Origin of the sequence: Agathobaculum sp. Marseille-P7918, assembly GCF_964248325.1 — a bacterium.
In the GTDB taxonomy this organism is placed as follows: Bacteria; Bacillota; Clostridia; order Oscillospirales; family Butyricicoccaceae; genus Agathobaculum.
On the sequence record NZ_CAXTXI010000006.1, the window covers coordinates 115344 to 173014 of the forward strand.

The following is a 57671-nucleotide window of genomic DNA, read 5'->3' on the forward strand; positions in this document are numbered from 1 at the left end:
ATCTCGGACACGGCGGCAAGCGGCGCGGTGGCTAAGATCAGTGACCAGCGCATCACGGTGGATGGCGTACAGGTCAACATGACGGCCTACCAGATCGACGGCAACAACTATGTGAAGCTGCGCGATATTGGCAAGCAGGTGAACTTTGGTGTGGGCTATGACAATGCGACGGCAAGCGTCCGCATCGACACGGATGCACCGTATACGGAAAGCACGACGGCTTCCAGCAGCGCTATCACTCGGTGGAATAGCACCATGGCTGAGTTTAATCAGGCTATGATTGACTGTGACTGGGATAAGAGCCAATACCTCACGATCGCCAAGCAGTATGCGCCGGTCATCACTGGCAAAGCGAGCGGCACGGTCGAGGATGTAATTGCTGCGCTGGATGCCATGAAAGGCGCGCCGGTGGACGCGGTTTCGTTCGACGATAACCCAGTAAACATGTTTTGGGCTAACGAGCTGCGCAAGGCGCTGGGACAAGACATTAGCAGCGAGAACAGTGATAACGGCAGCGAAACTAACACCTCCAGTGTAAGCGAGGAAACCCTATGTGCATGGGAAGATGAAATGCTTAACTTGGTTAATGAAGAACGAACAGTCCAAGGACTTGAGCCTGTGGTTTCCAACGAGAAGTTGAAAGAAGTTGCACGAATTCGTGCAGAAGAAATAACAGTACAGTTTTCGCATAATCGCCCTTCAGGAACAAAATATGATTTGTTGGACGAAGTTGGAATACCCGTAAAGAACTATAAGACAGAAAATATTATTCAAGGTACAACTTCTTCTACCCCAAGTTCGCTAATGAACACTTTTATGAAATCACAAGGGCATCGTGCATGGATTTTAAGTGACGAGGTAAATGCTGTTGGAATTGCATTAACCCAAAATCAGTATGGCCAGATATATGGTGTCCAAATTTTTGGTATGTTCTAAACCCATAAAGTTTGCGAGCGGTTAGTCCACCTAACCGCTCTTTTCTTTTAACCAGAGTATGAAACAAATGAAGAATTACAACGTTCAGCGCGCGCCGCCTTTCCTTTGAAAGGCGGCTTTTTTATTCCAACAAAAGGAGGAGCAAAAATGATAAAGGACATTTTGAAACGGGCAACAGCAGGCGCATTGTCCGCTCTCACGCTGCTTACAACTGTGCCGCTTTCCGGCGCGGTGGACGGCGGGATTATGCCGCTGGCAGTAGAGGACGATCAAGCGTCCAGCATTGAGATCAATGTGGGCGAGGTATACAGCATCGCAGATAAAGGCGTGCAAAAGGCGTGGTTCCAACAAAATGGCGCGCCGCGCAACGTCTGGCCGATGTATACCGAAGCGTCAGATGGTACAGAAATTCGCGCTTACTGTGCAGACCACAGTAAAGGCAATCCCGGCACATCGGGAATGCCGTACACGGTGACAAGCCGTGTGTCGGACATGCATGTGTATGGTGTTGCTGTGTGCAGTGACGCCCGCATGACGCTCAATCAATTTATTTCCTTTGCCGGTTCGCCTATCACAGCGGAAAACTTCACGGCGGATATGCATTTCAGTGCATCGCAGGCCGCGATCTGGTGTGCGCTGGGCGATGCGCAGATTGCAGCAAACAGCAGCTACGGAGTAAGCTATGTCAGTTCTACATCGCTCGGTTACCGTGCTGCAGGCAAGACATTGAGTGCCAGCTCCACGTCGGAGGCGCTCACATTGTATGCCGCCATTAAAATGCTGGAATACGGCAACGAGTTTTACGGCGTATGGGGACCAAGCGGTAAAAACCATGCTCCGTGGATTGGCTCTACGCTCAACTACACGCCCGGCAATACGGAATATACAGTTTCTGCGCAGAAGACCGGTACAATTGATGTAGGCGGCAGTATTGTATCCGGTGGTACGTTCGCAGAAAAGGAGATAGATGGCCAGCAGTACATGGTACTGCCCATGGCGGCTGCGTCTGCTACTTTTGTGCGCGGCAATCAGATTTTTGTCAGTGCGAGTAATATGCCGTCCGGCGCATTTCTTATGGATGCTGAGGGAAACAAGAGCACGGATGACGATGGTTTGCAGCGGCTGACGTTAAAGAATGTGCAGAAAAACAACGACCTATATAAGAATGGCAACGATATGGCCTATGGTGAAACCTTTTTGTTCTGCATTCCCAAGGCCACAGCGGAGCAGATGGACGCAAGTCAAGACGAGCTGCAAACACAGATCATAACCAGCATGAATGCAAGCCGTTATAACGTGTATGCAGCAAGCACAACCAGTTCGGGTGTGCAGCCGGTTATTATGGTGGAACCTGCCGTTCAGAAGTTGGGTGCAACGGTTGGTTTTGCGGAGCATGAAATACCGCAAGATCTAACTCAACTTAAAGTATTAAAAACCGATGAGAATGGCGCGCCGTTGGCGGGCTGCACCTTCCAGATCAGTTATCAGCAAGACGGTACTCCTAAAACAGATGAGCAGACTACGGATGGCAATGGTGAAGCAATTTTTATCGACTTACCGCTTAACACGGATGTTACCATCAAAGAAACCGCAGCTCCGGAGGGATACACCCTGCTGCCGGATAAAGTTGTGAACACCGGCTCTACTGGCGGCAAAACGGTCGAAGTGAAATTGGCTAACAGCGATGATCATGTTTTCAAGGTACATAAGGTCAGCTCGGCAGACGGCCGCAACCTGATGGGCGCGAAGTTTGAAGTGAAGGGCATTGACAACGATTTCGTCAATACCTACACCACGGACGCGCTGGGCGAGTTTACGATTCAAGGACGCGACCTGCCCACTGGCTCCTTTGAGGTGTACGAAATCGCTGCCCCGGAGGGCTACGCTACGGATGGTTCGGATATTCAAACCTTCAGCTGGGATAATACCCGCGATGTAACGCTTACTTTCAAGAATGCGCCGCTGCCCGGTATCCAGATTTACAAGTACGACAAGGACAGCAAGGAGCCGCTGGCGGGTGCCACCTTTGAGATCCGTCGGGATGGTCAGACGCTGCAGACGGTCAAAACCGATGTCAATGGTTATGCCAAGGTCTACAATCTCCCCAAGGGCTTCTATCAGGTGGTCGAGGTTGAGCCGCCGCAAGGCTACTTAAAGGACGAAGTAGAACACGAGGTGTATATTGACCCGTCCGCAGACCCCACGCAAATCGTCCGTGAAGTCAACGTCCCCAACACGAAGAAACTGTCCATTCGCATCATTAAACAGGACAAGGATACCAAAGTCCCTCTGCAGGGCTGGAAATTCGACGTGTACTACAATGACGCCAAACTCACTTCTGTTACCACAGATGAGAACGGCGAAGCCATGATCGAAAACCTGCAGCCCGGCACATACCGCGTTGTTGAGGTGGACGGTGATACAGAGCATTATAATCTGGATGCTCCGGAGCAGACCGTGGAGCTGATTAAGGATCAGGCCGAGATCCCAACTCTGATTTTCCAGAACACCATTAAGAAGCACTTTGGCATTTACAAGATCGACGAGGAAACGCATAAGCCGATCCAAGGCGTCACCTTCGAGATCTGGAAAGATGGTAAGTTGCTGGGCAACTACACCACGGATGAGAATGGCCGTATCTGGCTTCCCTATGCAGAGCCAGGTACTTATCAGGCCAAGGAGGTTGTAACTGATCCGCGGTACATCATCAATGAAAAGACGTTTACGATTGAGAATAACAGTGAATATCCGACTTTCTTCACAATTCCAAATACCCGTAAAAAGGACATTATCGTAAAGAAGATCGACCTTGATACCGGAAAACCGATGCAAGGTGTTGTATTTGAGGGCTTTAAGGATGGCAAGAGCATCGGCATGTTTACGACCGGTCCGGACGGCACGTTCACCATCGACTACGCGGAACCCGGTACCTACAAATTTGTGGAACGGCATACGCTTGCCGGTTATGAATTGAGTACGGTCGTGCTGGAGGGCGAACACACGACAGACCGCGATCTGGTGTTGACGCTGGACAATGTCGAGCAGAAATCTTTCATTGTCAAAAAGATCGACAGCGAGACGAAAGAGCCGCTGGCAGGCGTACAGTTCAAAATCTGGCGGGATGGCGTGCTGCTAGGCGATTACACCACGGATGAAAATGGCCGCATTGAAATCAAGAACGCGCCTGCAGGCACTTATAAGGTGCAGGAAGTCAAGACTCTCAAGGAATACATTCTGAATGATGAAGTGCTGGAGATTGAGCATACGACGGTCAAGGACACCGAGCTGACAGTCGAGAACACGAAACAGCCCGGTCTACTCATCAAAAAGGTAGACAGCCAGACGAAGAAGCCGTTGCAGGGCGCTGTGTTCAAGATCACACGCGGGGACGGTTCGGTTGTACGCGAGAGCGTCACAACGGATGCAGATGGACTTATTCACCTGCCGGAGCTGGATACCGGTACTTATATCATCACGGAGATTTCCGCGCCGGACGGCTATGCCATTGATGAGACGCCCAAGACCGTGGAAATCCGTGCAGGACAGACCTATGAGGTCACATTTACCAACACGAAAAAGGGCGGCTTCACCATTAAGAAGATTGACGAGGATACTCGTCAGCCGCTCAAAAATGCCGTGTTCAAGATTACTAAGTCCAACGGTGAGTTTGTTAAGGAAGCCGAAACCGACGCAAACGGCGTTATCACGCTGGACGGTTTACCGGAAGGCAGCTATATCGTGACTGAAATCAAAGCGCCGGACGGTTACATCCTGCAGGACACGCCTAAGACTTTTGAGATCAAAGACGGCGGCAGCATGGAGTTGGTGTTTACCAACAAAAAAGCATACGGTTTGCAGATCCGCAAAATCGTAAAGGACACCGGCGAAGCCTTACCGGGTGCAAAATTCCGTGTGGAAAAAGCCACTGGTGAATTGGTTGGCGAGTATACGAGCAATTCTTCCGGCCTTGTAACTGTTTCCGGCCTTGAGGATGGCGTGTATGTCGTGACTGAAATCAAAGCACCGGACGGCTACCGTCTGGACAGCACACCGCAGAATGTGATCGTCAAGGCCGGTGAGCTGGCCACTGTCACCTTTGAAAACGCTCGGCTGTCCAGTGTCCGTATCCGTAAGATCGATTCCGTAACAGGTGAGCCGATTAGCGGTGTGCGCTTTCTCATCAAGGATGAGAACAATAATCTGATTGGCGAATATACCACAGATTCAGACGGTTATATCGAACTGGAGGACGATCTGGAGGAAGGCAAGTATTATGCTGAGGAGATCGAAGCTGCACCGGGCTATATCCGTGACGAGGAAGTAAAGACATTCCGCGTCAAGCGCGGCGAAACGACGGAAATTGAGTGGAAAAACACCCCGCAGCAAGGTCAGATCCAGATCACCAAAAAGTCCAAGGATGATAACCCGATCAACGGCCTGCCTGCCGGCACGCTCCTGCAGGGCGCGACCTTTGAAATCTATGATAAGGCAGGCAACGTCGTAGACACCATCGTAAGCAATGAGCGCGGCGTCGCAGTTTCCAAGCTGCTGCCGCTGGGACGCTACACGATCAAGGAAACGAAAGCTCCCGCGTATTACGGAGCATCCGGCGAAACTTTTGAAGCTGAGATCGAGTTCGCTGGACAGATCGTGCGCCTTGAGGTATTGAACGAAAGTGTATATATCAATGTTTCTATTGCCAAGTCTGGCCCGAAACAGGTTGTACCCGGTCAGCCGATCCGGTGGACGATAGAGAAAATCGCCAACAATTCCACCGTTCCGCTGCAATCGTTCTATTGGCGTGATACGTTACCGTATCAGGCGGTAACGTTGGATAAGATAGTGACCGGCACATACAATGCGCGACTGTCCTACAAGATCGTGTACCGCACCAATTATGACCAGAATTACCGCACATTGGCGGATAACCTGTCCACGGCGCAGAACCGCACCATTCAGGCCAATCCTACCGCGCTCGGCCTCAAGTCTGGCGAGGTTGTCACCGACTTTATGTTTGTGTTTGGCAATGTTCCCGCAGGCTTCCGCTGCGTAGAAACTCCGTATGTGTACGGCAATGTGCGTTCGTCCGTCGCAGGCACAGCATTTGTCAATAAGGCCGATGTGGGCGGCTTGCATAACCAGCAGTGGAGACAGTTTGAAGATAAATGGACAACGACCATTTACCGTGTGACAAAGCCGGTACTGCCGCAGACGGGCTGGTAAACAACAATGGAGGTTGAGATATTATGAAAGCTCGACGAATTATCAGCGCGGCCATGGCCGCAATGCTGGCGCTCGGCTCCACCGCATTTGCGGTGGACGAGCAGCCCAAGACTGAGAGAATCGTCACCACCCAGAACGGCACGGGTTATACCGTGTCGTCTGTGGGGCGGCACATCATTGCGACGGATGACAGCAGCCAGTCCTTTGCCTTTGCGTCAACGGATGGTTACGATCTGAGCCAGCTCATGATTACAGACGGTGAGTTTACAGACCGAGCCGACGTGGCCAGTCTGGATAAAGACCTAACCATGAACGGCACAACCTATCCCATCCGCTATGAATCCAAGATCGACGCACAGGGAACAAGCGTGATCCGCGCGACTGTCTCCATTCCTGCAGCACAGGATGACATCACTTTATCTGCAGAAGCCACCAGCACAGCGTACACGGTTACAGCCATGTCACAGAGCGGCGCAACCGTATCGTCTGCTACAACCAAGCTGGGCAAAGGTGAAGCCTACACCATGACGGCCAAGCCGGACGGCAATCTGTATTGCATCACCAGAGCAGATCTGACGATTGGACAAAACAAGACCAGCGTCGCGCTCTCCAAAGGCTGTGATGAGATTTCACAGGGATACCGCTTCACCATGGACGCGGACGGTGTGCTCACTGTGTACTGCGGCGGCGTCACCAGTTCGGCTACAATTGAGCTGAAAACAGCTGAACGTGAGCCGGACAGTGATGAAGTGCTGGTTATGGTTCATGCCGGACGCGGGATTAGCAGCGAGGTGGCCAAGGATATTGTGAAAAAAGGGAGCAATTACACGGTGTCTTTTTCCGCAAACCGGGGCTATGTCATCGACGCGCTGACCCTTGAAGCGGATGGAAAAACTGCGTACAGCACTCCGAACACTAACACGGTATTTATTGGTACAAACGCATACCGCGTATCCGGGAATGACAGCGGCTGCACGGTTTACCTGACGGATCTGCAGAGCAATATTACCGTGAGTGCCGAGAGCGTCTATGACAGTGATAATCTGCTGGTGACAACCTCTGCCGGTACTGGGGTGAAGATCGACAAGAATTGCGGCAGCAGCGTAGAGGTTGGCACGGATGTGGATTTTGATATCTATGTCACGGATGAAGATAAATACGAGCTTGACCGTATCACACTGCAGATTGGCGATAGCAGCCAAACCGTAGATGCAGACGAGACTTCGATCCGTGTCAGCGGCGAAACATACCGTATGACCACCGATCAGGATGGCGTTACGCATCTGTATGTGACGGATATTGATAAGCCGGTGCGTGTATCTGCGACGGCAAGCCAGAACAATACCAGCCACAGTGTAACAATCCAAAAGTCGAACAATTTGACGATCAGCAAAAATACCGGCTCGACGGTATCCCATGGCAAGGATGTGAAATTCCTGGTCAAGCCGGATAGCGGTTATACCGTTGATACTGTGACGCTGAAAATCGGCTCTGAATCCGCAACAGCCTATGCGGGTGCATCTATCATCGCCGTTGGTGGCGTCGCATATGACATGGAGCGCAGCGATGACGGTACGGTGACTGTCTATGTGGATAATGTCCGTGCAAATGTTTCTATCTCGGCAGAAGCGGAAAAGATCGCAACCGGAAGTGGCTCGAATGGAAAGATATCCATTAACCGGTCTGCAAAATCGCCGTTTTTCATTGGGTATGATTCGCAATTCTATCCAGAGGATAATATGACACGCGCAGAAGCCGTGCAGCTCCTTTCCCGCATGACAAATGCAGATCCGAACGCAAGCTATCCGTTGGCTGGGTTCAGCGATGTGCAGTCAGACGCTTATTATGCAAACGCATTAAACGCCTTTGCGTATGGCGGCATCGTTGACGTGGATACCTCGTACTTCCGGCCCTATGCGCCAATCACCCGTGCGGAGTTTGTGGAAATGATGTATCGGCTCGACACGACCGGCAGTTATAACGGCTCGACACGGTTTTACGACGTACCCTCTGTGATGCGTGAAGCGAGTGCCATTTCATACTGCGCCGATCGGGGCTGGGTGAATGGATACCCGGATGGCAGTTTCCAGCCGAGCGGTTATATCACCCGCGCCGAAGCCGCAGCAGTAGTCAATAGGACGATGGGACGCACGCTTTCGTCCAGTAATGTTTCTGGCGTCAATTATACGGATGTACCGCAGAGCCATTGGGCATACAATGACATTCTCATCGCGTCCAGCTATCAGTGGTGAGTCTCTATGAGGCCAGACAAAAATAATATGCCAAGCGCCGCCCTATGGGCGGTGCTTGCTATTCCTGTGATATGGTTCGCTCTGCTATGCGGAGGTGCAGCTGCACCGGGCAGGACGATGGCAGATTGGTTTGATGCCTTAAGCCTGTCCATGGAAGATCCTCTGCACATTACGATAACGGAGTACAGTTTCAAGGCGGTGCTCATTATCCTGCTGGTTTATCTGCTGTGCGTGGTGATGTTTATTGATAGCCAAGGCAAGCGCCGCCCGGGCGAAGAACATGGCTCGGCAAAATGGGGCAAAGCAAGGTCGGTTTGCGCAAAGTACCGGTATCACACCAAATTCATGGAGCGGTTGAAAACGCAGGTATCACGGATCGCTGCTTTCTTCCGTTCTCTCCCTGTGCTTTTACACATAAAGCGGCTGACACCCGAGGAGCAGGAGAAAATGCAGGTGGAAAAGGCACTGAATTTGCCGTGTGATAAAAACATCCCCCTGACACAAAATGTTTGCATTGGTTTGGATGTGCGCCGCCATATGCGCAACCTGAATGTGTTCTTGGTAGGCGGCTCTGGCGCAGGTAAATCACGCTTTTTCTGCAAGCCGGGTATCATGCAGGCTAATTGCTCATATCTGATCTGCGACCCCAAAGGAGAGTTGCTGCGCGACTGTGCGCCGCTGCTTTTGAAGCGCGGATACGATGTCAAGGTATTCAACCTGAAACCCGGTGAGCGCCGTCGGACGAATGCGTACAATCCATTCCAATATCTGCGCTCGGATGCAGATGTAGTGCAGATGATTACGCTGCTATTTCAGGCGACAACACCCAAAAATGCACGATCCAACGATCCTTTTTGGGAGCGTGCAGAAGAAATGCTGCTAACTGCCCTTATTCTCTATCTCTATCATGAGGGCGCGGAGGAAGATAAAAACTTTGCAACAGTCATGTATCTGCTGAATAACGCACAGGCCAGTGAGGAGGATGAGAGTTTTCGGAATCCCGTGGATGAACTGTTTCAAGAGTTGGCGGTAGAAAAAGGTGAAGGGCATGTTGCGGTACAGTTTTATAACGCTTTCAAGTTGGCTGCGGGCAAAACCGTCAAATCAATACTGATAATGGCCACATCTCGTTTGAAGCATTTCCTAATTGATGAAATTGCCGATATGACCTCGACGGACGAGATGGATTTTGCGTCGCTTGGCGAGCGCAAACGCGCAATCTTTATCTGCACACCTGTGAACGACCCGTCGTATAACTACCTGGTGAGCATGATGTATATGCAGGCGTTCCAGCAGCTTTACGACTGTGCCGACCAGAAGCATGGCGGCACACTTCCTATCCATGTCCGCTTTCTGATGGACGAGTTTGCCAATGTTCCGGTATCGGATGATTTTGAGCACACGCTTTCTACTTGTCGTTCGTACAACATTTCTTGCAGTATCATTCTGCAAAATATCGCACAGATCAAGGGCATGTTTGAGAAAACGTGGGAAAACATCATTGGCAACTGCGATACATTCCTGTACTTAGGCGGCAATGAGCAATCCACGCATAAGTATGTGTCTGAGCTGTTGGGTAAGGCCACCATTGACACGAGGACAAGCGGACAGACCAAGGGCAGTCACGGCTCTTACACACGAAATTTTCAACAGACAGGCCGAGAGTTGATGACACCGGATGAGGTGCGGCAAATGGACAATAAGTTTGCGCTGTTATTCATCCGTGGTGAGCACCCGGTATGCGATTTGAAATACGATCTACTGCGCCATCCGGCACTGGCGCTAACTGTGGACGGAAAAGCCAAACCCTATATCCCACCGTTACGGTTTCCTATTCATCCCGTATCAAAAGCTGGACAAGCCGTTGGTGAAGCCGAAATCGTATATGGTATCGAATTTGAATACTTCTCTGCTTAACAAAAGAAAAGGAGACATAAAAATGAAAAATCGTTTGCATAAACTGACCGCGCTGCTGTTCAGCAAAAAGGCTTACGACCGTGCGCGGTCTATTTACCGCGTGGCGCTGCTGGGTACGACCATTGCAGCCTTTGCCGTCGTACCGGCATTCGCCGCCGATCCGCTGGCAGCGATCAACAAACTCAGTGATTTTATTTTTTCCGTTATCAAGGTAGTAGGTATGATGTTTGGAGGTTGGGGTCTTCTTCAGTTGGGTATGTCTGTGCAGAGCCACGACCCGTCTCAGCGCACACAGGGTATTCTGTGTGTGCTTGGCGGCTTGTTGGTCTTTTTTGCAAAGGAAATCCTCGATCTCGTCACTGGCGGCTGATTGGAGTTGATAAAAACCTATGTGGGCATTAGACGTACTTGAGGGCGCGCTTGGAACATGGAACGAGTACATGGCTCAAATCTGGCAAATTGTAACGCTGTCACCCAAGGAGTTTGAGGGCGGCGCAGTCTGGCCAGTCATGGAGCACATATTCTCTGTCCTACAGGGAATTGGCTATGGGCTATTGATCCTGTTCTTTGCGATGTCCTTTTTCAAGCAGACTGCCTCGTTCCGGGAGCTTCGGCACCCGGAACAGGTATTCCGCCTCTTTATTCGTTTTGTTTTGGCTCAGACAGCAATTGCCTATGGGCTGGATATTATTAATTTCATATTTGAGGTCACAGGCGGGATTACAGACAAGGTAGCAGCCAGCATGGGCGGGCTACATGAAGTATCAGCCACTATACCAGATGAGATACGGCAGGCGGCGGAGGATGCAAATATCATCCAGAGTGCATTTGCTGGATTAGTTGGACTGTTATTCACAGGCATTATTATAGGTCTTTCGCTGGTCATGCTTTATACGGTATATGGCCGTTTCTTTAGGATTTACCTTTATGTCGCTCTGGCCCCGCTGCCGCTTTCCTCTTTTGGTGGCGAATTAACAAGCAGACACGGACGCACCTTTATTCAAAGTTTCATCGGTGTCTGCCTTGAAGCGGCAGTCGTTGTGCTGGCTTGCATCATATACTCGGCATTTATTTCTAATAATAATCTACCATCAGCCGATTTTGGGGACGGCAGTATTGGCCTGATGATCAGCTATATGCTTGGCGTCATCATTCAAATGTTAATTCTGGTGGGAATTGTTAAGGCGGCAGACCGGGTAATCAAAGAAATGTTGGCATTGTAAAGGAGGACATGCTTTGGAATGTACCGTTAATAGGGAAATTAGAAACTACCGCGAAGGCGTCGTGATGGGCCTTAGTATGCGGCAGACCATTTGGGGTGGTGCAGCACTGATAATTGCCGGTGCTGCAAATTTTGGACTGCGCTTGTTTATCGGAAAAGAAACAGCAAGTGTATTGTGCATATTACTGGCTGCCTTGCCTGCTGCAATCGGTTTTATGAGCTATCAAGGCTTGAACTTTGAACAATTTGCACGTGCATGGCTGCGTACCAATTTCAGACACGCAGGTTGGTATGTTTACCGGGCCGTAAGTCTGTATGATACGCTTCATCGTGCAGCGGTAGAGGAACGCAAACACAACAAGAGAAGAAAAAAGACCAGAAAGACGAAAAAGGAGCAGAAGCACAATGTTGTTCAAAAGCAAAAATCAGCCTAAAGCACAGAAGCCGATCCGACCGGTGCGCGTGCCGCGCAGCATACAGCAGACGATCCCCATCCAGCGTGTGTTCCCTGATGCGGTTTGGCAGGTAGGCAGCACGGAATTCAGCAAAACATGGTCGTTCACGGATATTAACTATGCGGTCGCCAGTCTGGAGGATCAGCGTTCAATCTTAGATTCATGGGGACGTGTGCTCAATGGGCTTGCAGCGGACAGCCGTCTGAAAATCACACTGGCAAACCGGAAATTCGACAAAGACTCCTTTTCCGGTTCGATTTTTTTGAAAAGGAAAGACGATGGGCAGGATGATTATCGCGCTGAACTGAACAAGGTGTTGATGGATAAAGCCCAAGGCAGCAATGGCATCGTTCAGGAAAAATATGTGACGTTAACGGCAACCAAGAAAAATATTAACGAAGCGCGGACGTTTTTTACCCGGGCGGGTAAAGGGTTGTCTTTGGGGATGCAGCGGTTGTCCTCCAGCGTAAAGCCGCTGGATAATGTAGAACGCTTTCGTATCCTGCACGATTTTTTCCGTCCAAACCACCGCATGCTGCATGCCGACGTGAAAGAACTCATGCGGCGCGGGCAGCATTTTGCAGATGTGTTTTGCCCGCTGGCGCTGCGGTATCACAAGGATTATATCGAAACAGACGGCGGTTTTGCGCGTGTCCTATTCATCGAAGAATATGCGTCCCGTCTGTCTGACGAACTGGTACATGACCTAATGGAACTACCGCGCCAGATGGTTTTGTCTATTGACATTGAGCCGATGAACACACAGGAAGCCAGTAAGATGCTGCAAAAGCTGGCCATGCGTGTGGAATCTGATATTACGCGCTGGCAGACACGACAGAACAATAACAACAACTTCTCTGCGGAAATCCCTTATGAATTTCGGCAGATGCGTGAAGTCGTAGCGGAATATCAGGATGATATCACCCTCAACGACCAGCGGATCATGCTGACAACAACGACGATTATCCATATGGCGGATACGCTGGAGCAGCTCAATGCCGACACGGAAGCGTTACAGGCAACAGCTGGCGGTTTTGGTTGTACCTTGTCGGTACTGAAATATCAGCAGGATATCGGGCTGGATACGGTATTGCCGTATGGCTTGCGCAGCGTGGTACAGCAGCGGACGCTGTTGACCAAAAGCGCATCTATCCTGACGCCGTTTTCCGCGCAGGAAATTCAGCAGACAGGCGGTATCTGCTATGGCAACAATGCGGTATCCGGCAACATGATACTGGCCAACCGCGCGACGTTACTGAACGGCAATGGCATCCGGTTGGGCGTGTCCGGTGCAGGCAAGTCGTTTTCTGCAAAACAGGAACTCATTCAGCTGTTGCTATCTACACAGGATGATATCCTTATCCTTGATCCGGAGGGTGAGTTTACCCCCATGGTAGGCGCATTCAATGGGGCGATGATCGACGTGTCCGGCTCATCTTCTGTTCGTATCAATGCGCTTGATATGGAAAAGGGATATGCAGATGATGGCAAAGACCCGTTACCGGACAAGTCCGAATTTGTCCTGTCCCTGTTTGAGCAGATCATGGGCAGCGATCTCAAGGCGCAGCATCGTTCTATCATAGACCGTTGCATCCAAAATGTTTATAAGCCGTACATTGGGAGTGGATATCAGGGCGATCCGCCGACGCTCACAGACCTGCAGAATGAACTACTTCGACAGGATGAAGATGAAGCAAAGGAATTGGCGCTCTCTGCTGAACTGTTCATAACGGGATCACTCGGTATCTTCTCGCAAAAAACTAACGTAGAGCAAGATAACCGACTGACCTCGTATAACATTCTGGATCTGGGCGAACAGCTTTTGCCGCTTGGCATGCTTGTCATCTTGGAGTCTATCTATAACCGTGTTATCCAGAATTGGCGGGCTGGACGGCGTACATGGGTATTTGTGGATGAGTTCTCGATCTTCTTCCGCTATCCGTTTGCGACAAACTTCTTTTTACGCATGTGGAAACAGGTTCGCAAAAGAAGCGGCTACATGACCGGTATCACGCAGAATGTGGGCGAGATGCTGCAAAGCAAGGATGCGCGCTGGATGCTGGCTAACAGCGAATTTTTGATTATGCTGTCACAGTCTGCATCCGACCGTGCTGATCTGGCAGAACTGCTGCATATTTCCGATGCGCAGCTGTCCTATGTGGAAAATGCAGATCCCGGCTGCGGTTTGATGAAATTCGGCGGTGCATTTATTCCATTTGTAAACGACTTCCCGAAGAATACTGAGCTGTACAAGCTCATGACCACTAAGCCCGGAGAATGGCAGTGATAAGCGTATGGCAATATACAAATATAAAACACCGCAGGTAAAGGCAACCTCCTCCAGCACAGAAAAATCTGCTGGAGGGGGTGAAAAACGCTATAATGGCAGCAGGACGCGGTCTGATGCAGAATTACAGGCGCGCACTGTTCGGAAGAAGCCTGCATCCGGTAGGCCGCAAGATGCAAACAAGGCGAAAACGGTTCGCAAAAAGCGTATCATGAAACATTACATGATCCGTAAACTCATTCGTCGGAAACAAGATCTGAAGGAGCAGAAAAAGAGCCAGGAACAAAACGGCCAACGGGCGGATGCAGCCGCTGTTAGTCAGGCCGAAACCACCATGGAGCGCGGCGTACAGGAAGTGGCGATACATACTGTGCACGGTGCGTGGCGCACCGGCAAGGCTGCACACGCTCTATATGGTGCAACCCGTCAAAAGGTGACGGATACCTTGGATGCTCGTGCAGCAAAGAAGTCTGTGCGGCGCACAGTTCGGCGGTACATTGATGCAAACGGCAAAGTGCGGCTCCGCTATTCCTATCAGAGTACGCGGCAAAATGCGAATATACGCAGGACGCAGATCAAAAAGCGCCAGAGGTATCGTGTTGCAGCCGGGCGGCAGCTCCGAACGAGACAACAGATGCAGGCGCGGAATCGAGCAGCAAGAACAGCGAAGCGTTCTGCAACTGCACAGTCGCAAACCTTATACAATCCAATGCGTATAAACAGTGGTCTGTATGGCGCAGGACGTCGGACAGCATCCATGCGGATAAATCGTGCGTCAATGCAGCTCCGTGCAGCGGGCATATCACCAAATACGCCCGCTGCATCCATCCCCATGCGCAGAAGTACCGGGGTGCTGAAAAATATCGAGTACCGTTTACGCGCGAGAGCTGCTGGTGTTAAAAAGTTAAAGCGTAAACAGATGCAAAAACTGGTGAAAGGCGCACAAGGTGCAGCATCCAGCACAGCTAAAAAAGGGATTTTTAAGGTGGCTGGATCTGCTGTTAGCAAAATTGCCAGTGCAGCAAAGGGAAAAATCGTGCTGATTGGTGCGGCCGCTGTTTTGGTAATGTGTATGATCGTTGCGCCGATCAGCATTATGGCATCGCCGCTGGGGCTGCTGTTCGCTGATGAAATGAACACCAGTAATGTAAATGTAATCAGTGTTGGGCAGGCATACATGATGGCGCAGCGGGCATGGTCTGAGCAGGTATTGAGCGGCGAAAACTATGATTATGTGGAATATGAGGGGGCCTATGCAGACAGTGTTGAAGTATTGGCTGTGTTTGCGGTAAAGGTGACGGAGATTGACGGGCTAGATGCGATGACAATGGGATCGGAACAGTGCGCGATCTTGAAGAAAGTCTATATGGACATGAATCCATATACGAAATGGTATACGAAAACAAAGGACGGAGATCGGATTCTGCATGTGCAGATCAACAAACTGACAGCGGATGAAGCTGCAAACAAATATCACTTCTCCAATGCGCAAAAGACAATGCTACATGAATTGTTGGAAGATTATCGGTCTGAATTGTCTGCTTTACTCAATTCTGCGGGCGGAAAAGCCCTGTCCCCAGAGGTGCTGGCCCTTAAAGAGTTGGTAGAGAAGTATGCAAGAATGTATGGGATCTCTGACCATGTAAATACGTTGCTGGCTATCATACAGGTTGAGAGCGGCGGTCTGCTGGAAGATGTAATGCAATCCTCGGAATCTCTGGGTTTGCCGCCTAATTCGCTGGGTAAAGAAGCATCCATCAATCAGGGATGTAAATACTACGCTGAGCTGGTACGGCGGGCTAATAGCTTGGGATGCGACCTTGATTCTGTTATTCAAGCATACAACTATGGCGGCGGGTTTCTTGATTACGTTGCAGCGCGCGGCGGTAAGTACAGTTTCGAGCTGGCGCAGGCGTTTGCACAACAGAAATCTGGTGGTGTGCGGGTTACCTACAAGAACGAAATATCTATTCCCGAAAACGGTGGCTGGCGGTACAACTACGGCAATATGTTTTACGTTAAACTTGTAAAACAATATTACGGAGGCTTAGGATCGGATATTCAGCAGCGCATTGCGGCAATCGCTCAGGATTCTCAGAGTTATGGAATCGCGGCTCCTGAGGGCCAGTGTGAACGGTGGGCAGAAGAAGTCTACCGTGCTGCAGGAGTGCAGGTCAACAACTGGTGCTGTGCCGGACGCAACAGGGTAACGAACGTCGTAAGCACGGATAGCTCCAATATCCCGGTAGGTGCGATGGTTTATAACGATCCGGCTGTGTATAGGTCGGGGACTACTTGTGGTCGATGCCACATAAATGCCGGACACGTTGGCATATATATCGGAAATGGCCTGATTATTTCCAACATCGGCGGCTGTGCGACTAATACACTTGAATCGTGGACCAGCTACTACGGCTTCGGCGGCTGGGGCTGGGGTGGTGCAACCATAAATTAGTTCCCCATTATCAAGACCGCTTTCGTGCGGAAATCTTAAAAGAAAAAGCGCCCGTCGTTCACAGCGCAAGCTGTGAGCGGCGGGCGCTCTTTTTGTGTTCCAATGGAACACATTGTTTCATCTTAAACAAATGAATGAAATCGGGGTATTCCTCTTCTGTATCGTAATGTCACCCCGTTCTCACTTCACCCCCAACAGCTCCCTCGGTTTCTTATCAAACTGCTCCTGAAACTCCGAAAGCGTCATAGTACCTGCTGCCACCTTCTCAAGCAGTTCCTTGCCGTGCAGCTGTACCTGTTTATACCGCCGAAGAATATCTGGGTGCTGCTCTATCCGGCGCTGGGCGGCCATCTGGGTGCGGTTGCATACCTTTCGATACAGTTTTTTGGCCTCGTCCTGATTGACTTTCTGCTGGTGCCGGGACATCGCCCCGATCTCCTTGCATGTTTTTCCGCCCTTTCCTTCTACCGGACGGTCACAGTAGCAGCTGACCACCGAGTATGGTCGAAAATAGCGGTTGCAATAGGCACACCGGCGCAGGGAGATTTTATTGGCGCAAACCATTTCAAATTCCCACAGGGTGAGGGCATCCAGCGCATCTGTGACCATATAGGTATGCCCCTCCAGCTGATTCATCTGTGGTGCGGTCTCCTTCGGCAGATCGGAACGGTATAACCTGCGGGCGCTGGTAATACGGAATTGGGGTGATAGCAGCCGGTATCTTTGTTTCACCATACATTGAAACGACAAATCCTTTTGTTGCATCTGGTGATACCGTTGAAGAATGCCGCCGTCCTTTTCGGGATCGCCGCCCATGACCTGATCGAGCCGGGGGAGCAGCTGCTCCCGACAGGTTTTGAGCGTGGAAAAAATCTGCTTCGCTTCCAGCAGCCATGGGCGCAGAACCATGGGGGAAAGCACGGTCTGTTCGCTGTGCGCCCGTGTGCCGTCCAGTATTTCCAGATAGCGTAGTACCTCCATGCGGAGTTCCGTCCGGTTTTCTGGCTGAGATACACAGACCAGCAGGTTGCGGATCTGCCGCTCCACCAGCAACTTCAACAGCGGATGCTGCTTCGACAGTTCCGCTTTTAGCCTACGATACCACGCAGCCACCCGCTCACTGTATGCCAGCTCCCACTGCCGGCGCTGTTTCTCCTGCATCAATTTGAATTTGGGCAAAGTTCCTTCGTGATCTTTACGGAGGGACTCTGTTTTTTGGATAAGGCCGTCCCAATCCACATCGAGGAAAACGATCAGCCACACACCAAGTGCGTTTTCCGCCACGGTAAAATCGTTTTGATACACATACTCCCGTTGGTTTTCCAAACTCATTTCATAATAAGCAATGCCCAATTCCTTTTGTGACATACCTCGAGAATTGCGGAGCATTCTCATTCTATCTCCTACTGTCATGTAATGCACTTTCCTCGTAAACCTCCATTCAGTGTTCAAGCTGCTGATTATATTGATATCACAACCACTTCGTTATGAAGGCGGAAGTCATCTTACCTATTGAATTTCCATTCTCGGTAATCGTCTTTGCTGATTTTACCTTCAGCCAATTCTTGCTTGCGTACTAACCATTCATTCAAAAATTCATTCATGGCAGGCGAATTAAAATAAATGCCTACTGCATCGACGCAAGATAAGAATGGGTGGGGGCCAGCACCTTGTTTCATCTTAAAAAAATGAATGAAATCGGGATATTCCTCGTCCAGCCACAGCAGTTCGTACATGAGGTCTTGCAGCGAGCCGGTATTTTTAACACGGAAATTATTGGGGTTAACCCGTAGAACATGGGCAATCTCATCAAGAAGCTCTTTCTTTGGGGTACGATAGTTAATTTCATACTGAACAATCCGTTTATTTGCACCCTTTTCAGGAAAACCGATAGCTATGCCCAAATCTGTTTGTGTCATACCTCGAAAATTGCGGAGCATTCGCATTCTATCTCCTACTGTCATGTACTGCACTTTTTTTGTAAACCTCCATTCAGTGTTTCAGGCTGCTGATTATATTGATATCACAACCACTTTGTTATGAAGGCAGAAGTTATCTTACCTACTGAATTTCCATTCAAGGTAATCGTCTTTGCTGATTTTACCTTCAGCTAATTCTTGCTGGCGTACTAACCATTCATTCAAAAATTCATTCATGGCAGGCGAATTAAAATAAACGCCTATTGGATTGTCAGAGAATGAGGATTGGCAATTATCAGCACGTTGTTCAACCTGAAACAAGCGGATTGAACCGGGGCGTTCTTCCTCCAACCACAGTAGTGCATATATGAAATCTTGTAGCGAGCCTGAGCTTTCCATCTGAAAAAGCTCAGGATTAACTTGTAGAGCACGGGCAATCTCGCTAAGGACTTCTTTCTTTGGAATACGATAGTTGTTTTCATACTGTGTGATCCGATTATCAGCTCCATTATTCGGCAAACCAATTGCAATACCCAGTTCTTTCTGGGTCATACCTCGAAATCTACGAAGCACTCTTATTTTATTTCCGATTGTCATATTGCTACCCCTTTTTTTGTTCACCTCTAATTCGTTTTCTAATAATTGCTGATCTAATTCCAGCTTCTCACGTGCATCAGGTTCGCCGTCAAAAGAAATTATGTCGTAATCCCCCCGCACAAGCGAGGGGATTTTGGGAACAACTCGTAGATCACTAATAGGTATTGCGTAAGATTTCTCATTCTCCAGTTTCAAGTAGGGTTCCAAGATTGGGTTGAAGCGTAGCTCGCCGTTTTGATACAGAAGAAAACGAGCTTCGACCAAAGCCATCAGAATACCATTGAGATCTCCAACAGTGTGCATCCGCAAACCGGTCATACGAATGTTGGATAAGGCCGCATAACTAATATTGAGAGCTTTGGCGATTCGGTACAGCTGTTCCGGCTGCGGCTCCATCCGATCTGTTTCATATTTTCGAATGGATACCGGATGAATAGCGGATGCATCAGCCAATTGTTTCTGTGTCAGTCCGCGCTTTTGTCTGCAATATTTTATTTTTTCTCCGATTGTCATATAATCACCGCCTTTATAACAGTAAAGTAAAAGCTAAAATACAAACCATAGTAAAAGGTTTATTGTACCACTTCGGGCTGAGCATCTTTCAGATCAAGCTGGGGCTGATCGTCTTTCTTGCTTAATAAGAAATTCAGCTCATTCAGACGTGCAACCTTGAGCTGGTATTCATCTTCCTGCGGCCACGGCTTGTCCACCTCTTCTTTAGCGCTGGCCAGCTGCTCCTTCAGACGCGCAATGCTTTGCTCACATGAAGATATATTCGGCTCGAAAGATGCAAGGGCGTTACCGAGCCGCTGCATCATTCCTTGTGGTGTATTGCCGATTTCCACTTCACGCTTGGTTTTGCCTTGTACCCACAATGCCATGTTTTTTAGTGCATCGCGTGTGAGACGCAAGTCAAAGCCGCAATAGCTTCCAATCTGTATGGAATCGCTCCATGCAAGAGCATCGTCAACGCCGGACATGATTTTCTCTGCTTCGGTGTGTATCCGGTCAATCAGTGCTTGCCCAGCATCTTCTTTGCTCGTGAACGTATGTCCAGAGATCTCTGCATGGAAAGTATCGCCTACACTCTGAGCATGGTTTGCAGCAAATGTCGCACTGTCATGCTGTAATGCGGTCAGAAGATTTTCCTTTTTGGCGATTTCATGTGGCAGATTGACGTTGATATCATCTTGCAGCCGATAATGCTCATTCTTATATGCGCTGCGCAGAACAGACAGTTTGTTCACATCCACTTCCAGCTCCATGCGTTCTTTGATTTTAGGATCACCGGCAGCAAGTGCCTTGACTTCGGCATAGGATAACGCCGCTTCGTCTACATCCTCACAGGTGCGCGCAGGATTTTTAGAAGTCATTACCTGAGCGATGAATTTCTGCTTGTTTTCAACAGTTTGCCAGTTATAACTGTCAAACGTACCCTCAGTAGCATATCGGTAGATATCCACCTTGGAATTTGTATTGCCTTGACGCAGGATACGTCCCTCACGTTGTTCTATATCGCGCGGACGCCACGGACAATCCACCTCATGCTCTGCGATCAAACGCTTTTGTACGTTGAATCCTGCGCCCATTTTGCCGGTTGAGCCGAGCAGGATACGAAGCGTACCGGCATTCATTTTATTCCGCACTGCTGCTTTCTTCGTAGCCGTGTCTACATTATGGATATATGCAATTTCATGTGCCGGAACACCGCGTGCAATCAGCTTATCCCGGATATCATCGTATGCGCAAAAGTTGTTTTTACGTTGTCCGCGTCCGTTTGGGGTGGCGAGATCACAGAAGATTAACTGCGTGCTCTTTTCTGCTTTGGTTTTTTCCCAAATATCATAAACATTTTGCACAACCTTGTTCAGTTTGCTTTCCGGCACGTCCGGCAGCGTGGGATCGGCAAGCCGCTGGTCAAGCGCCAGTTTCCGTCCATCGTTGGTGATTGCCAGCATATTATCCGTATACGGATCAACCGCACCGGAACGCACTGCATCCGCACGTTTGCCAAGGCGCTGCACCATGTCTTTCTGTTCCTGCGTCGGCTGCGCGATCTCATTATGATATTCCACATCAGGCCGCTTCAAATTGAGCATATCCGCTGTCTGGATATCCGCTGCCTGTTTCCATAGGTTCATGAGTTCCGGCAGATTGATAAATTTCGCAAAACGTGTCGTGGTACGGTAGCCGGTTCCCTCTGGAGACAGTTCCATAGCGGTCACGGTTTCACCAAAGTTCGAAGCCCAGCTGTCAAAATCGGTCATACCGGTCTGCTCCAGTACATCATACTGGAGATAGCGCATCATGGTATACAGTTCAGACATACTATTGGAGATTGGAGTGCCGGTTGCGAAAACAACACCGTTATATCCTGTCTTTTCATTCAGATAGTCACACTTTGCTGCCATATCTTCGCTCTTTTGCACAGGAGAGGACTTGATACCAGCGACGTTACGCATTTTTGTGAACAGAACAAGGTTCTTAAATTCGTCCGCTTCATCCACAAAAATCCGGTCTACGCCAAGCTGCTCAAAGGTTACGACATCATCCTTTTCCTTAGCATCCATGAGTTTTTTCAAACGAGTCTCCAATTTCTTTTTGGAGCTTTCAAGCTGTTTGATGGTATAATTCATGGACTTATCATTTTTTGCGGTTGTTAGGCTCAGTTCCAAATTGTCGATCTGCTTTTCAATGTGGGCGCGTTCGTTTTCCGGCGATAGCGCTACTTTTTCAAATTGGGAATGGCCAATGATAACCGCATCATAATCGCCAGTGGCAATACGTGCGCAAAATGCTTTCCGGTTTTGCTTGGAAAAATCGTTTTCTGTCGCGACAAGTATATTCGCGCCGGGATAGAGCTGTTGGAATTCCGCGCCCCATTGTTCAGTTATGCTGTTCGGAACAACAAACATCGGTTTGTGAGCAAGGCCGAGCCTGCGCAGTTCCATTGCAGCAGCAGTCATTGTCCACGTTTTTCCTGCGCCAACGCAATGTGCGAGCAGGGTATTGCCGCCATACAGGATGCGTGCCACGGCGTCGCGCTGGTGCTTACGCATATTGATATTGGGGTTCATGCCCGGAAAGGAGAGGAAGTCACCGTTAAAAGTGCGTGGCCGCGTATGGTTAAAGTGCTCGTTATAATAACCTACCAGCCGTGCCCGCCGGTCTGGGTCAGCGTATATCCAATCCTTAAATGCCTGCCGCAGCGCATCCTGCTTGTTGCGTGCTTTGATGGTTTCCTGATGGTTGAGAATCCGCTTTTCCTTTCCGTCTATAATCTTCACGTCAGAAACCTGTACATCGCGCAGGTTGAGGGCTAACTCAAGCAGCTCGTAGCCGTTGACACGGCTTGTGCCGTATTTTGTATAAGCAAGGGAATTTCGATCCCTGTCCATGCGTTTGTTTTCGACATACCACCGCTTGACGGCGTCTGAATAAGAGGCTGTGATCTTGTTCGATTGATAATAAGGCGGGTGTAGGACTTCCCGGATAAATTGCGTTATATCTTCCGGCGGTATCCACGTTGTGCCAAGTCGGACACTGATGTCCACAGCGGTGAGCGGTTCGGGCTGTACCCCCTCCAGCATTTTTACATTAACAGAGAAAGATGGGTCTTTTTCTGCATACTCCTTTGCAATGCGCAGCTTTTCGCGAACATTGCCAGACAAGTATTCATCCGCAGGCTGCCAGCGTCCGCTTGTCGGGTCACGGAATATCTGGCCATGCAGAGAGGATATGATTCTATCCTGTGCCATGCCATCCAGCAGGCCGGACATATAATCAAAGTCGATTTTACCACGTTCTGCAAGGGATAGCCCTAACGCATCCTGTGGTGTATCTGCATGGGTGATCGCAATATGGGGACGGATTGTGCGCTGGGTAAAAATTGCGCTCTTGCCCTTTACATCCTGCTCATCATCCAAATCCTCAAGGGCAAGTAACAGAGGATATCCCGCGTCTTTATGAAACGCCAACTTGTTGCCGCGATTATGCAGATTCCCATATTCGGAAACAAAATGATCATAGATATTATTTAGCGTTGCCTGCATTTCATGCAGTCGGTCATCGCTGCATCCGTCCGCCTGTTCTGCAATCAATTGGCGGGCAACATCGCGGATCTGGATCATACCATACGCACGTTGTGTGGCGGTTTGGTTCAAGTCTGCAGGGTGGATGCCGTCTGCGCTTTTGTAATACAAGTTGCCGTTATGGATGAAGAATGAGTAATTTTGTACTTCATCTGCCATGATTTCTTCTTGCGATACCGGAGATTGCGTAGTGACAGTTCCTGCTTCCTGCTGTGTGTTCCGGTGGAACACATGCATAAAATTCAAATGGTCAATGGCTTCGGTCAGCTGATCCGATAGATTGGCACCAATCGTCGGTGCGCAGGTGGTATCATACCCGTACTGGGTGCTTTCCATCTTCATTTCACCCAGAATCATTTCCGGGTGGGAGATGAAATAGCTGTTCATTGAAAGGCCGTCTTGATTTTGCCCCAGCTGTACCCATTCCGGGTCATGCTCTGGCGGTGTTTCCCGTTTTTGCAGAAATATGATATCCGTTGTTACTTCTGCGCCCGCATTGGCTTTGAACGCATTGTTGGGCAAACGGATCGCACCCAGCAAATCCGCTTTCTGCGCAAGCAGGCGGCGCACATGCGTGTCTTTCTTATCCATTGTGCCTTTGGATGTGATAAACGCGACAACTCCATTCGGCTTTACCTTATCCAGCGATTTAACAAAGAAATAATCATGGATCAATAGATTATCTTTATCGTATCGGCTATCTGCCAGCTTATAATCACCAAATGGGACATTGCCGATGGCGAGATCAAAGGAGTTATCTGCAAACTGAGTATGTTCAAAGCCATCTACTGCTATGTTTGCATTCGGATACAACTGGCGGGCAATGCGTCCTGATATACTATCCAGTTCCACGCCATACAGTTTACTGTCTGACATGCTTTCCGGCAGCATCCCGAAGAAATTGCCAACACCGCAGGACGGCTCCAAGATGGTGCCGCTTTCAAATCCCATACGGTTCACGGCATCATAGATGGCTCGGATCACCGTGGGGCTGGTGTAATGGGCGTTGAGCGTGGAACTGCGTGCAGCGGCGTATTCCTCCGGGGTCAATAACTCTTTCAGTTCCGTGTACTCCGCAGCCCATGAGGGTTTATTCGAAGCAAATGCATCCGCCAGACCGCCCCAGCCCACATACTGCGAAAGAAGCTGCTGCTCCTCTGGGGTGGCATGGCGCTGCTCCTGCTCAATCTGTTTCAGTGTGGCGATTGCCTTAATATTGCGCCAGAATTTTTCCTTTGGTCCGCCTACACCTAAGTTGTCATCCATAATGCGGAAATTGCTGGGGGCGGTTTCGCGTGCCGCATACGGTGCGTTTTCTGTATCTGTAGCGTCCTGTGCGGATTCCTCCAGCGTGTTCCCTTGGAACACATCGTGGGCGGGATCGGCGGCAGCAGTCTGTGCGGATTCCTCCAGCGTGTTCCCTTGGAACACATCGTGGGCGGGATCGGCGGCAGCGGTCTGTGCAGATTCCCCCAACGTGTTCCCTTGGAACACATCGCGGGCGGGATCAGCGGCAGCACTCTGTACGGATTCCTCCAGCGTGTTCCCTTGGAACACATCGTGGGCGGGATCGACGGCAGCAGTCTGTGCGGATTCTTCCAGTGTGTTCCCTTGGAACACATCATGGGTGGGATCGGCAGCATGCTGTTCACGCAAGGCGGCTTGCCGTAATATCGGTAATATATTGTTGTAGTTTTGGTACTGGTTAAGAAAATCCAGTAATCCTCCATCGCCGTCTCCGATATCCTGACGTTCGGTGAATGTTTGTCCATCGGGCATAACAACGGTGAATTGGGTTTTATCATATCCTAAAAAGCGGGTCAATTCAGGATCGTCCGCTGCGTTCCATGCTTCCCATGTTCCATACTTCTTCAGAGCAGCATTCTTGCCGGCGACTCGTTCATCGTCGGCCTGCTTCATCAAGGTATCAAACTCATAGATGGAATACTGCTTCCCATCTTCAAATATGGGGCTTTCACTCCAATTGCAGATTACATATGGAACTTCGGCTGGCTTAGGGGGATTTACCTGTGCCTGCGCAGTCTGATCCGGGAAATCTCCTACGATACGGAGATACTTTCGCTCCTGATGATCGTAAACAGCAGCGCCATCATAGGCAAAACCATCGCTTTCCAGTGTCCCGTCTACATAGCCCTGTGCCACTTTTTCTGCATCGGCCAGCGTTTGATAGTCCTGTTTTTCGTCAAAACCATTCTCGACCAGGTCATAGACCACCACCTGATACCGTGGAGACATACGATTTTCATAGTTGTCAATCGCTTCCTTGGTTAACCATTCCGGCTTTTCGGGGAGGGTATCATACAACTCCCGCATTTTTACAATTTGCGCATGGACATTTCCTGCCCAAAGGTCCTTTTCGTTACGCTGTCCCTCTCCAAGAAAATACTCACAGTCTGCGCGCAGACGGTCTAAAAGCTGATAGTCAGATTGGTGATTTTGCGTTTCGGTAAGTTGATCCTGTTCGGTCAAAAAACTGCCATCACGGATAAGCTGCGCAATACGGTGCTGTACATCGCTCCAAGATAACTCTACATGCTCAGGGCTTTCAGCACGGACGAAAAATAAGCTGTTACTGTCATTGCCACCATATTCACGGGATAGCCATACGGCAGTGCCTTGTTCCTGCCCGTGTTCTTCCATGTAACGGACAACGGCATATTTGCTTTTAACATCGCCGTTCCATGTACGAATGGCATTGTCGATATCATCCTGAGAAAGAGGACGCAGCAGTTCGTGGAGCTGAGGATAAGTTTCGTCGATAATCTCTCGGTGTAGACGCTGGCGAAACTCTGGTGTGTCGGCATAGAGGCGGAGCAGCTCCATGTTGCCAGATTCCAGAACAGCACGACGAATAGCTGCGTTGCCCTCAATCACGGCGTTCTCATGGTCACTGTGGCCACAGGCATTGCGATAAGCGGTATCATGGGTAACAGCTTCCAGCACAGTGTGCTTGTATTGCTCATGTAATTCCCGAATGGTGGGGGCTGCGGTCGCTTCCGTATCTCGGAACACTCTGGTTCCGTCTGCACCGAACTCTGCTTCATGGTCGTTAATTGCTTGTTCCGCTTCGTGGTCAATGGAAAGGACAGAATACTCTCGGCGCTGAGTGCCGTCCTCTGGGATAGCGGAAACTGTCACATCATGCTTGCTACGCAGTAGCTCCAGATAATGTTCCAGCTTATTTATCGGAAATCCACACATTTGTACACGACCACCGCTGGGAAGCGCACGGGTGGCAAGATTAAGATCAAGCTCCTGCGCGGCTACTTTGGCATCCTCGGCATACATTTCAAAGAAGTCTCCCATTTGATACAGGACAATATTATCTGGGTGATGTTCTTTGACGTCGTTATATCCCCATACAGATGGATCGGGCTGTTGGGCTTCTGTGGCATGTGCTTTTTCTTCTTGAATTTTCTGATATTGGGCCTGTTCCTGTTCGCTAAGATAGCGTCCATCATGGATAAGATCAGTAATGATGGCAGCTGCTTTGTCCCAAGTCAATTTCACATCGGGACAGTCTCGCTTTTTATATCGCACGCCTTTTCCATCATGCCATTCATCGCTGCCTATTGCGCCAGATAAGGCGTGTGAGTGACCACCAATACCATATTCCGCCTTGAGAAAATCGACCTTTTCTTTAGAGGTATGGGGTTGCTGAAAATAATCGAAAATCCGGCCTTTGCCACCAGAAACATTGCTGCCGCCAGCCATCGCATCATTGATTTCGTCCATAGTAATAAACTGCTTCACCGCAGGGATTTCCGTTAATTCGGAGGAAAAGGCTTGGCGTGGTAGATTAAGGTCACGGAGGTTGGATAGAATTTCGTCCAACCGATGATAATGAAATAACAACAAATCCCGATTCTGCTGGTAAGCTGTCCGGAAAGCGGCGTATTCTTCCGCAAGGGTATGGCGAAACTCTGGGCTGTTCAGCTGATCGGCAAGCCATTCTGTTTCTGCTGGAAACCCATTTCTCTGGATATTTGACAGGCAGGAAAGATACCCGGAATCTCTGGCTTCATCGTTGAAATCGTGGTATAGATGCCAAAGTTGTTCCGCAAGGAGGGAGCGTTCATAGCCCTCGGCCTCAGCCAGCTCTACATTGGTCGCAAAGTGTCCGCCCTGCAAAAGCTGTCCAATGCGCTCAGCTGCGGTTTGCCATGATATGACTGAGGCGGAACGGTCAAACCGCACGGTTTGGCCGCGCGAAAGATGGATGCCGTCATTGTCATACCAAGCTACAAATTTTCCGTTTTCAGCGTCAAAACCATTACCACCATGATAGAGGGTTTGGAGATAAGCTGCGATCTCGATGGTGGATTTTTGCTTTTCAAAAGCGGCAACAATACATTCACGCTGACGATACGTATTGCCACCCACCCGCAGCACATGGTCGATCTCTGCCTGCGAGAAGTCATACCGCCCGGGCAGGGCAGATAGGGCAGATTGCGATGTATTCTGACGGAACACATCCTGCACAGCGGCAGCAGCCTGTGCGGTTTTTTCTTGTGTGTTCTGATGGAACACATTTTGCTGTGCCTGTCTGGTCAGGTCATCCGAGAGCAAGGACAACTGTTCGGGAACAGGTTCTGTGTTAAAAGAAAAAGCAGCAGACGCTTTCTGCGCTGCTGCTGGCTTTATATGCGGTTCTGTTAGCTGTACACCCAATTCTCGCGCACGATCTCCGCTGCGCAATAACGGTAGTTGTTCATCAGGCCGAGCCATTTCATCGGATCGGTCGCTTTTAGCTCCTCGTCCGTCCTTTCCTGCTGCGCCATGGACAACGTAATCTGCTCCAGTTCCTCCTGTGCGTGAACCTCCACGTCGTTCAGATACTCGTTCAGCTTCCCCGCCACTACCATTTCCTGATAGAACTCCGGTTCTTTGCGTTTCATGTACTGTAGGCGCTCCACTCCGAAGGTCAGATAATGTGCCGGGGTTGGATCGTGATACTGTTTCCCGTCTGTTCCCAGATGACACTGTCTGTCCTCGCTCATTGCCTTGTTCAGCTGCTCCTGTATGCTCATTCCCGTCATCTCCTTTTCTGGGTGGATCATTAGCGGTTCCTGTGTCTTTATTATATACTGAATGTTCCTGTTCCGCAATACGCTTTGGCGTTGTAAATCGAAAAAGTTTGCAGCCGTCTAACTCTTTCATCGTTTGCTCAATCGAGCGCAATATTGTTTCGGAGGTTTGCTGCACTACCTCACCCAATGCAGCAACATCTTCGGGAGATAGTGAGCTGATCGGGATTTCTTTAACGTATAGTGTAGGATCAACGCCACAGCGGCGCAGGACACACCATGCAGCGGACGAAACAGCAGCACGATGAAAATCCAAACGGTTGCTGTATTGCTGTGCTTTTTGAAAAGCGGCGGTTTGTGTGGCAATAAACAGATTGTCCGTGAAACTGTCTAACAGATGCGGATCATCGCCTGTCATGCGCTCAATGCCTTGTAATACGGCTTCCTGTGCGTCCGGACGCAGTTCCCAAATGTAGGGCGCTGGGATATTATCCCGGCGCGGAACAGTATCTGATACATCAAATAGATACGCCACCCGCTCTTTACCATGCCGAACCGCAATGGTACCAATGCCGGTAGATCCGCGCTTGATACTGCGCTGCATTCGGTTTCCCCAAAAAGGTAGTTCAGCGCACGCGGTTGCATCCGGGCGCTGGTCATAGATAAGTAACTGTGTAGCAAAGTTGTATTTGTACGTCCGTGATGCGGAATCCAAAAACGCTTTCCAGTGTTCCGGCTCGGTAATGAATCGGCTGATCAGTTCCTGTTGCCTGTCTTTGAGTTCGTCTACGGTAAATCGTGCCATAGGTATCCTTCCTTTCTATGCAATCAAATAATGTGTTCCAATGGAACACATCAATGCTCTCTTATGACAGAATAATCACGGTATAGCGGCTGGCAGATTAGCGCAATGGTCGTGTATCAATATGGATTGTTTGTTTAACTCAGATAAAAGCTGCTGCGTAAGCCAGCACAGTTCAGACGGAGTGACTGATATATGAAAATGCCCATTGGCATCTCGCTGCATTGTAGTCCCAATACTGCAAATGAGTTGTACTGCCGTTTGGCTGTTGTCGTTCTGGTGATTCAGATAAATATATCTGTTCAAAATTTCCAATAACAAATTGAAATCCTCCTCGGATGCCGTAATGACAAATTGCTGTTCTTCCATTTCATTACCTCCTATTTCAAAAATAAAAAATGTGTTCCAGTGGAACACATCTCAATTCAATTCTGCACTTTGCAACTGCGCTGTGATCTTATGTAATCCACGCCAAACACTGGAACGGTTTACTGCTTCTGTTCGTGCAATTTCAGATACAGATTTACCGTGCAGAAAGTATGCAACAAATCGGCGCCGTTGCCTGAGAGATAGCTTTCCGCTACGCAATAGGAAAAGGGCTGCTCGGATAGCGATTTTGCGTTGTTCCCGTCGTAAAACTGCGATACATGGTTCTGGCTCAGATGCAGGTATCATTGCAGTCACAGTATCGAAGTCAGCAGGGGATTTTTTTTGACTATATTGATCGTCAGAACGGTTTTGCATATAAAATAATTCGTCTGAAAGCAACTTGATTTTGTTAAAATCGTCTGCGGTATATTCAGGGTTTTCCAGAAGATAATCCTCAAGACGGATCACTTGTGTTGTACCATCTGCAAAGCAGTACACAATTCCGTCACTATCCCGGTTAGCCAACCACTCTTTCTTGCTGTTCAAAAGCGATTCCTCCTATTTAGGAATAAAAAAAGAGCTTCCGGCAGAAATGCCGAAGCTCTTGACGGGCGCTTCCCATGGGCCATGCCCAAGGGCGTTCGCCCAGTTTATAGAATAGCATCGAATGAGCGAACAAACCGAACAACTTCTCCTTTTTCTTCTGAAACGACAAGACAAGTATTAGTCACAAAAGTATTATTAAACAAAGTATAAATGAATAATATTTTATTATTTCATGCTGTTTTGCATCATCTCGCATCAGCAATAAGCCCAAAGAGCATGATACCGTATATGAGACTACCCCATGAAAATAGGTAGATGGTGCATATTGGGGCATGGAGCACGAGTAAAAATGATCTAATGACAGAATTTAAGAAAAAATGGCATAAAAAAAGCACGGCCCTTAGCCGTACCCCAGAAGGAAGTACGGCAATCAGGTCATGCTTTCATTTTGTTTAGCTTCTTCAGCAAGGCGGCGTTTCCGAACCTCTTGCACACGCTCCAGCCAGTCTATCTCCCAGTCGCTGAGCATGTTCTGCTGCCTTTGATTATACCATTCGATTGTCCCCGGACAGTATTCTGTGTGCTGGGCATCCTGCTTTTGCAGCCATGCGTACAGGATCGTGCGCAGATAGGCTGCTGGATTCTTCGCGCGTGACAGGTTGATATGTTCTCTTCTGATAAAATGTGCGATCTGGTCATAAGACACGCGATCAACAAGTTCCGCGCGCTGTGCCAGAGGTATCTCACGCTTGCTAATGGTCAGCTGCGGTGCATTGGCCAGTACCGTAAGGGCATCTGTAATAAGATCTACCAGCATGGGATCATAGCTTTGTTTCAGATGGGTACAGTCAATGCGTTCACTAACGGCTTTTCTTTCGGTGTCAGATGGCGTGTATGCGCTGTTTGTTGTAGAGGGTAAATCATTACTTGCTTTTACATTGGAAACAGCTTGGCGCGGCTTTGCTGCGCACACGGCAGTGCAAAGTGACTTTAGCTTTTTTCGTGCACGCTTCAGATAATCTGCAATCGTTTTTTCAGATGAAACCGAGCCATCTGCATGGTGATTGGTAAGATAGGGTGTTTCCTGATCCGGTTCATTCAGCAAGTCATAAGAATATGTAAAGCCGTTATCTTCTCCAGTGGGATAGCGGTGTTGCTTAAGTAGTCCCGAGATTTTCAGGTGCTGCCAAACGGAAGAAAACCGTTTCAGTCGTTCTACACAGAATGACTTGACTCCCTCCGGATGCAAGTGAAAATTCGGGATATTAGCCAGATGGGACACAACGGCAAATAGCCCCTTTACGGCAAGGGGAAGTACCGTGCTTTGCAGCACGGCGTTCGGAATACGGGTAAAATCTCGTGGAGTATCGCTTGCTGGCATCACACGGCAAGTCCCATTATGGCGCTCACACGGATTGATGTATTGATATGCCGGGGTATTGTCCGGTACTTGCAGTAAGTCGTAAATGTGGACAAACGAGCCTGTCCCATTAAGCTGAAAAAAGCGATGCTTCAGATAACCGGCAGTTTGCAGCTCCCGCCAAGCCTTTTCAAGTGCATATCGACTTTCACAGTATTTTGCAAGCGCGCCTTTGGTCAGGCTCCAGCGCGGCATACCAGCGAAAGATGATATCACCAGATAAAGCCCTTTTGCCATCAGTGACAGGGTTTTGTCACGCAGTACAGGGTTATATCCCATAGTAAAACCAGCCATTTGAAGCACCTCCTTTCTCAGCTTTTTTTAAGAGAATTTAGATAGCGATTGACCATAAGGCGAACACTATCTTCTGTATTATTGCCGCCAATACGTGCAGCAATCTGCCGCCATTGCAGGCGGTCTACATAACGGTATAAAATGATTTGCCGGAGTAATGGATCATCTATATCATTGACAAACGCATTGAGCTTGGCATATTCCAGAATGCTGCTTAATACACGTTTCATGATAATCTTCTTTAATTCATCTATCATGGCCAGATACATGCCAATATTATCCCGTAGGATACCGATATGCGGCAGACCGGAAATAGACGAGGTATGTCCGGCCACGGCGGATTGTAATTCGCGTAAGCGTTCCAAATCGCGGTTTAATTCGATATTCAGATCTGACAGATGTTCTAATTCATCTTTGGTCATGAATTTCTATCACCCCACTACGTGGACAGGGAAATTCCCGTGTGTTCTATTGGAACACACGGGATATCATCAATACGGGCAATCTGTGTCATCATCCGACAGACCTTCCGGCAGAGTGCCTTGTGGGACAGCTTTAACAGACTGCTGCGGTGTATAAGGCATGGGTCTATGCGGCATGGTGATAGAAGTATCCATACCCACCTCTACTTTCGCGCTGGTAGAGCGTGCCACAGGCTCATATCCCTGTGGTACTGTTACTTCTGTAATGATATACTCACCGGCAGGCAGGCCCACAATATGCGCAGCGCTATCGCTGCTGGATAGAATATTCTGTTTTACTGTATTGCCATCATGGTCATACAGGTCATACGCTGCGCCGGACAACACTTCGCCGCTGGACACATCGGTTGCAGTGATTTGCAAACTACCTGTCGCATTGGAAAGTTGGCCCGCTTCTTCGCGCGCCATACGCTGGCGCTTGGTTTCCCCAAACGTCACATCATTGCATTTGACTTCAATGGTAAGATGACTCTTACCTTGTTCATCCTGCCACACGCGGGAGATTAGTTCACCGATCACAATGGCAAGTGTACCTTTGGAAAACCACTGCGAAACAAATTCGGCCTTTTCACGCCACGCCACACAAGGGATGAAATCTGTCTTTTCCTCATCCCCGGAGGTGTGGCGGGCAACAGCCAGTTTGAATAAGCAAATAGGGATATTGCCGTTAACGTATTTAAGTTCAGGATCACGGGTAAGTCTGCCCATTAAAACAGTATTGTTGATAGAAACTGCATTACTCATGGTGCTTTGTCTCCTTATTGACATTATGAGAATGAATATGAATAGCTGGGTATCTAATTCATCCGCAATTTGTAAAATGGTTGGAATTGAGGGGAATATTTCTCCACTTTCGTACTTCTGCACGGTGCGGAGCGTTTTGTCTAACCGATGAGCCAATTCTGTTTGGCTCATACGCGCAGCTTTTCTTGCCGCTTTAATTGCTTGACCAATTTCAACAGAAAGATCTGTCATTATCTCACCAGTGTTTCAAATCGCACATGTAGCATAACGAATTACAGTATTATGTGGGCTTACAGCTCCGGCCCGTCCTTGGTTGTTTGGTGCGCTGCTGGTCTGGATATGTCGGACGCATGGCTGGTGTCATGCGCTACACGGTCACGTACCTCGGCGCGCTTGGCGTTATTGAACCGATCCAGATCACCAACCAGATAACCAGTGATACGGCGGATGCGCTCAAAGACCACGCCCTCACCGACCAAATCGTCATGGACATCACTTAATGGAGCTGACTGGCCGTTCGGTTGATGATGGCGGTTCATAAACTCCTGTTCGCTTAATGGATGATTGACACCTGTTGCATCACAGTATGCTTGGTACAGGGCGTAGTCCAGCGCGGGCGCGGTATCTGCCACTAAAATGTCGGGCGTCTGGCCTTGTTCCATGATATGGCGGAAAGCAAACACCGCAGTATCGGCTTCGTGTTGCGTAAAATGCAGCTCGACCTTTTCACCGCTTGGCTCATGATATGACAGCGCGGCAATTTCGGTCGGCTCCAGTCGGAGGGGATTGTTACTGCTCTCTGATGTAGAATCCAGTTCCATGCGTCTCATTTCCCGATGGGAAATGTATTCGATTTCGCTTCTGTTAGGAGCGTATCCATACGCGTCCGCGTATGCGCATAGAAATTGATAGCCTACATGATCGAAAGCTGCGTCTGGTTCAATCCGATAATCGACTGCGTTAACCCCCAAATCATCAATGCCGTTGCGATAAGCATCCAGTGCTGCCGTTTCTTCGCCCGCAAAGTAGGGGACTTCCTCGGTGAATTTGGAGGTGTGCCGGAAATACAAGGTGACCGCAAGAGATCGTTTGTTTAGAAAATCCTGTGCCTGCTGTGCGGAATCAAATGTGTGCAGCTGGCCGGTACGCGGATTTTCAAAGCGTAGATCGGAAGCCATTACCGCAGGCGGGACGTGCCGAAAACCGGCCTGCTGCATAGCCTGCATCAAGGCAGCGTTATTATGTTGTGCATCAAGGATACTTTGAGGAGATTGCAAACCGAGCTGAAGCCGATGCAGCGTCGCCCGCAAGTCAATCTCTTGCTGGATAAGGGACATAATCTCACTGCTGTTTGCGCTGTCTGCTGCATTGAGTGCTGTCATCTGTTCATTGACAGTGTGCAGATCGTCATTTACTTTGCCGATGGACACCTGTAGCGATTGAAAATTTTGCGTTTCTGCTGTTGTCAACTCATGGAGTGCGCCATTTTCCAACAGCTGCTCCAGAGCTGGGAAATGCTCAAAATGGATGTCGGCAAAAACATCCGGATCGGAGGGACGGTACATTTGCTGTTTACCGGAATCGGAAACGATCAAGAAATCATTTGCATGAGGTGTCGGCACACCCACTTTGCTGTGATATGTAGCATCGAGCGTATCATCCACAGGAGCTACACGGTAAGCGCCACAACTTTCGGTGAGATCGCTTAAAAACTGATAATATTTCTCTGCCATTTTACATTCCCTCTTTATATTTATTTTGCGACAGGATCAGCCCTGCCGTTATTCACATCTTTTTGCATTTCGAACTGGGTTTCATCAGTTCTTTTTACTTTCTTAATTTTGCGAGATATTTGACAAGCCAACAGGAAAATAAAATCAGAAAGTTTGTGAACCATCCGGTTAAATACGCTGCGCATAGAGACATTGCATACTCTGCTCCGCTAATTTCTATTCCAGCATTTATAATTTCAAAAAATGAATAGGTTAGTCCTGATTGAACGCCACAATATGCAACTATAGGAAATAAATAAACAAATTCAGATACCGCCAGCAGTCCATAATATACTTTCCCTGACATAGATTTGGTTTCCATTATTTTGTTCAGGTATGGGATGCTGCAAAGTTCTGCCGACATTGCCCCGATACCTGCTGCAAATACCCATCCCAAAAGTTCCAAAGCCATATTGCGCAAGATATCTCACCTTTTCGTTCATTTTAACAGTTTGATTGATTAGCCGTTATTTACGGTTTTGTGCTTTCTGAATCTTGAATTGGGATAATACAGAGGATTGCCGAGCAAGTTTGATTTGGCGCTGGATGTGTGCAGGTTGTCCACCAGCTTTTTCATCATCCTTAACCGTTTGTTCAGCCGCCGAGATTTCATAATTAAGTTGCATATAATACCGCCTCCGTGTGCTATAAACCTTTAATTTACGATTAGCTTTTTGTAGCAGTGCAGTGTTGCCATGGCATCGTGCAAACTGTTATGCGCAGATCCCGGCCATGTATAACCAAAATAATCAGCGCAAAATGTGAGGCTATGATATCTGCTCTGATCACAAGGATCACCATACCCGTGATAATAATCTGCAAATTCTCTCATTACATCCATGATGTCAGCTTTCGGCCCCGGGTTAATACCCCAATTCCAAAAATATCTGAGATCGTAATACACGTTGTATCCGACTATAAGCGATGCATGATAGAAAATTGTTTTTAGTGAGGATAGCAATTCGTGCGGATAGGGAGCATTAGCTACCATATCAGGTGTTATGCCGTGGATTTTTTCTGCATCAGGCCATGTGCTGTGATAATACGGATGGACAAGCGTATTCACCAGAATGTTGCTGTTATCGTCGATAATGCTGATCTGTAAGATCTCATCCGTCATCCGTAAGCCAGTGGTTTCGGTATCGAGTACAATTATTCTGCTACGGGGAGTGGCAGGTGGCACACTGGAACGCGCAGTAATGTCGCAGAGGAAGTTATGAACGAGTTTATACTGTATTTCCTCAATCTGTTGTTCGTGTTCCATCTGCGCTTGTTCGAATTTCCGCTGATGGGCAGCTGCGCGTTGATCGCGTTGTCTGGCGCGGATCGGAGCAAAAAAAAGTCTTAAGTTCTTCGGCTGTGCCGTGGTGTACGTCGCTGGGGGCAAAGTAGATAAATGAGCGTTGGCGATGTCCGTTGCTCCACATACGAATACCAACGGAATCGCTGTTAACGATTTTTCCGTCTTTGGCCCACTGCAGCTGTGTGCGATAATCAATGTGCGGGTAATTTGTTCGAGTTTCCATACGGCTTATCCTTTCTTGGGCAGATGTCCCCATAATATGAAATCAAATATGCTGTCCATTATGCGGTACTTATTTGATATGCTGCTCATGGTCATGCACCGGAGTAATTTGAGGATATAAGCATTGCGGGGGATAATTCACAAGACTTATGTCTCCGGCACATGACCACAAACAGCATGGTTTGTGGCGCTATTTTGATTTGACTGTGAGAATTGGATAATTCGATGTGTCTACCACTTCAAATTGTTCAAAAATTCCCTGCATGTTCGTTTGATCGTTAATCAGTATCTCAAAAATAGTTTTTCCACTCGATTTCTGTGGCGGGGCAAAAACAACACCTTCTATTTGCACGATAAGCAAACCCACTAAAACAAAAAGAACAAGCAGGCGCATATCGAGATCGCTTGAAACTCGTTTACATACATGCAATACTACACACGACAACACACACAGGAATAGAAATCCAGCAAAAAAGATAAATTGTCGCTTTTCATCTGTAACCATTTCTGGCGTCGTGCTCAGGACTTCGGCTCCCAAGCTAATCAGTACGTCTTTCATCTTTTGCGCTTCTCACTCCTCACATTGGCGATCATATTCGTCTGGCGTTATCAGGCAGCAGTCTGCCGGGGTGTAATACTGATCCAAAAGGGTCAGTCTAAGCACATCTTCAATTTTTATCTGCTGTAAAAACTTTTCGTACTCCGCGCCGGTTAATTCCTCGGCATCCTCATCGCCCAGCGTCACACAGACAACATTAGGACATGGTACTCCGTGCTCGTCCTCTCCAAGCCCCTGCACTTCAAGGCAAATACGAATCTTTTTCATGGATTGATTTCCTTATCTTTTTTTGATTTGTTAGCTTTGGCCTGTGCAATTCCCGCAGGGGTAGAGTGTGGCGGATAGCGGTACAATGGTACTACAGCGTCTGCTTGGCATGTATGTCCATACGCATCTGTCACAAAAAAGCGGGGATATACAGATTCCATTTAATGATCCAGAGTAAATCGGCCTTTGTGCAGTCAGTTAGTTTCATTCGCATCAATCATCCTTTTCTGGCGCATAGCCTGTAGATGGTCGATTAAGATACTTTCGGCCTGACTACCAGATGCCAGCTTGTCACCTGCACCAATCAAGTGGTAACGTGGTCGGTTTAAGTTGCGAGTACCACCACCCGGATAAAAGTCATCGCCATCGTACCAGCTTGCGGTGAAAGCACTGCCATCAGGCAGATCAAGCCGATGTACAGTAAGACCAATTTCCGGCACAGTTGCCCATAGTGGCCACTCTTGCCATGCAGCCAAGACCGCTTTGCGCTTTTCGTTATTGGTGAGCTGCATAACATCTATCTGATAGTGAGCGGTATCTGACTGAACTGCTTGCGGCTGCGTGTTCCGATGAAACACATCGGACTGCGGTGGTTCGACTTCGTCCGTCTGAACTGCGACCGGCTGCGTGTTCCGATGGAACACATCGGGCTGCGGTGGTTCGACTTCGTCCGTCTGAACTGCGATCGGCTGCGATCGCGCGGGCTTGTCTGGCAACTTGCCATGGTTAAGATAATATTCATAGCTTGCCAGCTGCCTGTTTGCCGCTAAGGTGCTGAGTTCGTAAGCCACTGAAATGGACAGCTTATCTACCTTGATTTCATCCATTAACGCTGGTATCAAATTGTTAAGAATGGAATCATATTTTGCGATCCGGCTGTTGCTTACGTTCAGGCTTTTCGCCACCAGATCACGAACACGTCCGGAAATGCCGCGTTGCTCTTTCGCTTTGCGGGCGATCTCTCGCATTTGTTTGACTTCCTCCAGCTTGTCCCATGCGGTTTTTTCGCGCTGGGAGTTGGCAGCAATCAGAACTGTTTGCTGAGAAAGGTCACTCTCATCATCAACAACAGAGCAGGGGAGAAACTCATATTGATCTTTGCCCTCGTTTAGCAGCTCGCCAATAGCACGATGACGACGGTGGCCAGACAGTATCGTGTATTTTCCATTGCCTTGCGGCACAACAACCAAATTGTGCAGTACACGCCCGGCTAACTCGATAGCGGCCTTGAGTTCGTCAATATCCTGCATGGAATAGAAATTATCCGCAGAGGGGACAAGGTCATAATAACTGATCTGACGGTTCTCTTTTGCCTTTGCGGATGTGTCAAACTGAGGTAGCATATCAGTGATCTTGAAAGGTGTTTCCATACTGTCAGCCCCTCTCAGATTGCAGATACTCAGAAACAAAATCGGAGTAATCGTGTGCCGCGCCGCTGCGTTTGCTGTATTCTGCAATGGGCAAACCCGCAAACGAACTTTCAACTACTTTGCCACTGTACCGGATATGTGTGGTAAATACCGGGCAATTCAGATTTTTTCGCAGCCATTCCTCGCCCTGACGTTCTCCGTCGACGTGCTGAAAACATGTAATCAGGCAACCAAGCAGGTGCAGATCGGGGTTTAACTCTTCGCGCGTAACATCAATCTGCTCTTTCAACTCGCGCAGGCCGTCGAATGCGTAAGGGTCAATCTTGACCGGGATGATAACCTCGTCCGATGCTACCAGCGCGTTAATAATGCTGATATTGATATCCGGCGCATTATCAATCAGACAATAGTCATACTGGCTGGATACCTTGCGTAAGGCCGCACGCAGCCGCGTCTGCTGCGGACGGCTGCTGTCCATTAGCACCTGCCTGTTGGCCGTCAGCAGCATCATGTTGGCCTGAATCGCATCAATCCGTGGATACCGGGTATGCTGGATGATTTCATCCAAATTCGCGTTACGGTCGAGCATAAGATCAGCAACGCTTTTTCGATCATAGGAGTGAATCCCAAAGGTTTTGCTGGTGTTGCCCTGTTTATCATTGTCAACGACAAGCACTCGCTTTCCGTATGTCTCGGACAGGATGTGCGCCATGCTGATGGTGGTGAGCGTCTTTGCGACGCCGCCTTTCAAGTTAATGATAGATACTGTTTTCATTTTTATTATCCCCTTGTCAGCGCGTGTTCCATTGGAACACATAGTCTGTTAGAATCACGATATGTCCTCAACCATACCGCGCTTCATTAAGTTGTCGATGGATGGATTGTAGACTACACGATGCAGTTGTTGTCCATCCATATCATGTAATTCAATGGCCAATGTTGCACAACCAAGGCAGGCGCAGAAGAAAGCCTGAGAATGCGTTCCGTCATCATTTCTCCATCTTAAAAAGAAATTCGGTCGACGATACGCCTTTTCAAATGTCACCTTGCGTAAAGCTGGAATATACAGCCAGTCCAAATCCTGTGCCATATCCCGCATGAGATTGTATAAAGTGGTTTTATTTGCCTTTAAGCTCTTCATTGCTGTCACACCTTTATCATGCAAGCTGTTTTAGTCTTCTTGTGCAACTTGGGCAAACTGTTTTGCGTACTTTCGCGCGCAATCGGGACAGATTAAAATCCCATCAACAGAATGCAAGTGATCGCTTTCGCCACAAAACATACAGCCAGGAGTATACTTGCGTAGAATGATATCTTTGCCGTCTACAAAAACCTCTACTGGAGTTCCGTTGAATAACTCCCGCTGATCGCGCAATTCTTTTGGCAGTACAATACGCCCCAATTCGTCCACTTTCCGAATAATACCGGTTGCTTTCATTTTTACACCCTTTCTGATCCTTATTGCGGAGGCGGAATATGACCCGCTTCCTGCTCAGCAAGAAGCTTTCGACGTGGCCGACCCATCGGACCAGAACACAACTCTGCCCGCATAGGGTCATAGACACGTCGGCCCCCAATATAGCGTTCTCCGGTATAGCCCTTTGACATTTCGCTGCGCAGCGCACTGGGGGACACTTTGATCGCTTCGGCAATCTCTTTCTGTGTTGCGCCAGCCTTCCACATTTGATGGATTACTTGTCGCTCTTTCTGTGTGATTTTGATCATGCCACACACCTCCATTCGATAATTGATTTTTGCTATGTTTTGCAATTTTCTGCTTCTTTCGAGCAAAAAAATGAGGTAACAAGATTAAGTCCTCTTGTTACCTTTAATATTACAACTTTCGACATTTAGGGCAATATTCGTAAACAGGTTGACATTCTGGAATTCATGTGCTATTATATGCGATAGTTTCATATATCAAACCGTTGAAGCGGAGATAACGGCAATGATGCCTTTACAGAGAGCCTGTGGTGCTGAGAGTCAGGTAAGAAACAAGTTGTCAAATGGACCGCTGAGGGCGCAGTCAAATGTGTTTTGCACAGAGTATTCTGCGACGTTGCAGGCAGACGTCATTTGCCGGGGATATGTTGGTATCCTGCTAAGCGCACGGGTATGCCGTGAATCAAGGTGGCACCGCGGATAGTGTTTGTATTATTCGTCCTTGACAGAGATTGCATTTCTGTCAGGGGCGTTTTTTTGTTTTACTCCTTTGGCAGAAAGTCAAAGGAGTTTTTTGTTTGGAGGTATTTGCTATGAAAATTTCACCGGGCCTGAGTGACGTGAAAAAAGTTGCAGCCACTGGGCAATATAGTGTGCTGCCGGTGAGCCTTGAAATCCTTTCTGATTTCACCACGCCGATTGAAACGATGAAGATACTGAAAAACGTATCCACGCATTGCTATATGCTGGAATCCGCACAGGCAAATGAAACCTGGGGACGCTATACTTTTCTTGGCTTTGAACCGAAGCTGGAGATCACCTGCATAGATGGTGAAATGAAGGCCGGTAATCTCAAGGTCAAGACGGATAACCCGTCTGACTATCTCCGTCAGATACTTGCCGATTACAAAAGTCCCCGATTTGATTACCTTCCCTCCTTTACGGGTGGACTCGTTGGCTATTTCTCCTATGATTATCTTAAATACAGCGAGCCGACGGTGCGATGTGATGTGGAAGATACCGAAGACTTCAAAGATGTGGACCTGATGCTGTTCGACAAGGTCATCGCCTTTGATCATCTCCGGCAGAAAATCATCCTTATTGTCAATATGCCGCTGGACGATGTGGAAGTCGAATATAACAAAGCGGTAATGGAACTGAACCAACTTGTCAATTTGCTGCGGAATGGTGAAAAGCGGGATGAGCCGGGCGGCAAGCTGCTTGGTGATGTGACACCGCTGTTTGACGAAGAACAATTCTGCGGCATGGTAGAGAAGGCAAAGCATTATATTCGAGAGGGGGATATCTTCCAAATTGTGCTTTCCAACCGACTGAGCGCTCCCTTTGAAGGCAGCCTGTTCAATACCTACCGTGTGCTTCGTACCATCAACCCTTCGCCGTATATGTTCTATTTTTCGGGAACAGATGTAGAGGTTGCGGGCGCATCTCCCGAAACGCTTGTAAAACTGGAAAACGGTGTGCTGCATACTTTTCCGCTTGCGGGAACAAGGCCCAGAGGAAAAACTGATGCAGAAGATAAAGCGCTGGAGGCATCATTGCTTGCAGACGAAAAGGAACTTGCCGAACACAATATGCTGGTTGATTTGGGACGAAATGATCTTGGAAAAATCAGCAAATTCGGTACGGTTCAGGTTGAGAAATTGCATTCGATCGAACGTTTCTCTCATGTCATGCACATCGGATCTACGGTGCGAGGGCAGATTCGTGAAGATAGAGATGCACTCGATGCCATCGAAGCGGTGCTCCCTGCTGGAACACTTTCCGGTGCACCGAAAATTCGTGCTTGTCAGCTCATTGGAGAGCTGGAAAACAACAAACGCGGCATCTATGGCGGCGCCATCGGATATATTGACTTTGCTGGTAATATGGACACCTGCATAGCCATCCGCATTGCCTATAAGAAAAACGGCAAGGTTTTTGTGAGAAGCGGCGCCGGAATTGTAGCGGATTCCGTTCCCCAAAAGGAATTTGAGGAGTGTTTGAACAAAGCAAAATCCTCGCTGAGAGCACTGGAGCTTGCGCAGGAGGTGGAATTATGATTCTTTTGATAGATAACTACGACAGCTTTTCCTATAACCTGTATCAACTTATCGGAGAAATTGAGCCGAACATCAAGGTTATCCGCAATGATGAAATGACGGTAGAGGAAATCCGGGCGTTGCCCCCCGACCGTATTATCCTTTCTCCCGGTCCGGGCAGACCGGAAGACGCAGGCATGATAATCCAAGCAGTAAAGGCACTCGGAAAGGAGATTCCGATTCTCGGCGTTTGTCTCGGCCATCAGGCAATATGTGCCGCGTTTGGTGCAGCTGTTACTTATGCTAAGAAATTGATGCACGGAAAACAGTCGACCGTTCAGTTTGATACGGAATGTCCATTGTTTTGCGACTGTCCTGAAACCGCTCCGGTAGCCCGCTATCACTCTCTTGCGGCAGATGCCGACACCATTCCTGCATGCCTAAAAATCACGGCTGCCACGACCGACGGTGAAATTATGTCGGTGCAGCATGAAGCATATCCCATTTACGGCGTACAGTTTCATCCGGAATCTATTATGACGCCGAATGGTAAACAGATGCTTAGAAATTTCATAAAGGAGATATAAGTCATGATTAAAGATGCAATCGTAAAGATTGTGAACAAGGAAGACCTCACCTACGATGAGGCATATACCGTTATGAATGAAATCATGAGCGGTGAAACCTCACCCACACAGAACGCTGCGTTTCTTGCCGCGTTATCCACCAAAAGCGCAAGAGCTGAGACAACAGATGAAATCGCAGGATGTGCAGCGGCGATGCGAGCGCATGCAACCAAAGTCGAAACTGGCATGGATTTGTTTGAAATCGTCGGTACCGGCGGGGACAATGCGCATAGCTTTAATATTTCCACCACGTCTGCTCTTGTTGCGGCAGCGGGGGGGATGAAAGTTGCAAAGCACGGTAATCGGGCAGCATCTTCACAATGCGGTACAGCAGACTGTTTGGAAGCACTCGGTGTCAATATTCAGCAGAGTCCCGCAAGATGTATCGAACTTCTTAACGAGGTTGGCATGTGCTTCTTCTTTGCACAGAAATATCATACATCCATGAAATATGTGGGTGCAATTCGTAAGGAACTCGGATTCAGAACCGTTTTCAATATTCTCGGACCGCTGACAAATCCGGGCGCTCCATCGATGCAGCTGCTCGGTGTGTATGATGATTATCTGGTTGAGCCACTTGCGCAGGTGTTAATCAATTTGGGAATCAAGCGGGGTATGGTTGTGTACGGTCAGGATAAACTTGACGAGATTTCTATGAGCGCACCGACTACCATATGCGAAATCAGAGACGGCTGGTTCAAGACTTCTGTTATCGCACCGGAGGATTTTGGTTTTGCACGCTGCACCAAAGAAGATTTACGGGGCGGCACGCCACAGGAAAATGCAAAAATTACGCTTGCCATTTTAAACGGCGAAAAAGGACACATGAGAAATGCGGTCCTAATGAATGCGGGAACAGCACTCTACATTGGTGGGAAAGCGGATAGCATGCAAAATGGCATTGCCCTTGCCGCCGAAATCATTGATTCCGGCAAGGCGCTGGAAACGCTGAACAAACTCATTGAAGTCAGCAACCGCCCGGAGGTGGAGGGATGACGATTCTGGAACGACTTGCCGATTATGCCCGTGAGCGCACCGCACAGGCGAAAAGCATAATACCGCTCGAAGAAATCCGGCGGCAAGCCCTTTCGCTGCCAAAAGGAAACTTCGCGTTTGAAAACGCATTGCGAACGCCGGGCATGTCGTTCATTTGTGAGTGCAAAAAAGCGTCTCCATCCAAAGGGCTCATCGCTCCTGATTTTCCGTATCTGCAAATTGCGAAGGAGTATGAACAAGCGGGAGCAGACTGTATTTCCGTACTGACTGAGCCGAAATGGTTTTTGGGCAGCGACAAATACCTGACGGAAATTGCAGATAGTGTTTCGATTCCCTGCCTGCGCAAAGACTTCACGGTGGATGAATATATGATTTATGAGGCCAAAATGCTCGGTGCATCGGCTGTACTGCTTATCTGCGCTATCCTGAGTGGGGAACAAATCAAAGCGTATATCGGCGTTTGCGATAAACTCGGCCTTTCTGCTTTAGTGGAGGCACATGATGAAAGTGAGGTGCAAATGGCATTGAATGCCGGAGCGCGTCTCATCGGTGTCAACAACCGCAACCTTAAGGATTTTTCTGTGGATACTGATAACAGCCGCAGGCTGCGGGAACGGATACCCTCAGATGTGCTGTTCGTTTCCGAAAGCGGAGTCAGCAGTGCTGGGGATGTAGAAAAGCTTCGAAATATCGGTGCAGATGCCGTGCTGATAGGGGAAACCTTGATGAGAGCCACAGACAAAAAAGCAAAACTCACCGAACTGCGAGGGGTGTTATGACAGAAATAAAGCTCTGCGGTCTTTCCAGAGATAGCGATATCCGGGTTGCAAACGAGCTAAAGCCGCAGTATATCGGATTTGTTTTTGCTCCGAAAAGCAAACGATATGTGAAGCCCGAAAAAGCAAGGGAACTGAAACAAATGCTTGCTCCCAATATCAAAGCGGTGGGGGTATTCGTCAATGAAAAGCTCGAAACGATTGCCGCCTTCTTGAATAACGGCTTGATTGACGTTGCCCAATTGCACGGCGATGAGAGCGACGATTACATTATGCAGCTGCGTAAATATACCGATCGGCCGATTATCAAGGCTTTTCGTATCAAAACTACAGAAGATATTGCAGATGCCAAGCAAAGCGCTGCGGATTATGTTCTTCTGGATTCGGGCGCGGGGACAGGCGTGGTATTTGATTGGAATCTGATACACAGCATTCAAAGACCATATTTTCTTGCGGGAGGACTGCAATCGGGTAATGTGCGCGCAGCTATCCGGACCCTACGCCCATTCGCGGTCGATATCAGCTCGGGCATAGAAACAGATGGAGTAAAAGATAAAACAAAAATGGCGGCATTTGTAGCCGCCGTCAGAAAGGAAGATAAAAGATGACCAATCCAAACGGACGCTTCGGTATACACGGCGGTCAGTATATTCCCGAAACACTGATGAACGCCGTTATCGAACTGGAAGAAGCCTATAACCAATATAAAAACGATACTGCATTCAATCAGGAACTTACCGAGCTTTTGAATGAATATGCAGGCAGACCGTCAAGACTGTACTTTGCCGCGAAAATGACACAAGACCTCGGCGGTGCGAAAATATATCTCAAGCGTGAGGACCTGAACCACACCGGCGCACACAAGATCAACAATGTACTCGGTCAGGCACTGCTTGCAAAAAAGATGGGAAAAACGAGACTTATCGCAGAGACGGGTGCAGGGCAGCACGGCGTTGCCACGGCAACCGCTGCCGCTCTGATGGGGATGGAGTGCATAGTTTTCATGGGGGAAGAGGATACCATCCGTCAGGCTCTCAATGTGTACCGTATGCGGCTGCTGGGTGCTGAGGTCATTCCTGTAAAAACCGGCACGGCCACGTTGAAGGACGCTGTATCTGAGGCGATGCGTGAATGGACTGCCCGTATCAGCGATACCCACTACTGCCTCGGTTCCGTGATGGGACCTCATCCGTTTCCTACTATCGTTCGTGATTTTCAGGCGGTCATCTCCAAAGAAATCAAGGAACAAGTGCTGCAAAAAGAAGGCTGCTTGCCCGATGCGGTTATCGCCTGCGTAGGCGGCGGCTCCAATGCCATCGGCAGCTTTTATCATTTTATCGGAGAGAAAGCTGTCCGACTGATTGGTTGTGAAGCGGCGGGCAGGGGAATTGATACATTCGAGACTGCTGCTACTGTCAACACTGGCAGAGTTGGAATTTTTCACGGTATGAAGTCCTATTTCTGTCAGGATGAATACGGTCAGATTGCACCTGTTTATTCCATCTCCGCAGGTCTGGACTATCCCGGTATTGGTCCTGAGCACGCCTACCTGCATGATATTGGCAGAGCAGAATATGTTCCCATCACAGACGATGAGGCGGTAAACGCTTTTGAATATCTGGCGAAAACTGAGGGGATCATTCCGGCAATCGAATCGGCCCACGCCGTTGCGCACGCGATGAAGATTGCACCGACAATGGAAAAAGACAAAATTATTGTTATCACCATTTCCGGCAGAGGCGACAAGGATTGCGCCGCCATTGCCCGTTACAGAGGAGAGGATATCCATGAGTAATATCAAACGTGCATTTGAAAACGGAAAGGCGTTTATTGCGTTTATCACATGCGGTGACCCGGATCTGGAAACGACTGCCGCCGCTGTCCGTGCTGCCGTAGCAAATGGCGCAGATCTCATCGAGCTGGGTATTCCGTTTTCCGATCCTACAGCTGAAGGCCCTGTGATTCAGGCGGCGAATCTTCGTGCTCTGCGCGGAGGGATCACTACAGATAAAATTTTCGATTTTGTCAAAGAACTGCGTCGTGATGTAAAGGTGCCGATGGTCTTTATGACCTACGCCAATGTTGTATTCTCTTATGGTGCGGAGCGATTTATTTCTGCCTGCAAAGAGATTGAGATCGACGGATTGATTTTGCCTGATCTTCCGTTTGAGGAAAAAGAAGAATTTTTGCCGTTCTGTCATAAATACGGCGTGGATTTGGTGTCACTGATTGCACCTACATCAGAAAACCGGATTGCCATGATCGCGAAAGAAGCGGAAGGCTTTCTGTATATCGTTTCCAGCCTCGGTGTAACGGGGATGAGAAGCGAAATCAAGACAGATCTTGCTTCGATTGTCAAGGTGGTAAGAGAGAATACAGACATACCTTGTGCGATTGGATTTGGCATTTCCACACCGGAACAGGCGAAAAAAATGGCGAATATTTCTGACGGAGCTATTGTCGGTTCTGCGATTATAAAGCTGCTTGAAACACATGGTAAAAATGCGCCGAAGTTCATTGGGGAGTATGTAAAATCCATGAAGGATGCAATGTGTTCGTAGTAACATCTCCCAATAGCAATAGGTAAGCAAACGCACGCAGATAAAAAAGCAGTTGCTGCATTGTTGCGGCAACTGCTTTTGTGCGTGACTATCGGGCGGATATGACTCAGTGTGATGCAGGTGTGGGGATGACTAAATGGCCCTGAACCGGATGCGGGGGAATGATCTCGCGCACGCGCAGCGACTGCGCTGCCAGCACGACGCGCTCAGGCAGCAGATCGTCCTGCTCATGCACATCCTTGATCGAATATTCGCCCAGCACCAGATAATCCATTTCGACTTTGTTGATTTCCTGAAATGACTTACGGGAGACAAGATAGAATCCGGTACCCATCAATACCCAGCATACGAGTGCGATCCAGCTCTGTATCGACATAAATGCAGGAGATCCCGGTACAATCAGCAGCAACAGAATGCCCAGCGAGATGGCGCTGCCGGCCGTGGCTACGGCAGGATGCAGCGTGGTGTAATCCTTGGTGCGGCGCAGCATCATCAGCGCGCCGGCGCAGGTGAAGAAATAGCCAAACGCGGTTCCGACTGAGCACATATCCACGACCCAGCTGATGACTTCACGGCCGAAAAAGGGGCAGATCATACACACAATCATAGTAAATACGACACAAAAATGCGGCGTATCGAATTTGGGGTGGATTTTTTCAAAGGCACGCGGCAGCATGCGGGCGCGTGCCATGCCGAAAAACAGACGGCTTGAGGTCATGAAAAAGCCGTTCATGCCGGTGAAGATGCCCATGCAGACCGCGATGGCTACAAAGCATACGCCGATGCGGCCCATCGCCATTTCGAGAACCGCGCCGGTATGCCACTTGACCAAATCACCCGTTGCGCTGGTCAAACCGCTCAGTTCGGTCCACGGAATGATAACGTCGGTGACAAGCGCCATTGCGCCGTAGATCAGACCGCCGACAATCAGGGCGCTGCAAATCAAAAATTTGCATTTATTGGGCGGGAAATTGTATTCTTCTGCCGCCTGCGGAATGCAGTCAAAGCCGACATAGAGAAAGGGTGCCAGTGCCAGAATCGAAACAAAGCCCTCAGACAGGGACACACCATTTGCACCAGACAACGGCTGCAGGTTGGCTGGCTGGAAGCTGCCGGTGACGATTGTGCCTGCGACCGACAGAGCGACCGCGCCGCACATGATCAGCACCATGGCAAGCTGCGCCTTTCCTACCGACTTAACGCCACGATAGTTCATAATGCCAAACAGCACGATGAAAAACACTGCAATGGCAACCTCGCCGGCATAGACGTCATAGCCTGCAATGGTATAAAGATAGCCGCGGCTGAACACGCCGGGGAACAGGTAACTGAACAAAACGGGCAATGCGGTCGCGTTCAGTGCCACAATGGATAGATAGCCCAGTGAGAGCATCCAACCGCAGATATAGGAGGCGGTGCGGCCGAAGCCCTGATATGCATAGGCAAATTCGCCTCCCGCGACAGGGAACTTGGCAATCATATACGCATAGCTGTATCCAATGACGATCATCAGCAGTGCGCCTGCGGCAAAGCCCAAAAACAGCGGCAGCGGTCCGCCCGCCCGCTCGGTCCAACTGGCGCCTTGAATAAAGCAGCCCCAGCCGATGATCGACCCCACAGCGACTGCCCAGATCGCGCCCGGACCAAGGCTTTTGGAAAGTTCCTGTCTCTTTTCCGATGTATTCATGCAGATCCTCCTTTTCGGTCAGCAACGACAAAGAGGTCGGCAGGAATTTCCTGCCGACCTCTTTGTCGTGCGTTGCGAATCAACTTTACATTCAGTGTATCGCAAAATCAGGCGGTGCGCAAGTAGTCTCAGCACACTTTTTTGTGTGCTGCAGCATAATATCCATGGCCTGTGAGCGAAGCGTATAATAAATGCAAATTGTTTCGGGAGCGCGGTGATGCTGCACTCCCGAATAGGATAACGAAAAGGGGAATTTTGATGCAAACAGCGTTGTTTTTTCTGGTTGTGCTGTTTACCAATGCGATTCAGGCGATTACCGGCTTTGCAGGTACATTGCTGGCGATGCCGCCGTCCGCGCTGCTGATCGGAGTGGAAAACGCCAGGGTGGTCTTGAATTTTTTGGCGTTGCTGACTTGCCTGATTATTGTGCTGCGCAACAAAAGCATGGTACAATGGAATACGCTGGGTCGGATTTATGCCGTGATGGTGCCGAGCATGGCGCTGGGCGTTTGGCTGTTTTCTATTGTGCAGACGCAACTGCTGCTATACCTTTATGGTGGATTGATTGTGGTAATTGCGGTGCGGCATCTGTGGCAGACGCAGCAGAATCCGGTCGTAGGTGTTCGCGCCTTTGTTTTGCTGATTGCAGCCGGCTTGATTCATGGTATGTTTGTATCAGGCGGCGCGCTGCTGGTGGTTTATTCGGCGGCGAAAATCAAGGACAAGCATGCGTTTCGCGCTACGGTGGCCGCAGTCTGGGTTGGGCTGAACAGTATGATGCTGGTGCAGCAGCTGTGGGCTGGCCAGATTGATTTGCAGCTTTCCGGTTTGACACTTGCCGCATGTATCCCAGCTTTGATCGGTTTGGTGCTGGGCAACCGGCTGCATGAGCGGATCAGTCAGACGGTGTTTTTGCGCCTGACCTATGTGCTGCTGCTCATTTCCGGTATTTTGTGTTTTTTCTGAGGAGGGACGGCATGGCAGTCAACGTCAAGCAATTATGGGAGCAGGTGCCCGACGCCAAAATGACGCTGGTGGCAGGGGAGGACGGACTTAGCCGCACGGTGCGCTGGGTGCATATGGTGGAGAGCGCACAAATCTCTTCCTTTCTGGAGGGCGAGGAGATCGTATTTACGACCGGTGTCGGCTTGCGCGTCGCAAGCGATCTGACCGTATTGGTGCGCAATGTGGTTATGCGCGGAGTCAGTGCCATTGTGCTAAACCTTGGTCCATATATTCAAACGATCGAGGATGAGATCGTGCAGATATGCAACGAACGACAGGTTCCACTCTTTTCCGTGCCGTGGGAGATCCATATGGCGGAGATCATCCGGCAGTTCTGCCTACAGATCACATTGGATGACAAACGTCGGCTTGAACTTTCTTCCGCTATGCAGAATGCTATTCTGTTTCCGGCACAGAAAGAGTTGTATGTGCCGCATTTGGAAAACTACGGGCTGCATGTCGGTGTGCCGTATACGGTCGTACTGTTTGGGGAGAAGCAGCCGTGCGGCGAGGTGGAGCGGCGTGTACTGCTGCACCAAATGGAAAGTGTGGTCGCACAGAAGGGATGGAGCTGTTTACTGACCTGTATCGAGACATACATTCTGCTCCTTTTTGAGGGGAAGGACTATACGCCGACCGTACTGCGCGGCTGCTGCGATTACTTGCAGCAAACCTGCACGCAACTGCAGAAGGGCGCTTATTGCATCGGCATTGGCGAACCTTCGCGCAATATATACTGTATTGCCAAGAGCTTTCAGCAGGCCAAATGCGTATTGGATCTCGGGCAGACCGATAAACTGTTTTACAGCGAGTTGGGGCTGTACCGTCTGCTGGCCTGCATCGAGGATCGGGAAACGGTGCGCGGCTATGTCAACGATCAGCTTGGGCCGCTGCTGCAATATGATCAGATGCACGCGGGCAATCTGCTGGAGGTGCTGTGCGTATACCTGAGGCACAACGGGAGCGTGAAAGAAACGGCAGAGGAGCTGTATGTCCACCGTAACACGATCAACTATAAAATTCGGCGTATTGCCGAACTGCTTGGCCGCAGCCTGACCGATTATGAAACCTGCAGCGAGTTGTTGGCAGCGCTCAAACTGCATCGGTTGCTGGAACTGGATGTGGGACATTTGCGGTAATGTTGTGCCGCAGCACAATTTTTTTCAGGCGCACAGACAGTTGCGGCTGTTTTCGTATGTGCTATACTGAAACCAGAAAAGAGACAAGGGCGTCGAACGTAGCTTCCTGATCGGGAAGCACGGGAGGCGCCTTTTTGTTGCTTGTCAGAAAGGATGGAATTGTCAATGGCACTCACGGGAAAAGAAATTCAGGAAATGCATCAGACTTATGTCATGCAGTCTTGGTCGAAATCGGGCGCACCGGCACTGCCGATCGATCACGCGGAGGGCATCTATTTTTATGACTGCGATGGAAAAAAGTATGCAGATATGTCTTCGTTAATGGTCAATGCCAATCTGGGGCATCAGCTGCCGGAGATCGTCAAGGCGATCAAGGAGCAGGCAGATAAAATGTGCTTTATGGCGCCGGCATATGCGACTGAACCGAAAAGCCGGTTGGCGAAACTGCTGGTTGAAGTAGCTGGCGCAGACCATTACCAGCGTGTGTTTTTTACCAACGGCGGTGCGGAATCCAATGAAAATGCCATCAAAATGGCGCGTATGTTTACGGGACGCACCAAAATTTTCTCCTGCTATCGTTCGTATCATGGCGCGACGCTGGGTGCATCCAACGCATCAGGGGATTGGCGGCGTTTTGCAGCAGAAATTGGTGGCGCCAATGGCTTTGTCAAGTTTATGAACCCGCATATGTATCAGGATGGCTACACACGCGGGAAGGATGATGCCATCTGCACGAAAAAGGCTATCGACGCGCTTGATTTGCAGCTGCGTTATGAAGGCCCTGAGCATGTGGCGGCCATCATCATGGAAAGTATCGTTGGCGCCAACGGCGTCATCCTGCCGCCGGAGGGCTATATGGAAGGGGTGCAGGCGCTGTGCCGCAAATACGGCATTCTGCTGATCTGTGATGAAGTCATGGCAGGCTTTGCCCGCACCGGCAAAATGTTCGCATGGCAGAATTTTGATATTCAGCCGGATATTATCACCTGCGCCAAGGGCATCACCTGCGGTTACGTGCCGCTGGGCGCCTGTATTGTCAGCAAGGAAATTGCTGCTTTCTTTGAAGAGCATGTGCTGCAGTGCGGCCTGACCTATTCCGGCCATACGCTGGCGTGTGCTGCGGGCGTGGCGTCGGTGCAGTATTATCTGGATCACGATATCTGTACACATGTGATGGAGATGGAGCAGGTGCTCAAACCGTTCCTCGAGAAGATGGTGGAAAAGCACAAGTGTGTCGGTGAAGCACGATGCATCGGTCTGTTCGCCGCGCTGGAAATCGTAAAGGACAAGGAGAATCGAGTCCCTATGCAGGAATATGGAGAACATGGCCCAGTTATGCCGGCGATCATGGCGGAGCTGAAAAAACGCGGTTTTTCCACATTCGGACGTGAGAACAACGTCAATGTATGTCCGCCGCTGATCATTACCAAGGCGGAACTGGAAGAATATCTGCCCATTCTGGACGAAGTGCTGACCTGGGTAGACGAAACCTATTGCTGAAAGGGTGTTGAGCGATGAACTGGAATTATGTACAGCCCGTAGAGATTCTGTTCGGCATGGGGCGCAGCAGTGAGATCGGCGCCGCGGCAAAAACGCTGGGATGCAAAAAGGGTTTGCTGGTCAGTGATCCGTTTTTTGCGCAAAGCGGGCTGGCGGATACGCTGGTCGCGCAGAGCAATGGATGCCTTACGGATGTGTTCAGTGAGCTTTCTCCCAATCCAGATGTCACCGAGGTGGATGCATGCGCAGAGATCTTGCGTACAGGGGAATATGACTTCGTGGTCGCACTCGGCGGCGGCAGCGCAATGGACTGTGCAAAGGCGGCGTCCATGCTCTGCCTGACCGGGGATAGTATTCGCCGGTATCATGGCACAGGAGAAGCGGTGCCGCTCCGGCATCTTCCGCTGATCGCGCTGCCAACCACAGCAGGCACCGGCAGCGAAGTCACCTGCGTGTCTGTTTTAACCGATCACGCCAACGGTAAAAAATCCCCGATCGTGTCGGATGCATTTTATCCGCGCATTGCGCTGATCGACCCGGCACTGACCTGTTCCATGCCGCCCCGTGTGACCGCAGGCACGGGGATTGATGTACTCAGTCATGCGCTTGAAGGATATTGGAGCCGGGGACATCAGCCGATATGTGATGCCTGCGCGCTGCATGCGGCTAAGCTCGTGTTACAATATCTGCCGATTGCGTATCGTGATCCGGATAATTTGGAAGCGCGGGAGAAAATGTGTGAAGCCTCGGTGATTGCCGGACTGGCGTTTACACTGCCCAAGACGACTGCATCCCATGCTTGTTCGTTTCCGCTGACCAATCTGTATCATATTCCGCATGGTGAAGCGTGCGGATTAACGCTTGATTGGTTTTTGCGTATCAATGCCGCGAACGAAACGGATGGACGTATTCAAAAGCTTTGCGAGGCGCTGGGCTTTGTGGATGCTGATGCGCTTGCAGATTGGATTCATACGCTCAAGACGCAGTTGGGGTTGCGCAACGACCTGTCCGATCTGCAGTTAAGTGATGAACAGATTGATGAGCTGGTGCATATCAGTCGTCATCCGAATCTGTATAACAATCCGGTAGAGATTACCGATGAAATGCTGTATGAGCTTTATCGCTCCATGCGATGAACAGGAGGTACATGGATGAAAATGATCGTAGCGACGGTTCGTCCGGAGAAAATTTTTGATGTGACCAAGGGGCTTGCGGAAAACGGCTACTACGCTTCGACACGTTGGGGGGTATCCGGTCGCGGTCGACAGAAAGGCATTCAGGTCGGCGACATGATCTACGAGGAGATGTCCAAAAATCTGCTGATGATTGTCGTTGAGGATGTGGAAAAAGATCAGGTCGTACAGATCATTATGGATTACGCCCGTTCCGGCGCGAACGGAAATTCCGGTGACGGTAAAATCTTTATTGTGCCGGTGGAAGAATCTTACACAATCAGTGCACACAAAAAGGATGATAGTTTATAAGCAAGTTCACAAAGCGGAGCTTGATGACGATGATGAAAATATGGGCTGAGAAAACAATTTCTCAGCCCATATTTTCATCTATATACAACAGACAACCCAAACGACCACACTCACGATTCTGTTGTCCATGCGTATTTTTTCATACAGGGCATCCGCCGATAAGACGGGATAACTGCTCTGTGAAAGAGACCGGCTGTAGCAGCAATCGACTCGATGGAAGAACAGCTGACTGCGGTATGGATGTGCAATGGATCTGATAAATCAGTTTTTTGAGTGTTGTGAAAAAGAATCAAAGTAGCAATGTGTGCCATCCAGTATCATCGCGCGTGCGCTGTCGTTGTATTTTCGGCTGATATAGGGACTGCCGTGGTCAGATGTATCAGCTATTGCACTGCTTTTTAGCATCTACTTGAAAAGAGATAAAAATGTCTGTATAATAATTTCTATTGAATTTACTAAAAAGCAGGGTAAAATGAGGGCTGTTTTATGGCGACTTTAAAGGAATTATCAGAGTATACAGGGTTTTCCATCACAACCATTTCCCGCGTGCTGAACAATGACCCCACAATGAGTGTCAGCGATGCAACACGTTCTGCGATTCTGGAAGCAGCGGGTACGCTGCACTATAAAAAGCCATCTCCCAAGCAGCGACGCGAACCGCATGGCAAGCTGTGCTTTGCAATTGCGGAAATGCTGTCTCCTGTTGAACAGCTGGAGGATCCCTACTATCTGTATTTAAAAAACCATGCTGTGCAGCACTGCATGGATTTGGGATGTACAACGGTCTCGCTGCTCGAGCAGGATGATGGATATCATCTCGCGGGGCGCGAAAGCATCGATGGCATTTTGGCGATCGGCATTTTTTCCGAGCGCCAAATCGCTTCCTTGAGCAGCCTACATCATAATCTCGTTTTTTTGGATTCTGCGCCGGATGAATTGCGGTTTGATTCTGTGGTGATCAATTTTAAACTGGGCGTTGAGCAGGCACTGGATATGTTGATTCACCGTGGGCATCACGCAATTGGATTTCTGGGCCCGTCTCGTAAGTTAGATGAACGCAAGCGGCCTGCGCCTGAGGTACGGCGGCAGTGTTTTATCGATTATATGAAAAAACACAACCTTTACGATCCTGCGCTGTTACTTGAGGCAGAAATGACCGCTCCAGATGCCTATCGAGCTGTGCAGGAGCGCATCCGGACGAACGGCACTCGGCCGACCGCATTGTTGGCGGCCAATGAAGAGGCTGCTTTTGGAGCAATCCGCGCACTGCATGTAGCCAATCTGCGTGTACCGCAAGATATGTCGGTGATCAGCTTTAATGATACACCGCTTTCGGAGTTGACCGATCCCCCGTTGACCAGTATTAGCACGCATGTTGAGTCCATGGGCCGCGTAGCAGTCGGATTGCTGGTGCAGCGTGCACGCAGTACCGATGAACATATTCCGCTTAAGATCGTTGTGCCGCCGACGCTGACTGAACGCGCCAGTGTGAGTTCGGCTGCTTTTTAACCAGCCAATACAATGAAATGAATACTCAAAGGGTGCTGGATTTTTACTATTCAGCACCCTGTTTCTTTTCTATATTTACTAAAAAAGAAAGTTAAATTTTGTTGGAAATTTACAGTAAAAATTGTTGAAATTTTAGTGAAATATGATATACTGTGAGCGGTAAAGAAAATCTGTAACCAACATAAAAGAGGAGTAATTTGATGGATTAAATAGAATCATATCGAAATTTGATAGATGGAAAATGGGATGCTCGCTTGCGAGGGTATGTGAAGAGAGCGCCGACATTATGATGCAGCGAACAAGACAGTTCAATTTAGTGAAATTTTATGAACAGACCTTTAGCGGAGATGATCGGTTAGGATTGTTCTCCGGCCCCAGCTGCACCGGGCCTGATGGAAATCACACTGACCACATCCTTCGCTTTCAGCACAGCCATTGGAAAATGGTTTTAATTACTGCTACAAAATTATGCAAGGAGGTAATTGTTATGTCAATTCTCGTTCTTGGCGGTGCGGGCTATATTGGTTCACATACTGCGCGTGCACTGGTGGAAGCTGGTCGTGATGTTGTGGTTGCCGACAATCTGGAAACCGGTTTTCGCGCGGCGGTTCCGGCCGGAGCTCGGTTCTATAAAGGTGATATCCGCGACCGCGCATTTCTCGATCAACTGTTTATGGTTGAGCAAATCGAGGGCGTCATCCATTTTGCAGCAAATTCGCAGGTAGGCGAGAGTATGAAACAGCCGCTGAAGTATTATGATAACAACTTGTGCGGTACAAAGACCCTGCTGGACAGCATGGTTGCGCACAATGTACTTAATATTGTGTTCTCCTCAACTGCTGCGACTTACGGCGAACCCGAGCGAGTGCCAATCTTGGAGACCGATCGCACGGAACCAACCAACTGCTACGGCGAAACTAAGCTGGCCATGGAAAAAATGATGAAGTGGGTATCGGTCGCACATGGACTGCATTATGTTGCGCTGCGTTATTTTAATGCCTGCGGCGCACAGCCGGATGCTTCTATTGGCGAAGCACATGATCCGGAAACACATCTTCTGCCTCTCATTCTGCAAGTTCCGAATGGTCGCCGTGATGCAATCTCAATCTTTGGCGATGACTATCCGACTCCGGATGGAACCTGCATTCGCGACTATATCCACGTGTGCGACCTTGCGCAGGCGCACATCCTTGCGCTGGATTATCTGCTGGCAGGCAACGACAACAACGTGTTTAATTTGGGCAATGGTGTGGGCTTTTCGGTCAAGGAAGTGATCGAGGAGGCACGCCGGGTGACCGGTCATCCCATCCCGGCCAAAATCGAGGCGCGCCGTGCAGGCGACCCCGCACAGCTGATTGCCTCCAGCGAAAAGGCTAAGTCCGTGCTCGGATGGAAGCCGCAGTACGACGATCTGCATACTATCATACAGACTGCATGGAACTGGCACAAGTCGCATCCGCACGGATATGGCGATTGAGGAGGTACGATATGATTGATACCGCTGTTGCAAGTCTGGTCCGCTATGCTGAGCAGAAGGGCTTGCTCACCTCGGAAGATCATAATCAATCTGTCCAAGCCTGAAAAGGCTCCAAAGGCTATCGCTGCTGCATGCAATATGCCTGTTTCGACTCGGTTCACACACCGATGAAGCCGCGGTGATCTTTGCGGAAACGGACGGTGTTCCGCACAATACCATCACCCCTATCGCCCGTCGCCGCGGAACCGATGATGAGCTTGATTTGGTGCTGCGCAACAACCTGACCACGCCGGAGCACCCGCTCGGGTTGTATCATCCACACGCAGAACTGCATCATATCAAAAAGGAAAATATTGGCCTTATCGAAGTCATGGGTCTGGCTGTACTGCCCGCGCGACTTAAGACCGAACTGGCCGCTTTGGGAGAAGCACTGGTGCGCGGCAGTGATCTGTATGCTGATTCGCTGACGGCGCCACATGCCGATTGGGCGACGGCACTCGCAGCTCGCTACACGTTCACCGAAGACAATGTCATGGAGATCATCCGCAAAGAAGTTGGTCTGGCATTTGCAGCGGTTCTCGAGCATGCAGGTGTTTACAAACGCACGGTAGAAGGAAAAGCAGCCTTCCTGCGATTTATTGAGCATGTGAAGTAAATC

The 57671-nt window shown here is 49.2% G+C and carries 44 protein-coding genes and 3 pseudogenes (1 of these 47 only partly in view); 24 read left to right on the forward strand and 23 right to left on the reverse strand.

Annotation, left to right across the window (positions count from 1 at the left end; genetic code table 11):
* From ACESSO_RS10055 to ACESSO_RS10095, 9 genes and pseudogenes are all read left to right on the forward strand, one after another.
* Positions 1 to 936, forward strand: partial view of a CAP domain-containing protein gene (locus tag ACESSO_RS10055; protein WP_373165033.1) — the 3' portion only. It extends 285 nt beyond the left edge of the window; 936 of the gene's 1221 nt are visible here — the last part of the coding sequence; its start codon lies beyond the left edge, outside the window; its stop codon occupies positions 934 to 936.
* A gap of 147 nt (positions 937 to 1083) precedes the next feature.
* The gene (locus tag ACESSO_RS10060) at positions 1084 to 6159 is read left to right on the forward strand and encodes a SpaA isopeptide-forming pilin-related protein (protein ID WP_373165034.1); all 5076 of its coding nucleotides are present in this window, start codon (positions 1084 to 1086) and stop codon (positions 6157 to 6159) included.
* 23 nt (positions 6160 to 6182) lie between these two features.
* Complete coding sequence (locus tag ACESSO_RS10065; RefSeq protein ID WP_373165036.1) at positions 6183 to 8411, forward strand: S-layer homology domain-containing protein; 2229 nt, start codon at positions 6183 to 6185, stop codon at positions 8409 to 8411.
* Between the two features lie 27 nt (positions 8412 to 8438).
* A complete protein-coding gene (locus ACESSO_RS10070; protein ID WP_373165037.1) occupies positions 8439 to 10328 on the forward strand; it encodes a VirD4-like conjugal transfer protein, CD1115 family in 1890 nt (629 codons plus the stop codon).
* Between the two features lie 22 nt (positions 10329 to 10350).
* Complete coding sequence (locus ACESSO_RS10075) at positions 10351 to 10698, forward strand: hypothetical protein (RefSeq protein WP_373165038.1); 348 nt, start codon at positions 10351 to 10353, stop codon at positions 10696 to 10698.
* A 19-nt stretch (positions 10699 to 10717) separates the two neighbouring features.
* Positions 10718 to 11551 (forward strand): hypothetical protein, encoded by an 834-nt coding sequence (locus ACESSO_RS10080; protein WP_373165039.1) that lies wholly within the window; start codon positions 10718 to 10720, stop codon positions 11549 to 11551.
* Positions 11552 to 11564: 13 nt separating this feature from the next.
* Positions 11565 to 11984: a PrgI family protein gene (locus ACESSO_RS10085; protein WP_373165040.1), complete on the forward strand. Its 420-nt coding sequence runs from the start codon at positions 11565 to 11567 to the stop codon at positions 11982 to 11984.
* Positions 11956 to 14292 carry a VirB4-like conjugal transfer ATPase, CD1110 family gene (locus ACESSO_RS10090; protein WP_373165041.1) on the forward strand — a complete coding sequence of 779 codons (2337 nt, stop codon included), beginning with the start codon at positions 11956 to 11958 and terminating at the stop codon, positions 14290 to 14292. Before ACESSO_RS10085 ends, ACESSO_RS10090 begins: the two co-directional genes overlap by 29 nt.
* Positions 14293 to 15844: 1552 nt before the next feature.
* Positions 15845 to 16330, forward strand: a pseudogene (locus tag ACESSO_RS10095) (lysozyme family protein); the annotation flags it as partial.
* A gap of 597 nt (positions 16331 to 16927) precedes the next feature.
* On the opposite strand, the gene ACESSO_RS10100 reads toward ACESSO_RS10095, so the two are convergent.
* From ACESSO_RS10100 to ACESSO_RS10200, 21 genes and pseudogenes are all read right to left on the reverse strand, one after another.
* Positions 16928 to 18136, reverse strand: coding sequence for a DUF6076 domain-containing protein (locus tag ACESSO_RS10100; RefSeq protein WP_373165043.1), 1209 nt, complete (start codon positions 18134 to 18136; stop codon positions 16928 to 16930).
* A gap of 116 nt (positions 18137 to 18252) precedes the next feature.
* The gene (locus ACESSO_RS10105; protein WP_373165045.1) at positions 18253 to 18711 is read right to left on the reverse strand and encodes a helix-turn-helix domain-containing protein; all 459 of its coding nucleotides are present in this window, start codon (positions 18709 to 18711) and stop codon (positions 18253 to 18255) included.
* A 93-nt stretch (positions 18712 to 18804) separates the two neighbouring features.
* A complete protein-coding gene (locus tag ACESSO_RS10110) occupies positions 18805 to 19776 on the reverse strand; it encodes a helix-turn-helix domain-containing protein (protein WP_373165046.1) in 972 nt (323 codons plus the stop codon).
* A gap of 59 nt (positions 19777 to 19835) precedes the next feature.
* Positions 19836 to 27944 carry an LPD11 domain-containing protein gene (locus ACESSO_RS10115; RefSeq protein ID WP_373165047.1) on the reverse strand — a complete coding sequence of 2703 codons (8109 nt, stop codon included), beginning with the start codon at positions 27942 to 27944 and terminating at the stop codon, positions 19836 to 19838.
* An 86-nt stretch (positions 27945 to 28030) separates the two neighbouring features.
* Positions 28031 to 28405 carry a TnpV protein gene (locus tag ACESSO_RS10120; protein ID WP_373165049.1) on the reverse strand — a complete coding sequence of 125 codons (375 nt, stop codon included), beginning with the start codon at positions 28403 to 28405 and terminating at the stop codon, positions 28031 to 28033.
* A gap of 877 nt (positions 28406 to 29282) precedes the next feature.
* Entirely contained in the window at positions 29283 to 29573 is a 291-nt protein-coding gene (locus ACESSO_RS10125) for a hypothetical protein (protein WP_373165051.1), read from the reverse strand.
* 51 nt (positions 29574 to 29624) lie between these two features.
* On the reverse strand, positions 29625 to 30119 hold the full coding sequence (locus ACESSO_RS10130) for an RNA polymerase sigma factor (RefSeq protein WP_373165052.1): 495 nt from the start codon (positions 30117 to 30119) through the stop codon (positions 29625 to 29627).
* A 430-nt stretch (positions 30120 to 30549) separates the two neighbouring features.
* Entirely contained in the window at positions 30550 to 31833 is a 1284-nt protein-coding gene (locus ACESSO_RS10135) for a hypothetical protein (RefSeq protein WP_373165053.1), read from the reverse strand.
* A gap of 17 nt (positions 31834 to 31850) precedes the next feature.
* Positions 31851 to 32255, reverse strand: coding sequence for a hypothetical protein (locus ACESSO_RS10140; RefSeq protein WP_373165054.1), 405 nt, complete (start codon positions 32253 to 32255; stop codon positions 31851 to 31853).
* Positions 32256 to 32324: 69 nt separating this feature from the next.
* On the reverse strand, positions 32325 to 33290 hold the full coding sequence (gene ssb / locus ACESSO_RS10145) for a single-stranded DNA-binding protein (RefSeq protein ID WP_373165055.1): 966 nt from the start codon (positions 33288 to 33290) through the stop codon (positions 32325 to 32327).
* Between the two features lie 59 nt (positions 33291 to 33349).
* Positions 33350 to 33523 (reverse strand): annotated as a pseudogene (gene nrdD, locus ACESSO_RS10150) (anaerobic ribonucleoside-triphosphate reductase); the annotation flags it as partial.
* Between the two features lie 1363 nt (positions 33524 to 34886).
* Positions 34887 to 35243: a hypothetical protein gene (locus tag ACESSO_RS10155; RefSeq protein ID WP_373165057.1), complete on the reverse strand. Its 357-nt coding sequence runs from the start codon at positions 35241 to 35243 to the stop codon at positions 34887 to 34889.
* 55 nt (positions 35244 to 35298) lie between these two features.
* Entirely contained in the window at positions 35299 to 35457 is a 159-nt protein-coding gene (locus ACESSO_RS10160) for a hypothetical protein (RefSeq protein WP_373165059.1), read from the reverse strand.
* A 29-nt stretch (positions 35458 to 35486) separates the two neighbouring features.
* A complete protein-coding gene (locus ACESSO_RS10165) occupies positions 35487 to 36329 on the reverse strand; it encodes an exonuclease domain-containing protein (RefSeq protein ID WP_373165060.1) in 843 nt (280 codons plus the stop codon).
* Positions 36330 to 36546: 217 nt separating this feature from the next.
* Positions 36547 to 36915 carry a hypothetical protein gene (locus ACESSO_RS10170; RefSeq protein ID WP_373165061.1) on the reverse strand — a complete coding sequence of 123 codons (369 nt, stop codon included), beginning with the start codon at positions 36913 to 36915 and terminating at the stop codon, positions 36547 to 36549.
* Positions 36916 to 36927: 12 nt separating this feature from the next.
* Positions 36928 to 37182: a hypothetical protein gene (locus ACESSO_RS10175; protein ID WP_373165062.1), complete on the reverse strand. Its 255-nt coding sequence runs from the start codon at positions 37180 to 37182 to the stop codon at positions 36928 to 36930.
* Between the two features lie 194 nt (positions 37183 to 37376).
* The gene (locus tag ACESSO_RS10180) at positions 37377 to 38552 is read right to left on the reverse strand and encodes a ParB/RepB/Spo0J family partition protein (RefSeq protein ID WP_373165063.1); all 1176 of its coding nucleotides are present in this window, start codon (positions 38550 to 38552) and stop codon (positions 37377 to 37379) included.
* Positions 38553 to 38556: 4 nt separating this feature from the next.
* Entirely contained in the window at positions 38557 to 39327 is a 771-nt protein-coding gene (locus ACESSO_RS10185; protein WP_373165065.1) for a ParA family protein, read from the reverse strand.
* A 54-nt stretch (positions 39328 to 39381) separates the two neighbouring features.
* The gene (locus ACESSO_RS10190; protein WP_373165066.1) at positions 39382 to 39693 is read right to left on the reverse strand and encodes a hypothetical protein; all 312 of its coding nucleotides are present in this window, start codon (positions 39691 to 39693) and stop codon (positions 39382 to 39384) included.
* 30 nt (positions 39694 to 39723) lie between these two features.
* Positions 39724 to 39990: an AbrB/MazE/SpoVT family DNA-binding domain-containing protein gene (locus tag ACESSO_RS10195; RefSeq protein WP_373165067.1), complete on the reverse strand. Its 267-nt coding sequence runs from the start codon at positions 39988 to 39990 to the stop codon at positions 39724 to 39726.
* A gap of 20 nt (positions 39991 to 40010) precedes the next feature.
* The gene (locus ACESSO_RS10200) at positions 40011 to 40277 is read right to left on the reverse strand and encodes a sigma factor-like helix-turn-helix DNA-binding protein (protein WP_373165068.1); all 267 of its coding nucleotides are present in this window, start codon (positions 40275 to 40277) and stop codon (positions 40011 to 40013) included.
* A gap of 530 nt (positions 40278 to 40807) precedes the next feature.
* Here ACESSO_RS10200 and trpE point away from each other — a divergent pair.
* The 7 genes from trpE to trpA are packed head-to-tail and all read left to right on the forward strand — an operon-like array spanning position 40808 to position 47212.
* Positions 40808 to 42274, forward strand: coding sequence for an anthranilate synthase component I (gene trpE / locus ACESSO_RS10205; protein ID WP_373165070.1), 1467 nt, complete (start codon positions 40808 to 40810; stop codon positions 42272 to 42274).
* A complete protein-coding gene (locus ACESSO_RS10210) occupies positions 42271 to 42840 on the forward strand; it encodes an aminodeoxychorismate/anthranilate synthase component II (protein WP_373165071.1) in 570 nt (189 codons plus the stop codon). Before trpE ends, ACESSO_RS10210 begins: the two co-directional genes overlap by 4 nt.
* 3 nt (positions 42841 to 42843) lie before the next feature.
* Complete coding sequence (gene trpD / locus ACESSO_RS10215; protein WP_373165073.1) at positions 42844 to 43875, forward strand: anthranilate phosphoribosyltransferase; 1032 nt, start codon at positions 42844 to 42846, stop codon at positions 43873 to 43875.
* Positions 43872 to 44654, forward strand: coding sequence for an indole-3-glycerol phosphate synthase TrpC (trpC, locus tag ACESSO_RS10220; protein ID WP_373165075.1), 783 nt, complete (start codon positions 43872 to 43874; stop codon positions 44652 to 44654). Before trpD ends, trpC begins: the two co-directional genes overlap by 4 nt.
* Positions 44651 to 45259, forward strand: a complete 609-nt coding sequence (locus tag ACESSO_RS10225) for a phosphoribosylanthranilate isomerase (RefSeq protein ID WP_373165078.1) — start codon at positions 44651 to 44653, stop codon at positions 45257 to 45259. The genes trpC and ACESSO_RS10225 overlap by 4 nt, the downstream gene beginning before the upstream one ends.
* Complete coding sequence (trpB, locus tag ACESSO_RS10230) at positions 45256 to 46446, forward strand: tryptophan synthase subunit beta (protein WP_373165080.1); 1191 nt, start codon at positions 45256 to 45258, stop codon at positions 46444 to 46446. Before ACESSO_RS10225 ends, trpB begins: the two co-directional genes overlap by 4 nt.
* Positions 46439 to 47212 (forward strand): tryptophan synthase subunit alpha, encoded by a 774-nt coding sequence (gene trpA, locus ACESSO_RS10235; RefSeq protein WP_373165081.1) that lies wholly within the window; start codon positions 46439 to 46441, stop codon positions 47210 to 47212. Before trpB ends, trpA begins: the two co-directional genes overlap by 8 nt.
* Positions 47213 to 47318: 106 nt before the next feature.
* On the opposite strand, the gene ACESSO_RS10240 is transcribed toward trpA, so the two are convergent.
* On the reverse strand, positions 47319 to 48899 hold the full coding sequence (locus tag ACESSO_RS10240) for an APC family permease (RefSeq protein WP_373165082.1): 1581 nt from the start codon (positions 48897 to 48899) through the stop codon (positions 47319 to 47321).
* A 258-nt stretch (positions 48900 to 49157) separates the two neighbouring features.
* On the opposite strand from ACESSO_RS10240, the gene ACESSO_RS10245 reads away from it, so the two are divergent.
* The 5 genes from ACESSO_RS10245 (at position 49158) to ACESSO_RS10265 (ending at position 54027) form a co-directional block, all read left to right on the forward strand.
* Positions 49158 to 49865, forward strand: a complete 708-nt coding sequence (locus tag ACESSO_RS10245; RefSeq protein ID WP_373165083.1) for a TSUP family transporter — start codon at positions 49158 to 49160, stop codon at positions 49863 to 49865.
* Positions 49866 to 49876: 11 nt separating this feature from the next.
* Positions 49877 to 51043, forward strand: a complete 1167-nt coding sequence (locus ACESSO_RS10250) for a PucR family transcriptional regulator (protein ID WP_373165085.1) — start codon at positions 49877 to 49879, stop codon at positions 51041 to 51043.
* A gap of 165 nt (positions 51044 to 51208) precedes the next feature.
* Positions 51209 to 52543, forward strand: a complete 1335-nt coding sequence (locus ACESSO_RS10255; RefSeq protein WP_373165087.1) for an aminotransferase class III-fold pyridoxal phosphate-dependent enzyme — start codon at positions 51209 to 51211, stop codon at positions 52541 to 52543.
* A 14-nt stretch (positions 52544 to 52557) separates the two neighbouring features.
* Positions 52558 to 53679 carry an iron-containing alcohol dehydrogenase family protein gene (locus ACESSO_RS10260; RefSeq protein ID WP_373165088.1) on the forward strand — a complete coding sequence of 374 codons (1122 nt, stop codon included), beginning with the start codon at positions 52558 to 52560 and terminating at the stop codon, positions 53677 to 53679.
* A gap of 15 nt (positions 53680 to 53694) precedes the next feature.
* On the forward strand, positions 53695 to 54027 hold the full coding sequence (locus ACESSO_RS10265; RefSeq protein ID WP_373165089.1) for a P-II family nitrogen regulator: 333 nt from the start codon (positions 53695 to 53697) through the stop codon (positions 54025 to 54027).
* Positions 54028 to 54105: 78 nt separating this feature from the next.
* On the opposite strand, the gene ACESSO_RS10270 is transcribed toward ACESSO_RS10265, so the two are convergent.
* A complete protein-coding gene (locus ACESSO_RS10270; protein WP_373165102.1) occupies positions 54106 to 54285 on the reverse strand; it encodes a transposase in 180 nt (59 codons plus the stop codon).
* Positions 54286 to 54513: 228 nt separating this feature from the next.
* Here ACESSO_RS10270 and ACESSO_RS10275 point away from each other — a divergent pair, with 228 nt between their 5' ends.
* The 3 genes and pseudogenes from ACESSO_RS10275 to ACESSO_RS10285 form a co-directional block, all read left to right on the forward strand.
* Positions 54514 to 55536: a LacI family DNA-binding transcriptional regulator gene (locus tag ACESSO_RS10275; RefSeq protein WP_373165090.1), complete on the forward strand. Its 1023-nt coding sequence runs from the start codon at positions 54514 to 54516 to the stop codon at positions 55534 to 55536.
* Positions 55537 to 56023: 487 nt separating this feature from the next.
* Positions 56024 to 57013 (forward strand): UDP-glucose 4-epimerase GalE, encoded by a 990-nt coding sequence (gene galE / locus ACESSO_RS10280; RefSeq protein WP_373165091.1) that lies wholly within the window; start codon positions 56024 to 56026, stop codon positions 57011 to 57013.
* Positions 57014 to 57173: 160 nt separating this feature from the next.
* A pseudogene (locus ACESSO_RS10285) lies at positions 57174 to 57668 on the forward strand (galactose-1-phosphate uridylyltransferase); the annotation flags it as partial.
* Between the last annotated feature and the right edge of the window lie 3 nt (positions 57669 to 57671).

Bases quoted from the DNA above. Each gene is read 5' to 3' on its own strand.
- ACESSO_RS10160 (WP_373165059.1), bottom strand. From the start codon at position 35,457: ATGCAACTTAATTATGAAATCTCGGCGGCTGAACAAACGGTTAAGGAT.
- ACESSO_RS10250 (WP_373165085.1), top strand. From the start codon at position 49,877: ATGGCAGTCAACGTCAAGCAATTATGGGAGCAGGTGCCCGACGCCAAA.
- ACESSO_RS10120 (WP_373165049.1), bottom strand. From the start codon at position 28,405: ATGAGCATACAGGAGCAGCTGAACAAGGCAATGAGCGAGGACAGACAG.
- ACESSO_RS10105 (WP_373165045.1), bottom strand. From the start codon at position 18,711: ATGACAGTAGGAGATAGAATGCGAATGCTCCGCAATTTTCGAGGTATG.
- ACESSO_RS10275 (WP_373165090.1), top strand. From the start codon at position 54,514: ATGGCGACTTTAAAGGAATTATCAGAGTATACAGGGTTTTCCATCACA.
- ACESSO_RS10240 (WP_373165082.1), bottom strand. From the start codon at position 48,899: ATGAATACATCGGAAAAGAGACAGGAACTTTCCAAAAGCCTTGGTCCG.
- trpB (WP_373165080.1), top strand. From the start codon at position 45,256: ATGACCAATCCAAACGGACGCTTCGGTATACACGGCGGTCAGTATATT.
- trpC (WP_373165075.1), top strand. From the start codon at position 43,872: ATGACGATTCTGGAACGACTTGCCGATTATGCCCGTGAGCGCACCGCA.
- ACESSO_RS10060 (WP_373165034.1), top strand. From the start codon at position 1,084: ATGATAAAGGACATTTTGAAACGGGCAACAGCAGGCGCATTGTCCGCT.
- ACESSO_RS10170 (WP_373165061.1), bottom strand. From the start codon at position 36,915: ATGAAAGACGTACTGATTAGCTTGGGAGCCGAAGTCCTGAGCACGACG.
- ACESSO_RS10195 (WP_373165067.1), bottom strand. From the start codon at position 39,990: ATGAAAGCAACCGGTATTATTCGGAAAGTGGACGAATTGGGGCGTATT.
- ACESSO_RS10075 (WP_373165038.1), top strand. From the start codon at position 10,351: ATGAAAAATCGTTTGCATAAACTGACCGCGCTGCTGTTCAGCAAAAAG.
- ssb (WP_373165055.1), bottom strand. From the start codon at position 33,290: ATGACAGATCTTTCTGTTGAAATTGGTCAAGCAATTAAAGCGGCAAGA.
- ACESSO_RS10090 (WP_373165041.1), top strand. From the start codon at position 11,956: ATGTTGTTCAAAAGCAAAAATCAGCCTAAAGCACAGAAGCCGATCCGA.
- trpD (WP_373165073.1), top strand. From the start codon at position 42,844: ATGATTAAAGATGCAATCGTAAAGATTGTGAACAAGGAAGACCTCACC.
- ACESSO_RS10190 (WP_373165066.1), bottom strand. From the start codon at position 39,693: ATGAAGAGCTTAAAGGCAAATAAAACCACTTTATACAATCTCATGCGG.
- ACESSO_RS10100 (WP_373165043.1), bottom strand. From the start codon at position 18,136: ATGCTCCGCAATTCTCGAGGTATGTCACAAAAGGAATTGGGCATTGCT.
- ACESSO_RS10255 (WP_373165087.1), top strand. From the start codon at position 51,209: ATGGCACTCACGGGAAAAGAAATTCAGGAAATGCATCAGACTTATGTC.
- ACESSO_RS10200 (WP_373165068.1), bottom strand. From the start codon at position 40,277: ATGATCAAAATCACACAGAAAGAGCGACAAGTAATCCATCAAATGTGG.
- ACESSO_RS10135 (WP_373165053.1), bottom strand. From the start codon at position 31,833: ATGGCTGGTTTTACTATGGGATATAACCCTGTACTGCGTGACAAAACC.
- ACESSO_RS10065 (WP_373165036.1), top strand. From the start codon at position 6,183: ATGAAAGCTCGACGAATTATCAGCGCGGCCATGGCCGCAATGCTGGCG.
- ACESSO_RS10185 (WP_373165065.1), bottom strand. From the start codon at position 39,327: ATGAAAACAGTATCTATCATTAACTTGAAAGGCGGCGTCGCAAAGACG.
- ACESSO_RS10260 (WP_373165088.1), top strand. From the start codon at position 52,558: ATGAACTGGAATTATGTACAGCCCGTAGAGATTCTGTTCGGCATGGGG.
- ACESSO_RS10210 (WP_373165071.1), top strand. From the start codon at position 42,271: ATGATTCTTTTGATAGATAACTACGACAGCTTTTCCTATAACCTGTAT.
- trpA (WP_373165081.1), top strand. From the start codon at position 46,439: ATGAGTAATATCAAACGTGCATTTGAAAACGGAAAGGCGTTTATTGCG.
- ACESSO_RS10140 (WP_373165054.1), bottom strand. From the start codon at position 32,255: ATGACCAAAGATGAATTAGAACATCTGTCAGATCTGAATATCGAATTA.
- ACESSO_RS10080 (WP_373165039.1), top strand. From the start codon at position 10,718: ATGTGGGCATTAGACGTACTTGAGGGCGCGCTTGGAACATGGAACGAG.
- ACESSO_RS10110 (WP_373165046.1), bottom strand. From the start codon at position 19,776: ATGACAATCGGAGAAAAAATAAAATATTGCAGACAAAAGCGCGGACTG.
- trpE (WP_373165070.1), top strand. From the start codon at position 40,808: ATGAAAATTTCACCGGGCCTGAGTGACGTGAAAAAAGTTGCAGCCACT.
- ACESSO_RS10265 (WP_373165089.1), top strand. From the start codon at position 53,695: ATGAAAATGATCGTAGCGACGGTTCGTCCGGAGAAAATTTTTGATGTG.
- ACESSO_RS10155 (WP_373165057.1), bottom strand. From the start codon at position 35,243: ATGGCTTTGGAACTTTTGGGATGGGTATTTGCAGCAGGTATCGGGGCA.
- ACESSO_RS10225 (WP_373165078.1), top strand. From the start codon at position 44,651: ATGACAGAAATAAAGCTCTGCGGTCTTTCCAGAGATAGCGATATCCGG.
- ACESSO_RS10175 (WP_373165062.1), bottom strand. From the start codon at position 37,182: ATGAAAAAGATTCGTATTTGCCTTGAAGTGCAGGGGCTTGGAGAGGAC.
- galE (WP_373165091.1), top strand. From the start codon at position 56,024: ATGTCAATTCTCGTTCTTGGCGGTGCGGGCTATATTGGTTCACATACT.
- ACESSO_RS10180 (WP_373165063.1), bottom strand. From the start codon at position 38,552: ATGGAAACACCTTTCAAGATCACTGATATGCTACCTCAGTTTGACACA.
- ACESSO_RS10070 (WP_373165037.1), top strand. From the start codon at position 8,439: ATGCCAAGCGCCGCCCTATGGGCGGTGCTTGCTATTCCTGTGATATGG.
- ACESSO_RS10245 (WP_373165083.1), top strand. From the start codon at position 49,158: ATGCAAACAGCGTTGTTTTTTCTGGTTGTGCTGTTTACCAATGCGATT.
- ACESSO_RS10125 (WP_373165051.1), bottom strand. From the start codon at position 29,573: ATGGAAGAACAGCAATTTGTCATTACGGCATCCGAGGAGGATTTCAAT.